Origin of the sequence: Arthrobacter sp. Rue61a (genome assembly GCF_000294695.2) — a bacterium.
Lineage (GTDB): Bacteria > Actinomycetota > Actinomycetes > Actinomycetales > Micrococcaceae > Arthrobacter > Arthrobacter aurescens_A.
Genome location: NC_018532.1, coordinates 1 through 56,075, shown reverse-complemented (window position 1 = coordinate 56,075; position 56,075 = coordinate 1). Strand labels below are relative to the sequence as shown.

55 protein-coding genes, 2 pseudogenes and 1 riboswitch (1 of these 58 running past the window's edge) are annotated in these 56,075 nt (G+C 64.0%); of the genes and pseudogenes, 28 read left to right on the top strand and 29 right to left on the bottom strand.

The features are described from left to right. The 6 genes from ARUE_RS21990 to ARUE_RS21965 all read left to right on the top strand — a co-directional run. On the top strand, positions 1-712 hold the final stretch of the coding sequence (locus ARUE_RS21990) for a heavy metal translocating P-type ATPase (RefSeq protein WP_014923402.1). It extends 1,247 nt beyond the left edge of the window; 712 of the gene's 1,959 nt are visible here — the last part of the coding sequence; its start codon lies beyond the left edge, outside the window; the stop codon is at positions 710-712. Next, the gene (gene lspA / locus ARUE_RS21985) at positions 709-1,200 is read left to right on the top strand and encodes a signal peptidase II (protein WP_014923401.1); all 492 of its coding nucleotides are present in this window, start codon (positions 709-711) and stop codon (positions 1,198-1,200) included. The genes ARUE_RS21990 and lspA overlap by 4 nt, the downstream gene beginning before the upstream one ends. A gap of 4 nt (positions 1,201-1,204) precedes the next feature. Continuing rightward, positions 1,205-1,954: a cytochrome c biogenesis CcdA family protein gene (locus ARUE_RS21980; protein ID WP_014923400.1), complete on the top strand. Its 750-nt coding sequence runs from the start codon at positions 1,205-1,207 to the stop codon at positions 1,952-1,954. A gap of 48 nt (positions 1,955-2,002) precedes the next feature. Beyond that, positions 2,003-2,611: a TlpA family protein disulfide reductase gene (locus ARUE_RS21975; RefSeq protein ID WP_014923399.1), complete on the top strand. Its 609-nt coding sequence runs from the start codon at positions 2,003-2,005 to the stop codon at positions 2,609-2,611. A gap of 39 nt (positions 2,612-2,650) precedes the next feature. Continuing rightward, on the top strand, positions 2,651-3,319 hold the full coding sequence (locus ARUE_RS21970) for a vitamin K epoxide reductase family protein (RefSeq protein WP_014923398.1): 669 nt from the start codon (positions 2,651-2,653) through the stop codon (positions 3,317-3,319). Between the two features lie 76 nt (positions 3,320-3,395). Continuing rightward, the gene (locus ARUE_RS21965; RefSeq protein ID WP_014923397.1) at positions 3,396-4,829 is read left to right on the top strand and encodes a TrkH family potassium uptake protein; all 1,434 of its coding nucleotides are present in this window, start codon (positions 3,396-3,398) and stop codon (positions 4,827-4,829) included. A 12-nt stretch (positions 4,830-4,841) separates the two neighbouring features. On the opposite strand, the gene ARUE_RS21960 is transcribed toward ARUE_RS21965, so the two are convergent. The 5 genes from ARUE_RS21960 to ARUE_RS21940 form a co-directional block, all read right to left on the bottom strand. Then, positions 4,842-5,660 carry a M23 family metallopeptidase gene (locus tag ARUE_RS21960; protein ID WP_043471961.1) on the bottom strand — a complete coding sequence of 273 codons (819 nt, stop codon included), beginning with the start codon at positions 5,658-5,660 and terminating at the stop codon, positions 4,842-4,844. 3 nt (positions 5,661-5,663) lie between these two features. Next, positions 5,664-5,838, bottom strand: a riboswitch (cyclic di-AMP (ydaO/yuaA leader). Between the two features lie 345 nt (positions 5,839-6,183). Continuing rightward, positions 6,184-7,041, bottom strand: coding sequence for an SURF1 family cytochrome oxidase biogenesis protein (locus tag ARUE_RS21955; RefSeq protein WP_014923395.1), 858 nt, complete (start codon positions 7,039-7,041; stop codon positions 6,184-6,186). Further along, positions 7,031-8,662: a cytochrome c biogenesis protein ResB gene (gene resB / locus ARUE_RS21950; protein ID WP_043471847.1), complete on the bottom strand. Its 1,632-nt coding sequence runs from the start codon at positions 8,660-8,662 to the stop codon at positions 7,031-7,033. The genes ARUE_RS21955 and resB overlap by 11 nt, the downstream gene beginning before the upstream one ends. Continuing rightward, entirely contained in the window at positions 8,659-9,627 is a 969-nt protein-coding gene (locus tag ARUE_RS21945; RefSeq protein WP_014923393.1) for a cytochrome c oxidase assembly protein, read from the bottom strand. Before ARUE_RS21945 ends, resB begins: the two co-directional genes overlap by 4 nt. Before the next feature lie 33 nt (positions 9,628-9,660). Then, the gene (locus tag ARUE_RS21940) at positions 9,661-10,086 is read right to left on the bottom strand and encodes an ArsR/SmtB family transcription factor (protein ID WP_014923392.1); all 426 of its coding nucleotides are present in this window, start codon (positions 10,084-10,086) and stop codon (positions 9,661-9,663) included. Positions 10,087-10,307: 221 nt separating this feature from the next. Here ARUE_RS21940 and ARUE_RS21935 point away from each other — a divergent pair, with 221 nt between their 5' ends. The 6 genes from ARUE_RS21935 (at position 10,308) to ARUE_RS21910 (ending at position 15,856) form a co-directional block, all read left to right on the top strand. Beyond that, positions 10,308-12,416, top strand: a complete 2,109-nt coding sequence (locus ARUE_RS21935) for a bifunctional copper resistance protein CopD/cytochrome c oxidase assembly protein (RefSeq protein ID WP_014923391.1) — start codon at positions 10,308-10,310, stop codon at positions 12,414-12,416. A 70-nt stretch (positions 12,417-12,486) separates the two neighbouring features. Beyond that, positions 12,487-12,864, top strand: a complete 378-nt coding sequence (locus ARUE_RS21930) for an ArsR/SmtB family transcription factor (RefSeq protein WP_014923390.1) — start codon at positions 12,487-12,489, stop codon at positions 12,862-12,864. Beyond that, on the top strand, positions 12,861-13,778 hold the full coding sequence (locus ARUE_RS21925) for a cation diffusion facilitator family transporter (protein WP_014923389.1): 918 nt from the start codon (positions 12,861-12,863) through the stop codon (positions 13,776-13,778). Before ARUE_RS21930 ends, ARUE_RS21925 begins: the two co-directional genes overlap by 4 nt. Then, positions 13,778-14,467 (top strand): DsbA family protein, encoded by a 690-nt coding sequence (locus ARUE_RS21920; protein ID WP_043471844.1) that lies wholly within the window; start codon positions 13,778-13,780, stop codon positions 14,465-14,467. Before ARUE_RS21925 ends, ARUE_RS21920 begins: the two co-directional genes overlap by 1 nt. A gap of 94 nt (positions 14,468-14,561) precedes the next feature. Beyond that, the gene (locus tag ARUE_RS21915; RefSeq protein WP_014923387.1) at positions 14,562-15,248 is read left to right on the top strand and encodes a hypothetical protein; all 687 of its coding nucleotides are present in this window, start codon (positions 14,562-14,564) and stop codon (positions 15,246-15,248) included. Continuing rightward, positions 15,245-15,856 (top strand): copper resistance CopC family protein, encoded by a 612-nt coding sequence (locus ARUE_RS21910; RefSeq protein ID WP_014923386.1) that lies wholly within the window; start codon positions 15,245-15,247, stop codon positions 15,854-15,856. The genes ARUE_RS21915 and ARUE_RS21910 overlap by 4 nt, the downstream gene beginning before the upstream one ends. 73 nt (positions 15,857-15,929) lie before the next feature. On the opposite strand, the gene ARUE_RS21905 is transcribed toward ARUE_RS21910, so the two are convergent. Next, entirely contained in the window at positions 15,930-16,373 is a 444-nt protein-coding gene (locus ARUE_RS21905; RefSeq protein ID WP_043471841.1) for a hypothetical protein, read from the bottom strand. A 735-nt stretch (positions 16,374-17,108) separates the two neighbouring features. On the opposite strand from ARUE_RS21905, the gene ARUE_RS21900 reads away from it, so the two are divergent. Further along, the gene (locus ARUE_RS21900) at positions 17,109-22,010 is read left to right on the top strand and encodes a DUF4082 domain-containing protein (RefSeq protein ID WP_014923384.1); all 4,902 of its coding nucleotides are present in this window, start codon (positions 17,109-17,111) and stop codon (positions 22,008-22,010) included. A gap of 61 nt (positions 22,011-22,071) precedes the next feature. Here ARUE_RS21900 and ARUE_RS21895 read toward each other — a convergent pair whose 3' ends face one another. The 10 genes from ARUE_RS21895 to ARUE_RS21850 all read right to left on the bottom strand — a co-directional run bounded on the left by ARUE_RS21895 (position 22,072) and on the right by ARUE_RS21850 (position 30,197). Next, on the bottom strand, positions 22,072-23,118 hold the full coding sequence (locus tag ARUE_RS21895) for a TolB family protein (protein WP_014923383.1): 1,047 nt from the start codon (positions 23,116-23,118) through the stop codon (positions 22,072-22,074). Next, positions 23,111-24,280 (bottom strand): ATP-binding protein, encoded by a 1,170-nt coding sequence (locus ARUE_RS21890; RefSeq protein WP_014923382.1) that lies wholly within the window; start codon positions 24,278-24,280, stop codon positions 23,111-23,113. The genes ARUE_RS21895 and ARUE_RS21890 overlap by 8 nt, the downstream gene beginning before the upstream one ends. Before the next feature lie 289 nt (positions 24,281-24,569). Further along, positions 24,570-25,142, bottom strand: coding sequence for a recombinase family protein (locus tag ARUE_RS21885; RefSeq protein ID WP_014923381.1), 573 nt, complete (start codon positions 25,140-25,142; stop codon positions 24,570-24,572). A 261-nt stretch (positions 25,143-25,403) separates the two neighbouring features. Continuing rightward, on the bottom strand, positions 25,404-25,781 hold the full coding sequence (locus ARUE_RS21880) for an ArsR/SmtB family transcription factor (protein ID WP_081589179.1): 378 nt from the start codon (positions 25,779-25,781) through the stop codon (positions 25,404-25,406). After that, positions 25,765-27,027, bottom strand: a complete 1,263-nt coding sequence (locus tag ARUE_RS21875; RefSeq protein WP_043471838.1) for an MFS transporter — start codon at positions 27,025-27,027, stop codon at positions 25,765-25,767. The genes ARUE_RS21880 and ARUE_RS21875 overlap by 17 nt, the downstream gene beginning before the upstream one ends. A 319-nt stretch (positions 27,028-27,346) precedes the next feature. Further along, complete coding sequence (locus tag ARUE_RS21870) at positions 27,347-28,846, bottom strand: multicopper oxidase family protein (RefSeq protein WP_014923378.1); 1,500 nt, start codon at positions 28,844-28,846, stop codon at positions 27,347-27,349. After that, positions 28,846-29,109 carry an SHOCT domain-containing protein gene (locus ARUE_RS21865; protein ID WP_043471836.1) on the bottom strand — a complete coding sequence of 88 codons (264 nt, stop codon included), beginning with the start codon at positions 29,107-29,109 and terminating at the stop codon, positions 28,846-28,848. Before ARUE_RS21865 ends, ARUE_RS21870 begins: the two co-directional genes overlap by 1 nt. After that, the gene (locus tag ARUE_RS21860; protein ID WP_043471833.1) at positions 29,106-29,438 is read right to left on the bottom strand and encodes a hypothetical protein; all 333 of its coding nucleotides are present in this window, start codon (positions 29,436-29,438) and stop codon (positions 29,106-29,108) included. The genes ARUE_RS21865 and ARUE_RS21860 overlap by 4 nt, the downstream gene beginning before the upstream one ends. Positions 29,439-29,455: 17 nt before the next feature. Continuing rightward, complete coding sequence (locus tag ARUE_RS21855; RefSeq protein WP_014923377.1) at positions 29,456-29,881, bottom strand: DUF302 domain-containing protein; 426 nt, start codon at positions 29,879-29,881, stop codon at positions 29,456-29,458. Positions 29,882-29,939: 58 nt separating this feature from the next. Further along, positions 29,940-30,197, bottom strand: a complete 258-nt coding sequence (locus tag ARUE_RS21850) for a metal-sensitive transcriptional regulator (RefSeq protein ID WP_014923376.1) — start codon at positions 30,195-30,197, stop codon at positions 29,940-29,942. 131 nt (positions 30,198-30,328) lie between these two features. Here ARUE_RS21850 and ARUE_RS21845 point away from each other — a divergent pair. The 9 genes and pseudogenes from ARUE_RS21845 to lgt all read left to right on the top strand — a co-directional run bounded on the left by ARUE_RS21845 (position 30,329) and on the right by lgt (position 37,333). Then, a pseudogene (locus ARUE_RS21845) lies at positions 30,329-30,947 on the top strand (rhodanese-like domain-containing protein). Continuing rightward, on the top strand, positions 30,944-31,702 hold the full coding sequence (locus ARUE_RS21840; protein WP_014923374.1) for a sulfite exporter TauE/SafE family protein: 759 nt from the start codon (positions 30,944-30,946) through the stop codon (positions 31,700-31,702). Before ARUE_RS21845 ends, ARUE_RS21840 begins: the two are co-directional and overlap by 4 nt. 45 nt (positions 31,703-31,747) lie before the next feature. Then, positions 31,748-32,089: a rhodanese-like domain-containing protein gene (locus tag ARUE_RS21835; RefSeq protein ID WP_014923373.1), complete on the top strand. Its 342-nt coding sequence runs from the start codon at positions 31,748-31,750 to the stop codon at positions 32,087-32,089. A 30-nt stretch (positions 32,090-32,119) separates the two neighbouring features. Continuing rightward, positions 32,120-32,416: a rhodanese-like domain-containing protein gene (locus ARUE_RS21830; protein WP_014923372.1), complete on the top strand. Its 297-nt coding sequence runs from the start codon at positions 32,120-32,122 to the stop codon at positions 32,414-32,416. A 63-nt stretch (positions 32,417-32,479) separates the two neighbouring features. Further along, entirely contained in the window at positions 32,480-32,842 is a 363-nt protein-coding gene (locus tag ARUE_RS21825) for a thioredoxin family protein (protein WP_014923371.1), read from the top strand. 112 nt (positions 32,843-32,954) lie between these two features. Further along, positions 32,955-33,200 carry a rhodanese-like domain-containing protein gene (locus ARUE_RS25045; RefSeq protein WP_353580119.1) on the top strand — a complete coding sequence of 82 codons (246 nt, stop codon included), beginning with the start codon at positions 32,955-32,957 and terminating at the stop codon, positions 33,198-33,200. A 150-nt stretch (positions 33,201-33,350) separates the two neighbouring features. Continuing rightward, positions 33,351-34,754, top strand: coding sequence for a rhodanese-like domain-containing protein (locus tag ARUE_RS21820; protein ID WP_014923370.1), 1,404 nt, complete (start codon positions 33,351-33,353; stop codon positions 34,752-34,754). A gap of 92 nt (positions 34,755-34,846) precedes the next feature. Beyond that, positions 34,847-36,133, top strand: coding sequence for an MFS transporter (locus tag ARUE_RS21815; RefSeq protein WP_014923369.1), 1,287 nt, complete (start codon positions 34,847-34,849; stop codon positions 36,131-36,133). A 243-nt stretch (positions 36,134-36,376) separates the two neighbouring features. Further along, positions 36,377-37,333 carry a prolipoprotein diacylglyceryl transferase gene (gene lgt / locus ARUE_RS21810; protein WP_014923368.1) on the top strand — a complete coding sequence of 319 codons (957 nt, stop codon included), beginning with the start codon at positions 36,377-36,379 and terminating at the stop codon, positions 37,331-37,333. A 137-nt stretch (positions 37,334-37,470) separates the two neighbouring features. Here the strand turns inward: lgt and ARUE_RS23875 are convergent. Further along, a pseudogene (locus ARUE_RS23875) lies at positions 37,471-37,800 on the bottom strand (recombinase family protein); the annotation flags it as partial. Positions 37,801-38,011: 211 nt separating this feature from the next. On the opposite strand from ARUE_RS23875, the gene ARUE_RS24280 reads away from it, so the two are divergent. Beyond that, positions 38,012-38,188, top strand: coding sequence for a hypothetical protein (locus ARUE_RS24280; RefSeq protein ID WP_014923366.1), 177 nt, complete (start codon positions 38,012-38,014; stop codon positions 38,186-38,188). A gap of 52 nt (positions 38,189-38,240) precedes the next feature. On the opposite strand, the gene ARUE_RS21795 is transcribed toward ARUE_RS24280, so the two are convergent. The 7 genes from ARUE_RS21795 to ARUE_RS21765 all read right to left on the bottom strand — a co-directional run bounded on the left by ARUE_RS21795 (position 38,241) and on the right by ARUE_RS21765 (position 45,781). Further along, positions 38,241-38,651 (bottom strand): four-helix bundle copper-binding protein, encoded by a 411-nt coding sequence (locus tag ARUE_RS21795; protein ID WP_043471953.1) that lies wholly within the window; start codon positions 38,649-38,651, stop codon positions 38,241-38,243. Positions 38,652-38,773: 122 nt separating this feature from the next. Further along, entirely contained in the window at positions 38,774-39,691 is a 918-nt protein-coding gene (locus ARUE_RS21790; RefSeq protein WP_014923364.1) for a F510_1955 family glycosylhydrolase, read from the bottom strand. A gap of 83 nt (positions 39,692-39,774) precedes the next feature. After that, on the bottom strand, positions 39,775-40,416 hold the full coding sequence (locus ARUE_RS21785) for a DUF305 domain-containing protein (RefSeq protein ID WP_051025147.1): 642 nt from the start codon (positions 40,414-40,416) through the stop codon (positions 39,775-39,777). A 155-nt stretch (positions 40,417-40,571) separates the two neighbouring features. After that, positions 40,572-41,042, bottom strand: a complete 471-nt coding sequence (locus ARUE_RS21780; protein WP_014923362.1) for a hypothetical protein — start codon at positions 41,040-41,042, stop codon at positions 40,572-40,574. 140 nt (positions 41,043-41,182) lie between these two features. Next, complete coding sequence (locus ARUE_RS21775; RefSeq protein ID WP_014923361.1) at positions 41,183-41,863, bottom strand: plasmid pRiA4b ORF-3 family protein; 681 nt, start codon at positions 41,861-41,863, stop codon at positions 41,183-41,185. A gap of 14 nt (positions 41,864-41,877) precedes the next feature. Then, the gene (locus ARUE_RS21770; RefSeq protein WP_014923360.1) at positions 41,878-44,844 is read right to left on the bottom strand and encodes a Tn3 family transposase; all 2,967 of its coding nucleotides are present in this window, start codon (positions 44,842-44,844) and stop codon (positions 41,878-41,880) included. A gap of 301 nt (positions 44,845-45,145) precedes the next feature. Further along, positions 45,146-45,781, bottom strand: coding sequence for a TetR/AcrR family transcriptional regulator (locus tag ARUE_RS21765; protein ID WP_014923359.1), 636 nt, complete (start codon positions 45,779-45,781; stop codon positions 45,146-45,148). Between the two features lie 147 nt (positions 45,782-45,928). Between ARUE_RS21765 and ARUE_RS21760 the strand changes: the two genes are divergently transcribed. Further along, positions 45,929-46,591, top strand: a complete 663-nt coding sequence (locus tag ARUE_RS21760; protein WP_014923358.1) for a membrane protein — start codon at positions 45,929-45,931, stop codon at positions 46,589-46,591. Further along, on the top strand, positions 46,588-47,031 hold the full coding sequence (locus ARUE_RS21755) for an SRPBCC family protein (RefSeq protein ID WP_051025137.1): 444 nt from the start codon (positions 46,588-46,590) through the stop codon (positions 47,029-47,031). Before ARUE_RS21760 ends, ARUE_RS21755 begins: the two co-directional genes overlap by 4 nt. Before the next feature lie 344 nt (positions 47,032-47,375). Here ARUE_RS21755 and ARUE_RS21750 read toward each other — a convergent pair whose 3' ends face one another. Continuing rightward, positions 47,376-47,960, bottom strand: a complete 585-nt coding sequence (locus ARUE_RS21750) for a hypothetical protein (RefSeq protein ID WP_014923356.1) — start codon at positions 47,958-47,960, stop codon at positions 47,376-47,378. A gap of 185 nt (positions 47,961-48,145) precedes the next feature. Between ARUE_RS21750 and ARUE_RS21745 the strand changes: the two genes are divergently transcribed. Continuing rightward, the gene (locus ARUE_RS21745; protein ID WP_014923355.1) at positions 48,146-49,144 is read left to right on the top strand and encodes a hypothetical protein; all 999 of its coding nucleotides are present in this window, start codon (positions 48,146-48,148) and stop codon (positions 49,142-49,144) included. Between the two features lie 309 nt (positions 49,145-49,453). On the opposite strand, the gene ARUE_RS21740 is transcribed toward ARUE_RS21745, so the two are convergent. Further along, positions 49,454-50,032, bottom strand: coding sequence for a recombinase family protein (locus ARUE_RS21740; protein WP_043471830.1), 579 nt, complete (start codon positions 50,030-50,032; stop codon positions 49,454-49,456). Positions 50,033-50,272: 240 nt separating this feature from the next. Between ARUE_RS21740 and ARUE_RS24275 the strand changes: the two genes are divergently transcribed. Both ARUE_RS24275 and ARUE_RS21730 read left to right on the top strand, forming a co-directional pair. Further along, a complete protein-coding gene (locus ARUE_RS24275) occupies positions 50,273-50,455 on the top strand; it encodes a hypothetical protein (protein WP_162486260.1) in 183 nt (60 codons plus the stop codon). Positions 50,456-52,425: 1,970 nt separating this feature from the next. Next, on the top strand, positions 52,426-52,716 hold the full coding sequence (locus ARUE_RS21730; protein ID WP_014923351.1) for a hypothetical protein: 291 nt from the start codon (positions 52,426-52,428) through the stop codon (positions 52,714-52,716). A 295-nt stretch (positions 52,717-53,011) separates the two neighbouring features. Here ARUE_RS21730 and ARUE_RS21725 read toward each other — a convergent pair whose 3' ends face one another. The 3 genes from ARUE_RS21725 to ARUE_RS21715 all read right to left on the bottom strand — a co-directional run bounded on the left by ARUE_RS21725 (position 53,012) and on the right by ARUE_RS21715 (position 55,975). Continuing rightward, positions 53,012-53,725 carry a DUF6994 family protein gene (locus ARUE_RS21725; RefSeq protein WP_014923350.1) on the bottom strand — a complete coding sequence of 238 codons (714 nt, stop codon included), beginning with the start codon at positions 53,723-53,725 and terminating at the stop codon, positions 53,012-53,014. Positions 53,726-54,875: 1,150 nt separating this feature from the next. Continuing rightward, complete coding sequence (locus ARUE_RS24855; RefSeq protein ID WP_286140402.1) at positions 54,876-55,001, bottom strand: ribbon-helix-helix domain-containing protein; 126 nt, start codon at positions 54,999-55,001, stop codon at positions 54,876-54,878. 203 nt (positions 55,002-55,204) lie between these two features. Continuing rightward, positions 55,205-55,975, bottom strand: coding sequence for a ParA family protein (locus tag ARUE_RS21715; RefSeq protein ID WP_014923347.1), 771 nt, complete (start codon positions 55,973-55,975; stop codon positions 55,205-55,207). Positions 55,976-56,075: the final 100 nt, after the last annotated feature.

Here is a 56,075-nt window from a genome sequence, read left to right as displayed (position 1 = left end):
GCTGGGGCGCCCGGGCTGGATCGACCCCGGGATCCTGACCGCGGAAATCACCAGAATGCAGGCCTCCGGAGCGACCGCCGTTCTGGTCGAGGAATCCGGCGCACTCATCGGCGCGATCGCAGTCCGCGATGAACTCCGCCCCGAAGCCGCCGGGGTAATCGCCGCACTGACCAAAAACGGATACCACACCGTCATGCTCACCGGGGACAACACGCTCACCGCCGCGGCCTTGGGCAAGGAAGCAGGGATCGCACGGGTCCATGCCGATCTTCGCCCCGAGGACAAGGCCGGGATCGTCCGCGCCCTGCAGACCCGGCACCCGGCCGCCATGGTCGGTGACGGCGTCAACGACGCCCCGGCACTGGCCACCGCCCACGTCGGAATCGCGATGGGAGCGATGGGCACCGATGTGGCCATCGAGACGGCCGACATCGCCCTGATGGGTGAGGACCTGAACCATCTGCCCCAGCTGATGCTGCACGCCCGCCGGACCCGGTCCATCATGCTGCAAAACATCGGCATGTCCCTGGCGCTGATCGCCGTGCTGATCCCGCTGGCACTGTTCGGGGTCCTCGGCCTGGCCGCGGTCGTCCTCATCCACGAACTGTTCGAAATTCTCGTCATCGGCAACGGGGTGCGCGCCGGGCGCATCAAGCCACTGCCCGCAGCCCACGCGCCCGCCTCCCTGCCTTCAGCCAGGGTTTCCGCATGAGCGCCACGAGCGTACGGCGCCCCCGCACGAGCCGGGCCATCCTCGGACTCGGCGCCCTCGCCTTGGCGGCCCTGGACCTGTTGGTCAAGACCCTTGTGGTGGTAACACTGGGCGATGGCAGGGTGCTGGACCTCGGTCTGTTCAATCTCAAGCTCGGTTACAACACCGGTGTCGCATACAGCCTCGGCGCGACCCTGTCACCGTGGATTGTGGTCGTTGCGACAGCAGTAATCGTGACGGCGCTGGCGATATTCCTGTTCCGTGCGGTCCCCCGGTTCGGCAAGCTTTCCCGCACCGGGGCTGCTTTCGTTCTCGGCGGCGCCCTGGGCAACCTCGTGGACCGGATGGACGGGGCAGGCGTCGTTGACTACCTGCACACCGGATGGTTCCCAACCTTCAACCTGGCCGATGTCTTCGTCGTCGGCGGAGTCGGCCTGCTGGTTCTGGGATCCCTGCGCACCCCTGCCCCGCCGCAGAAAGAGCACTGAGACGGTGGACATTGGTGAGTACTTTGCCTCGACGGTGACCTCCGGAGCCCTGATCCTGGCGCTGCCCTTGGCGGCAGCGGCAGGGCTGGTGTCCTTCCTGTCCCCGTGCATCCTGCCGCTGGTGCCCGGCTATCTGGGCTTCGTCTCAGGGCTCACGGACCCGGCCCAACCACGCAACAAACGGCGCGTCCTCTCAGGGGTGGCACTGTTCATCCTGGGCTTCGGCGCCGTATTCACCCTGTACGGGGCAGCTTTCGGAGCCATCGGATCCTGGCTGCTCCGCTGGCAGGACCCGCTCATGAGGGCACTGGGCATCGTGGTCATCCTCATGGGACTGGTCCTGCTCGGACGCTTCTCCTGGCTCCAACAAACCCGGAAATTCCAGGTTCCCGGGCGCGGCGGACTCTCCGGAGCCCCGCTCCTCGGAATCGTCTTCGGCCTCGGGTGGACCCCCTGCATGGGCCCAACCCTCAGCGCAGTGCTCAGCCTGAGCGTCACCGCCGCAAGCGCCTGGCGCGGGGCGCTGCTGGCCTTTGTCTACTGCCTGGGCCTGGGCATCCCCTTCGTCCTCGTGGCCCTGGGCCTGAACTGGGTCTCCAAGGTCCTGACCGTGGTGCGCAAACACATCAGGGCCGTCAACATCGGCGGCGCCGTCATGCTCATCCTCCTGGGCATCCTGATGGTCTCCGGGCTGTGGGTGCAATGGATCTACCAGCTGCAGAACCTGGCCGGCACGTTCCTGATGCCCGTCTAAGCAACCACACCCCCGGCACGACGAGACGACAACGCAAAGGCCAAAGACATGACCACACACCCCGAACCGCACCGGCATCCAGGCCGCCGCACGATCCTGGGCCTGGGCGCGGCAGTGCTCGCCCTCGCCGGCTGTGCAAGCCAGGACGATCTGGCCGATCAGGCCAACGCCGGAGACAACAAAAACTACATCGCCGGAGACGGGTCCGTGAACGAATACCCGCCCGAGTCACGCGGCCCCCGGGTGTCCCTTGAGGGCCAGCTGTTCACCGGGGAAAAAGTCTCCGCCCAGAACTGGGCGGGCAAGGTCGTGGTCCTCAATTTCTGGTACGCGGCCTGCGCACCCTGCCGGGCGGAGGCACCGGACCTGGCCGCCCTGCACACCGAATTCAAAGACAAAGGCGTGCTGTTCTACGGTGTCAACGTCCGCGACGACGCCGCAACGGCAGAAGCCTTCGAACGGACCTTCAACGTCGAATACCCCAGCTTTGACGACAGCGACGGCGGCATCCTGCTCGCCATGACCGAGTACGTCCCGCCCCGCGCGGTCCCCACCACCCTGGTCCTGGACACCGAAGGCCGCGTCAGCGCCCGGATCCTCGGGATCTCCCAAAAGGGAACCCTGAAGGCACTGATCACCTCCGCAGCCGGTACCTGACCGCACGGCCCACAACGACAACCCACCTGAAGGACCCCCATGACCAGCACCCCAAAATCCGCTGCGACCGTGCAAACCACCGACAGCATCGACCCGGCCGCCGCGCAACCGGACATTCCCCGCCTGACCCGCGACAAGCCGTTTGGCTGGCTCCTGGTCATCACCGGTGTCATCGGCTGGCTGGCCTCCGGCGCCCTGGTCCTGGAGAAACTCGAGGTCCTCAAGGACCCCGGCTACAAAACCGTGTGCGACGTCAACCCCTGGATCTCCTGCGGCCAGGTCATGCAGACCTGGCAGAGTTCGGTTTTCGGGTTCCCCAACATGTTCATCGGCATCGTGGCCTTCGCTGTCATCATCACCACGGGCATGGCCCTGCTCTCCGGTGCAACCTTCGCCCGCTGGTACTGGGCCGGGCTCCAGACCGGTGTCACACTGGGCTTTGGCTTTGTCGTCTGGCTATGGTCCCAGGCCTTGTACTCGATCCATATCCTCTGCCCCTTCTGCATGATCGTCTGGGCGGCCATGATTCCCCTGTTCGTCTGGCTCACCGCCCGGAACATCACGCACGGAATCATCAAAGTACCCGCACCTGCGGCCCGCATCATCGGCGAGTCCGGCTGGATCATCACCGCCCTGCTCTACGTGGCCGTGACCGCGAGCATTTTCTTCGCTTTCCTCCACATCTTCATCGGCACCTCAGGACTCTGACCAAAGAACCCCTGCCAGGTAGCCGGAGTCCCGCCCCTTCCACACCCTCATCCCCCTTCCCAGGACAGCCGAGCCCATGGCCCAGATCCAGCCGCGGTACAAGCGCCCCACCCACCGGACGCCCGACCAACAACCCGAACGCGGGGTGGGTATCCTGGCCGGCCTGCGCGACGTCATCGACAACGTCGCCAACACTTCCCCGGCCCGTCTTGCCTTCAGCGCCTTCGTTGTCGTCATTGTGGTCTTCACCGGGCTGCTGTCCCTGCCGGCCTCCTCGGCTACCGGCGAGATCACCCCGCTGCACCAGTCGCTGTTCACCGCCGTCTCCGCTGTCTGTGTCACCGGGTTGACGGTCGTCTCGACCGCCGTGCACTGGTCCTTCTTCGGGCAACTGGTCATCCTGGCGGGCATCTTCGTCGGCGGTTTGGGCACCCTGACCCTGGCCTCGCTGCTGGCCCTCATGGTCAGCAAACGGCTCGGTGTCCGCGGCAAGCTCATCGCCCAGGAAGCCATGAACAACGCCGGACGCCTCGGTGAGGTCGGTACCCTGCTGCGGATCGTCATCGTGACCTCGGTGGTCATTGAGGCAGCCCTCGCCTTGGCCCTGATCCCCCGCTTCATGGTCCTCGGCGAGCCGTTCTGGCAGGCCGTATGGCACGGGGTGTTCTACTCGATCTCCGCGTTCAACAACGCCGGGTTCACCCCGCACTCGGACGGTATCGTGCCCTACGAAACCGACCTGTGGATCCTTGTCCCGCTCATGCTCGGGGTCTTCCTGGGCAGCCTCGGCTTCCCCGTGGTGATGGTGCTCCAGCAGAACGGGCTGAACTGGAAAAAGTGGAACCTCCACACCAAGCTCACCATCGAGGTCTCCTTCATCCTGCTGGCCGTCGGAACGCTCCTGTGGGCACTGATGGAGTGGGACAACGCCAGGACCATCGGCACCATGGACCTGGGCGATAAGATCACCCACTCGCTCTTCGCCTCCGTCATGACCCGCTCGGGCGGTTTCAACCTGGTGGACCAGAACCAGCTCGAATCCACCACGATGCTGCTCACCGATGCCCTCATGTTCGCCGGCGGCGGCTCAGCCTCCACGGCGGGCGGCATTAAAGTAACCACCATCGCGGTCATGTTCCTGGCCATCGTGGCAGAAGCCCGCGGCGACGCCGACGTCAAAGTCCATGGACGCACCATCCCCCAGGGCACCATGCGGGTCGCCATCTCCGTAATCGTCGCCGGCGCCACACTCGTCTCGGTGGCCGCGTTCCTGCTCCTGGCGATCAGCGGGGCCTCCCTGGACCGGGTCCTGTTCGAAACCATCTCGGCGTTCGCCACCGTGGGACTGAGCACCAACCTCAGCGCGGAACTGCCTCCATCGGGGGTGTACGTGTTGTCGGCGCTGATGTTCGCCGGCCGCGTCGGCACTGTCACCCTGGCCGCCGCGCTGGCCCTGCGCCAACGAAGCCAGCTGTACCACTACCCCGAAGAGAGACCGATCATCGGCTAACCCGGGGAAGGTTTACATCCAGCCCTGCGGATTCACAGTCTGACCGTTCAGCAGCACCTCGAAGTGCAGGTGGCAGCCGGTGGAGTTGCCGGTGGTACCCGCCGCGGCAAGCCGCTGGCCGGCGGTCACCGTCGCACCGACGGAGGTTTCGATGGCCGCGAGGTGGTTGTAGGTGCTCTTCAGGCCGTTGCCGTGATCCACCACAATCCTGTTACCGCCACCATAGGCGGACCATCCAGCCTCCACGACAGTTCCGGCACCCGCGGCGAACACGGCGGTCTGGCAGGCGGCCACCAGGTCCAAACCGGTATGCAGCTCCCCGGTACCTGAGATCGGGGAGGTGCGGATGCCGAACGGGGAAGCGACCGACATGCTGGCCAGCGGTGCGCCGATACGGGCAGCGGAGGCAGCCGGGGCGGCAACGGCGGTCTTCGGGGCGGCGGCCGTGCCTGAGGCAGCGACCTGGGTCTTGGCAGGTACCGGCAGCGGGGCTTGCTGGGTTGTCACTGCGGGGCGCTCGTAACTGATCGAAGCCCCAGCCGAGGCCTGCACGGGCGCCGCGGCTGCCGGTGCGACCGACGCCTGCAGGGCAGGGGCGGTGCCGGCGGGTCCCGGGCCGGCATGGGCGGCGGTGAGCGCGGCGGTCAGTATCGCGGCGACGCCCAGGGTAGCGGCAGCGGTGACCTGTTTGCGCCGGCTCACGCCCTGCCCGGGGCCTGGCAGGACCCGGTGCCGGGCCGTCGTGGGCGAAGTCGTCGGGGCGGCGGTGCTGGCGGCGAAGCCGGAGGCTGGTTTTCGGCGGCGGCCATGGGGGGACACAGAAGAAGGCAAGGGGGATCCTTTCGGTTCGCCTGCGAAGTTAGCTGTCGGGTTCGGGCCAAGGAAAAATGCCCGGCCGTGCCCGGCGGCCATCAGGCCACCGACATCACGGCTTCACCCCAAGGCAGGCTTGCTGCCGATTCTGGGTCCTCCACCCCCGCCGTTAGAAAGTGATCGTCGTTTGATGCCACCGGCGGGGCTCAGCGTGAGGCATCAAGGGTTTTAATACAGAAAAACCTGTATTAATGGTAGCCGGAAAGCGCCGTCGTTACAATTTCGTGACACTACGCCTGGGGGCTCTGGCCGTGGCCGGGCTTTGATGCCACTTCTGCGCCAGTAAATACGTGACGATATCTTCAGATGTGCAGCCAACCGATCAACGACCCCCGGCATCCGATGGTTCCCGGGCACCACGCCGCCGTCCGCGGCAATCCCGGAGGACGCGCAGGAGCAACGGCGCCTGGCCGGTGACCTGGTGCCGGGCTCAGCGCGGCTGGCCCGGAGCCCCTCCGTCCGGCACCTCGCCGCAGGGAGGTCAGAGTCCCATCGAGTCCAGCAGCGCGTCTTCTTCCTCGGCCCGGGAGCGTTTGCGCGGGGAGGGAGCGCGGGGTTGGCCAATGATGCCGCCCGGGTCCGGGGTTTCGTCGGGGGTGTCCCGTTCCTCGCGGTTGATGCGGGCCTGTTGACGTGCCATGTATCCGAAGCCCACGAACGCCAGGATGCCGAAGGTGATCCACTGCAGGGCGTAGGACAGGTTCGAACCTTCCTTCACCGCAGGCGGGGCAAGCTGCTGCGGGACTGCGGCAGGCTGTGGGGACTCAGAGGCCATGACTCCGTAGCTGCCTGCCAGCAGCGGGTACCCCAGCTGGCTCCCGTAGTAGGGCAGGTCGATGCTGGCCAACTGGCCCTCGGGGGCGTCACGGCCAAGATCGGGCTCGGAGGGTTTGATCCGGATGACTGCGGAGACTTCTCCCGCTGGTGGGGCGGGCACGGCATCGGGGTATCCGGGCCGGATGTTGCCGATCGGCAGCCAGCCCCGGTTGATCGCGATCGTTTCACCGGAGGTCAGCCGGAACGGGACCACTACCTCGTATCCGGCAACGGAGTTGTTGGGACGGTTCCTGACGATTCTCTGGCCCTCGGCGAGGTATCGTCCGGACACTGCAACCGTCGTCCACTTCGCGTCGGGGTCGGCGGCGTCGAAGTAGGCGCGGGCATCCTGAAACGGCACCGGGGTTTTGTCGTAGTTCTGCTGGACCCGGCGGATTTCGGCTACGGTCTGATTCCGGCGCTCCATCTGCCAGTTCCCCAGCCCGATGCACGCTGCGGCGAAAAGTGCTGCCAGCAGCAGCCAACCTGCCCACCGCCAGGACAGAAGGAACCTATACGCCACCCTGTTCCTCCTGGAGTTGCCATTGCCGGACCAGCAGTGCGCGGATGGCCGTCGCCTCGGCGGTAAGGCGGTGGTCTTCTCCGCGGGCCAGCAGGCCGTATTCGACCATCGTCCTGCCGTCCTCGTGGGTGCCGGTGCGGACCCATACCCGGCGCCGGTTCACATACAAGGAGACCATGAGGCCGGCCACGGCCAGCAGCGAAAAGACCAGGACCCAGCCTTGGGCGGGGGTACTGCGTACATCCACGCCGATGTAGCGTTTGAGCCCGTCGAAGCTGATGCTGCCCTTACCCTCCGGCAGTGTGTAGCTGCCACCTGGGGCCAGGGTGATGCCGCCGGCGGGCAGGTCCCTGCCGTTGAGTTGGGTCAGCTTGGCCACGTCCAGAACGTACACGTTTTGCGGCGCTCCGGTGTCCAGCCCGAGGTCGCCGTAGTAGGAGTTCAGGCTCAGTTGCGGGTTCAGGGGGTCCGGGTCGAAGCTGTAGGACACGCCTTGGTCGTTCTTGATGGCCGAGGGCAGGAAGAACCCGACAAAGCCCAGCTGGGACGGTGCGGCATCCGGGACCTTGAGCACCACCGAAGAGGTGTAGACGCCATCGTTGGGGATGGAAACCACGGGCCCGCTGAAGGCGGTTTTCCCGGTGCCGTCCTTGACGGTGACGACCGGTGCGTAGCCGTTGCCGACAAGGAATACGCCGGTTTCACCGAAGTAGACCGGTTCGTTGACTTTCAGGGTCTGTTCCCGTGCCGGGGACTCTGTTCCGTCCTTGGTGGTCAGCTCGGCGGTGAAGTCTATTGGCTGGCCGAACTGGCGGGATGATTCCCTGTCGAAGCGGACCTCGAAGCTCTTCAGCGTGACGGCGAAGGGATCCAGCCAGGCGGTGTTGAAGTTGGTTCCTGGGGTGAAGGCATCGTAGCTGACCAGGGTGTTGACGAACGTTCCGCCTTCGATGAGGATTTTCTGTCCGCGGTAGCCGAACATCCCGCCGATGGCCACACAGACCAGCACGCCGATCAGCGAGGTGTGGAACACCAGGTTTCCGGCTTCCTTCAAAAAGCCCCGCTCGGCGCCCAAGGACGGCCGCGGCCCGTCTGCGGCCCTGACTTCCACGCGGTAGCCGCGCTTCTTTAGAATCCCGGCGGCGTCCGTTATCGCGGCGGCCGCGGTGATTCCGTCCCCGGCGGGCAGGATCAGGGTGCCGTACTCGGGCAGGCGGGAGAGCCGTTTTGGGGTCCGCGGCGGCTGGGAGCGCAAGGCTTTGTAGTGGGTGCGGGCCCGGGGAACGACACAGCCGATCAGGGAGATGAAGAGCAGGATGTAGATCGCTGAGAACCACACGGAGGAGTAGACATCGAACATCTGCAGCGCATCCAGGACCGGCCCGTAGGCCGGGTTGTCCTTGATGTACCGGGTCACGAGGGCGGGGTTGGCCGAGCGCTGCGGGAACAATGAGCCCGGCACGGCGCCCACTGCAAGCAGCAGCAGCAGGAAAAGGGCCGTGCGCATGCTGGTCAGCTGGCGCCAGGCCCAGCGCAGCATGCCACCGGGTCCCAGAGATGGCAGTACCGGCGCCGGAGCCTGTCCGGGGGGCACGGACCGTGCAGTGTCCGGGGTGCTCATCGCCGGCGCACCGGACGGTTGGCCAGCTGGCGCAGGTATTCGTTGTAGGCGTCCAGGTCCGGGGTGCCGTCGACGGCCGCTTTCCGCTCGGATCGTGCCCAGCCCCGCGCCTCGTCCCGCTGCCAGCGCACGAGAATGAACATCAGCAACAGCACCCCGGGCAGTTCCCCGTAGGACCAGGCCAGGCCGCCGGCCAGTCCCTGGTCCTGCATCGGGTCCACGTTCCAGTTTTCCGGTGGCGCGGCGAAGAACTTAACCATGGGCGCGGTGGCCATCATGATGACGACCCCGAAAAAGGCGTGCAGCGGCATCTCGGCGAAGATGTCCAGCATCCGGCCGAAATGTGTCTGCCGGGTCGGCAGCGGGTCCGCGGAGATCAGCGGCACCGTGAACAGGATCCCGGCGGCAAGGAACAGCAATTCCAGCCCGACGTGGCCGTACCAGTTCGGCAGCAGCAGGTCCGCGAGTCCGGAGAAGTAGACGCCATAGAAGCTCAGCAGGAACAGCGGCACCATGAAGGCCGGGTGGATGGCCAGCCGACCCCAACGCGACCGCAGACCCCAAAGGGCAAACCTCAGGACGGGCCGGCCGAACCGGCCGTGCGGGGTTGCGCGCAGCAGCAAGGTCCCGGGGGATCCGATGACCAGCAGGGGCGGGACGGCCATCATCAGGGTCAGCTGCTGGAACATGAAAACGGAGAACATCCGCAGGCCGTACCCTTCGATGCCGGCTCCCATGACGACGATGATGGCCAGGCAGCCGAACAGGAACGAGGCGGTGCGCACCGGGGACCAGTGCCGGCCCTGCCGCCAGAGGCTGATGGCCCCGGCCAGATAGAGGACCGCGGCGAGCAGCGTCAGGGCAGGAATCAGCGGAACGGGCTGGAGGTTCGGTGCGAGGTACTCCCCCAGTGTTGGCGGCAGCGCGGGCAGCCAGGCGGGGCCCTCGATTCCAGGATCACCCATGCCGGTACCCCTTACCGGAGCCGGAGACCGGGCTTAGCTGTTGCTGACCACTTTGAGCCGGTCCAGGCTGGCGTGTCCGACGTGCGTGAGGCCAAGATCCAGCAGCATGCGCACGTGTGAATCGGCCAGGGAGTAATAAGCCATCCGCCCGGCCCGACGGACCTGCACTACGCGCGGACCGCGCAGCAGGCGCAGCGCGTGGGAGACCCCCGATTCGCTCAGTCCGGTGGTGGCGGCCAGATCGCACACGCACATCTCCCCTTCGAGCAAGGCGATCAGGATCCGCACCCGCCCCGGGTCCGAAAGCAGCCCAAAAATCACGGCGAGATCCGTCACGTCCGTATCTGCCGGCATCCGGGACCTGACGGCCTCGACCTTCCGTGCGTCGACCAGGCGGACGGCGCATTCGCTGCCCGGCTGGCCGGGCGTTATCGGCGTTGCCTGTACTGTTCCGGTCATTCATCCAGACTACCTCTACCTGCTAATGCGTCGCATTTGCCTTGTGCCGTACCGGGCCCGGTGTGAAGAGGCCGCGGGCTCGGGGCCGACTGCGCCCAGCCAGCCACCGATTAACGTCTGAACAACTCTACAGATAATCTTGAATGGCGTCGGATAGCCACGGCGCCGCCTGACCCGGGACGATCACCGGGCCGGGCCTGGACCAGCATTAAGGAACCATTGTGGCTTCGAAAGCCCCTGCTGCCACCGGCAGCGCGGCCATCTCACCGAAATTGCGGTGGCTGGCCGCCGCTGGCGTGATTGCCGTGATCGTGGTCCTGGTGGCCACGGCCTACGGCCGGGGAACCCTGCCGGCCGAGACCCGCGATCCGGGCGCCCTGGTGCGGTGGGGCTACGGGGTGGCCCAGACAGTGCAGAACGTTGCTGCGGCGGCCACCATCGGCGCCCTGGTCTTCGCGGCCTTCATTGTGCCGCCGGTGCTGCGGGGCCGCAGGGGCGGCGGATCCGGGTCCCGTACGACAGGCATGTCGGGGGCGGAGATCGCGGCCGCTGATGAGCATCCGGCGTTCAGCCGGATCATGGTGCTGGCCTCGGTGGCGAGCCTGGTCTGGACTCTTTCGGCCTTGGCGGTGCTGGTGTTCAGTTTCGCTGACATTGCCGGCGTTCCGGTTTCGGGCAGCCGCGAGTTCGCGGCCCAGATCGTCTCCTACATCACTGAGCTTCCCAACGGTGCGGCCTGGCTGTGGGTCGTCATCATTTCCGCCGTCGTAGCGACCTTGACCTTCGGCGTCCGGTCAAGCGCCGGTCTGGCCGCCGCTGCACTGCTTGCCCTGGGCGGCCTGCTGCCGGTGGTGCTGATCGGACACGCCGCCGGCGGCAACGACCACGAACAGGCCATCAACTCACTGGGCCTGCACCTGGTCGGAGTGTGCCTGTGGCTGGGCGGGCTCATCGCCCTGGCCGTGGGCGGGACCGCCTTCGGCAAAGACACCGCAGCGGTCCTGCGGCGGTTCTCCACCCTGGCCGGCTTTGCCTTCGTTCTCGTGGTGGCTTCAGGGATCATCAATGCCGCCATCCGCATCGAGCTCCCCGCGGGCCTGGCCTCCCCGTACGGTGTGCTGCTCCTGGCCAAGACAACAGCCGCCATTGCCCTGGGTGCGATCGGATACCTGCACCGGAAGAGGCTCATTCCCGCCCTGAGCGTCAAATCCCGGAGCGGGCAGGCCACCGGGCTGCTCTGGCGTTTCATCGTGGTCGAGCTGCTGATCATGGGCGTCGTCAGTGGTCTCGCTGCCGCGCTGAGCCGCACCCCGCCACCGGCCGGGGAAGACATCCGGCCCGCCCTGACGCCCGCCGAGATCCTCACCGGATACCTCCTGCCACCGGAGCTGACCCCCGAACGCTGGTTCACCATCTGGCGCCCGGACTGGCTCTGGATCGCCTTCGCCCTCTTCGCCGCCTACCTGTACCTCCGGGCGGCCCAGCGGCTGCGCAGCCGCGGGGACACCTGGCCGTGGATCCGCAGCGTGGCCTGGCTCGTGGGACTGGGCGCCCTGGTCTTCTTCACCTCCGGCGGGCCATCGGTCTACGGCCGGATACTCTTCAGCGCCCACATGCTGGACCACATGGCGTTAACCATGATCGTCCCGGTCTTCCTCGTCCTCGGCGCCCCGGTCACCCTGGCTCTGAGGACCCTGAAACCGCGCCCGGACGGCTCCCGCGGGCCACGCGAGTGGCTCATGGTCCTGATCCATTCCCGGGTCGCCGCGATCATCACGCATCCCCTGTTTGTGGCCGCCAATTTCGCCGGTTCCATCGTCCTGTTCTACTACTCCGACGCCTTCGGCTTCGCACTCAAAGAACACGTCGGACACGAACTCATGACGGTCCACTTCGTGATCACCGGCTACCTGTTCGTCCTGTCGATGATCGGCACCGACCCCATCCCGCGCCGCGCCCCCTACCCGCTCCGGCTGCTGCTGCTCCTGGCCACCATGGCCTTCCACGCCTTCTTCGGCGTCACCCTGATGGGGTCAACCACCCTGATCCAACCCGAATGGTTCACCGAACTGGGCCGCGAATGGGGCGCCCCACCCTTGGAAGACCAGCAAATGGCCGGCGCCATCACCTGGGGCATTGGCGAAGTCCCGACACTGCTGATCGCCATCGGCGTGGCCATCATGTGGTCACGCTCGGACGCCCGCGAGATGCGGCGCAGCGACAGGGCGGCCGCCCGCACCAACGACGCGGACCTGGAAGCCTACAACGCCATGCTCGCAGGTCTGGAAGAACGCAACACCAGGGTCCGAGGCCGTGACGGCCAACGCTGACCCCGTCCAGACCACGGAAAACATAGGTTCAGAATGTCCTGAATCCAGGAATTTCTGTATCATTGGGGATATGCGAATCCTTTCCACGATTGATGTCCTGGCCCGGTTCGGCAAAGCCCTCGCGGACCCGACCAGGGCCGCGGTCCTGCTGCAGCTCAAGACGGGACCGGCGTTTCCTTCGGACCTGGCCGAGAGCATCGGCGTCAGCCGCCAGATCCTCTCCAACCATCTGGCCTGCCTGCGCGACTGTGGCCTGGTCGCCGCGGAACCGACGGGCAGGCGGGTCCGCTACGAGCTCGCCGACGCCAAACTGGCCCACGCCCTGGATGACCTGCTGGGCACCATCCTGACCGTGGACACCATCTGCGGTTGCGACGGAGACGACTGCGCCCAGGACACCACGCCGGATCCCTCGCCCGTTTCCGAGGCCCTGGAGGTCCGCGCGTGAGTGGGCACGACCACGACCACGCCGCTGCGGCAACGGCGCGCCGTGGCAAGCTGATCATCGTCTTTGCCATCACCTTCACGGTGATGATCGCCGAAATCATCGGCTCCGCACTGACCGGTAGCTTGGCGCTGCTGGCAGATGCCGGCCACATGTTTACCGACTCGGCGGGCCTGCTGATAGCACTCATCGCCGCGTCCCTGGCACTGAAACCGGCCACCCTGAAGCGCACCTGGGGCTACAAACGCGCCGAAATCATCGCCGCCGCCGGACAAGCGGCACTGTTGCTCGCGGTCGGCGGGTTCGTCATCGTCGAGGGCGTCCGCCGGCTCTTCGAACCCCCGGAGATCGGCGAATCCACGATGCTCTGGTTCGGCATCATCGGCCTGGCCGGCAATGTCATCGGCCTGCTTGTCCTCGCCTCGGGCCGGAACCACAACTTCAACATGAAAGCAGCCTTCCTCGAGGTCCTCAACGATGCCCTCGGCTCCGTTGCCGTCATCGCCGCAGCGATCATCATCGCCCTGACCGGCTGGCTCCAGGCCGACGCCCTCGTGTCCTTGCTCATCGGCGTCCTGATCATCCCGCGCACACTCAAACTGCTGCGCGATACGGTCAGTGTGCTCATGGAATCCACCCCCAAGGGCCTGGACCTGGCCAAGGTGCGTGAGCACATTCTGGCCCTGCCGCACGTGGTGGACGTCCACGACCTTCACGCCTCGCTCGTGGCCTCCGGAACCCCGGTTCTTTCAGCCCACGTCACCGTCGAGGACCACTGCATGACCGACGGACACGCCGCCAGCATCCTGAAGGATCTGCAAGGCTGCGTCGCCCAGCACTTCGACGTCAGCGTCGAACACTCCACCTTTCAAATAGAACCCGCCGCCCACCGCGACCAGGAAAGCATCCACCACTGATGACTCAAACCAAAACCCCTCCCCCGCCCATGGACACCGCCAGGAAGGCCAGGGTCTTCATCTGGGTCCTGCTGGCCGTCCTCGTCGCCGTTGGGGCGATCTGGTACACCGTGTTCACCCTGAACAAGCCCGCCCCGGAAGCCGCCCAACCTGCCGCGGAAGCCCAACTGGTCCGCGAGGACAGCCACCGGGTCACCTCTCCGGCCACCGAAAAGGCCCAACTGGTGGAGTTCCTGGACTTCGAATGCGAAGCGTGCCTCGCGGCCCAGCCTGTGGTGGAGGAGCTGAAGAAGGAATTCGGTGACCGGATCACGTTCGTCAACCGCTACTTCCCGCTGCCGGCGCACCGTAACTCGGCCACCGCGGCGCTGGCCGTTGAGGCCGCCGCCCAGCAGGGCAAGTACGAGCAGATGTACGCCAAGATGTTCGAAACCCAGCCGCAATGGGGAGAGAAGACCGAGTCCCAGGCGCCGCTGTTCCGCACGTTCGCCCAGGAGCTCGGGCTGGACCTGGCCGCCTACGACGCCGCCGTGGCCGATGACAAGACCAAGGAACGGATCAAGAAGGACATCGCGGACGGCACCGCCCTGGGAGTCAAAGGCACTCCGACGTTCTTCCTCAACGGCGAAATGCTGACTCTGGAGACCAAGGAGCAATTCCGGCAATTGCTGGTCGACGCCGCCAAATAGCCGGGCCGCGCCGTCCCCATAAGGACCGGTGTTGCCTCGCCTATCCTTCTACTTAACGTAGAGCAAGAGTTTTTGATGAAAGGAACGGTGTGCGATGGTTTCTGCGCGTGCACCGTTCCGCGTCCCCCGGGCCGCTGCCGTTGCCGTGACGGTCCTTGCCCTGGCCGCGGGGGCGCACTTGCTGGCCGGCGGCGAACTGCCTGCCTTCCCGGTGATGACCGCCTTGGCGGCCGTCGTTGCCCTCTCGGCGGTGATGCTGGCCGGGACCAAAATGACCGCCCCGGTGCTGGCCGGTTATCTGGGCACCTGCCAGGCGGGCCTGCATCTGGCGTTCTCTGCCCTCTCCGGAGCCGGTTCGCCCCTGACCGGAAATTCCCACCACCCCGGATCGGTTGCCGGGCCGGGGATCGTCGAGGCCAGCGTCCCGCATGAGCATCTGAGCAACGATGCCAGTCCCGGCATGCTCGGAATGCACATCGTAGCGGTCCTGGTCACGGCGCTCTTGATGGCACGGGGCGAGGCGGCCCTGTGGGCCCTGGCGGCCTGGCTGCGGCCCCTCATTGACCCGCCCACGGCAACGCCGATCAAGGCATGGTCCTGGTTTGCGTTCACGGCCACCGAGACCATTGCCCTGCGGTGGAAAGGTCCAGGACAGCCGCCGGCCCGGGGACCGCCCCCGGCGGCTCCGCGCTGCCATCGCCTGAGCATGTGTCCCAGGCGTCGCTGGCGCGCACCGGCCCCGTCATCGTTTCACTTAGCAGAATTGCAGAACCAGCCATGAATTCCCGTCATACCCGACGTATCCGTATCCGCCTGGCCCTCGCCGCGGCCATCCTGATCCCCGCCTTCGCCGCTGCACCGGCAATGGCCCACGACGCCCTCGAGTCGACCACACCGGCTAAGGACACCACCGTCACCACTGCCCCCGGCAGGGTGTCCCTGACACTTTCGGAACCGCCGATGGATACAGCGCAGCTGAAACTGAGCGTCATCACCGTCACTGACGAAACCGGCAAGACACTCAGCGACGGCACCGTCACCGTAGAGGGTCCCACCATCTCCACCGCGATCACCGGCGGGGCCAACGGCGCCTACAAGGTCCTCTGGCGGACAGTGTCCTCCGACGGCCACCCCATTGAAGGCAACTACTCCTTCACGGTCCAGGACCCTGCCCAGGCAGCAACCGCCACATCATCGGTGGCGCCCACACCCTCGGCAGGAACTGACTCCAGCACTCCGGCACCGGCGGCTGCGACAGCACCGGATCAGATCAAACCCAACGACGACAACGCCCCCATGGCCGTCGGCATAGCCGCCGCCATCCTCGCTATCGCCGCTGCGGTCTTCTTCATCGCGCGCAAGCGCAGGGACAAGGGCGCAAGAGCCTAGCCACACACCGTCGGTTTATCCGCCGGCCCGTGGGCTCCGGGTCAACTGGCCAGGAGCCCGCTGGCCGGCGGCGCTACTGTGCAGCTGCCACGGTGCGTCGATCGGACAGGCCGCGGGAGATCCAGCCGGCGATGGTTCCACAGGCCATGACCGCCAAGGCGGCCATCCCGAGATAGAACAGCACCGTCGGAAGGCCGGACGGCGCCGAGGACCCGTCCACGGCAGCCATGATGCTCAGCCAATAGGCCACCGTGGCAACCATCCACAAGGCACCGGCTGCCGCTGCCAGCCAGGACCAGCGCGAAAACCATGCCTGCCCGCGCCGATAGGACAAGGCAACAGCGACTGCGATGACCCCTGCGACCGCCACCAACTGAAGGCCGAAAAGATATGGGCCCGCAACCAGCCCCACGGGAACGCACAGTCCACCGATCAGCACGAGTCGACGGGCGCCAAGCGGCATCTTTGCGGCCTCCGAAGGGGCCGCGGAGGCGCTGGCCTCGGAATCTGAAATCATCGGGTTACATGGCTCCTTGAAGAATGGGGGCTGCGGGTCGTCAGGAGTAGCAGGGACAGCCGTGTACGGAAATCCGGCAAACGCAGACGACCACACCCCGACGTTACAGCAATTTCTGAATCATCGAGGACAGCTGGTGCGGCCACCAGGAACACCCTCTAGGGTGTCTTCCGTGGGCTGTCCGGTTAGCGCCATCAAGCCACGGCCCCTCGTATGCGGAAAACCCGCAACTCCCTTAGGAATGCCAGATCGTGAGTCACCAAACATATGTGAACATGCTTTCATACATCGGCCGTTTTGGTGTTACTGCGGTCCGCAGCGCTGAGAATCGAGTGCAGAAAGTGCCCTCCGGATGGATCACTCGCGGTGATGGCCGAACGCCTCTCGGGTGAGGATGAACCGGCCGGCGGCTCGAGTGCCGGCACCTTGACCGTCGGCGTAGGACCGGAGCCCCCGGGTTTGTTGACGGAAGGCCTTGTGACGCGCCAGCCCGCACCCTTACACTGCCTCCCAAGGGTTACTTGGCGAATTCGCTCCGGTGATCCGGCTTTGGCCTGATGGTTAGTGGCTAAGGCTGGATCCGGTCCAGTTCTTCCGGAACGACGAGCCAAGCACAGTACCTGAGTGTTCATAACTGAAGATCTTGGTTTGACCCTGGCTGGGGAGCGGCAAGCAGGGACCGCGCGGACAGTGCGGCCTCATCTCGCAACAGGCGTGTCCACTCCAGGAGTTCCTATGTCCGGTCCTTCAGCCACCCCGCAGCCAGTCCTGAAGCGTTTGGTCGTGCCCTTGGTCCTGATGCTGGTTGCCGCTTTGCTTCCGTTCACGGTTCCGGCGGCTTTCGCGGCAGGTCCGTGTGATCCTGTGGTGAACCCGGTGGTGTGCGAGAACTCCAAGCCCGGCAACCCGGCCTCGGAGTGGGACATTTCCGGCCCGGGCGATGACAGCATCCAGGGGTTCTCCACCGAGATCAGCGTCAACGCCGGGCAGCCGGTCCGTTTCAAGATCGACACACCCGCGCCCAGCTACACCATCGCGATCTACCGCACCGGCTGGTACGGCGGCGACGGTGCACGCAAGGTTGCCGACGTGACCCCGTCTGCCTTACGCCAAAACCAGCCCCCGTGCCTGAACGACCTCAGCACCGGATTGTATGACTGCGGCACGTGGGCGGTGTCGGCTGCGTGGCAGGTGCCGGCCACGGCCGTCTCCGGGGTCTACGTCGCGCTGCTGACCAGGCCGGACACGGGCGGGCAAAGCCACATCACCTTCATTGTGCGCGCCGACGGCAGCCGTTCGGACGTTGTTTTCCAGACCTCGGATCCGTCCTGGCAGGCGTATAACTCCTACGGGGGCTCGGACTTCTATCAGGGCGTGAACGGCCGGGCGTACAAGGTCAGCTACAACCGCCCGGTGGCAACCCGGGGCGGGCCGGGCGGCCGGGATTTCTTCTTCGCCAACGAATACCCGATGGTGCGGTTCCTGGAACAGAACGGCTATGACGTCAGCTACATCAGCGGCCTCGACACCGACCGGAGCGGGGCCCAGTTGCTCAACCACAAGGTCTTCCTCTCGGTCGGGCATGACGAATACTGGTCGGGCCAGCAACGGGCGAACATCACCGCCGCCCGCGATGCCGGGGTGAACCTGCAGTTCCTCTCCGGTAATGAGGGGTACTGGCGCACCCGCTTCGAGCCTTCCCCCGTGGACGGTACGGCTGGCCGGACCCTGACCTCCTACAAGGAAACCTGGGCCAACGAAAAGATCGACCCCAGCCCCGAATGGACCGGCACCTGGCGTGACCCGCGCTTCGCTGCCCAGGCCAACGGCGGCGGGCTGCCCGAAAACGGGCTGACCGGAACCATTTACATGTCCAACTACTCCGATTTGCCGGTGACCGTCGATTCGCAGGAAGGCAAGACCAGGCTGTGGCGGAACACGTCTCTGGCCTCGCTGCCGGCCGGTTCCTCGGCGGCGCTGGCGCCGCACACGGTCGGATATGAGTCCGACGAAGACCTCGACAACGGGTTCCGCCCACCGGGTCTGGTCCGGTTGTCCACCACCGTCGGGGAGGTGCCCCAGTACCTTCAGGACTTCGGCAACACCGTCCTTCCCGGGACCACAACCCATCATGTGACCCTTTACCGTGCCGCCAGCGGCGCGCTGGTGTTCTCTGCCGGCAGCGTCCAGTGGACGTGGGGTCTGGACGAGGTGCACGACGGCGACGGCGCACCAGCCGATCCGCGGATGCGGCAGGCCCAGGTCAACCTCTTGGCCGACATGGGCGCTCAACCCGCCACCCGGGCTGCCGGGCTGGTTGCCGCCGTCCCGAGCACGGACAGGACCGCGCCCACCGCAGCGATCACGGCCCCGGCCGACGGGGCGACCGTGCCGCACGGGACCAGCGTCACCGTCACCGGAACCGCGGCCGACACCGGCGGTGTTGTGGCCGGCGTCGAGGTCTCCACCGACGGCGGCGCCACGTGGCACCCGGCCCAAGGCAAGCAGAACTGGACGTACACGTACATCCAGAAGGGTCTGGCTACGGCAACCATCCAGGCCCGGGCCATTGATGACAGCGCCAACATCGGCCCGGCCGCCACCAGGAACCTGGCCCTCAGCGGCCCTTACAGCGTCTTCGGTCAAACCGTTCCCGCTGTCACGGACTCGGGCGACGGCGGCGCGTACGAGATGGGGATGCGCTTCACGCCGTCGGTGGACGGGTTCATCACCGGTGTCCGCTTCTACAAGAGCGCGGCCAACACCGGCACCCACACCGGGTCCCTGTGGAGTTCCACCGGGGAGCGTCTGGCCACGGCGACGTTCACGAACGAAACCCCCTCCGGGTGGCAGTCCGTGCTGTTCAGCCAGGCCGTTCCCGTCGCAGCGGGCCAAAAGTATACGGTGTCCTACTGGGCGCCGAACGGCCGGTACTCGATCCAGAATTTCCAGTGGGCGAGCTTTGGCGCCACGGATGCCCCGTTGAAGGTGGCCGGGGGTTTCGGGGCCGAGCCGGCCGGTGTCTATACCACCTCCTCCGGGTTCCCGACGTCGAGCTATAACGGCGGCAACTACTTCGCCGATGCCCTGTTCAGCACGGTGGACAGCAGCCCCATGACGGTCTCCGGGCACACGCCGTTCCCGTCCTCGTCCAGCGTTTCGGTGGACACCGAGGTCAGTGCCGTGTTTTCCAAACCTGTCACCACCTCCAGCGTCCAGCTTGCCCTGCAGTCCCCCGACGGCCCTGTCAGCGGCACGACGGCATACGATCCCGCCACCCGGCGGGCAACCTTCACCCCGACCAACGCACTGGCGTTCAGCACCCAGTACACCGCAACGCTCTCGGGAACGGACACCCTCGGTGGTCCGGTGACGGCAGACGGGACCTGGTCGTTCACGACCGGGGCAACAGTGCCGGTTCCGGGATCTTGCCCGTGCAGCCTCTTTGACGACTCCGTCACGCCGGGCATCGCTCAGATTCAGGACGGCGTTCCGTTGACGCTGGGCGTGCGGTTCTCCAGCGTTTCCGCCGGTGAAGTAGTGGGTATGCGTTTCTACAAGTCAGCCGGAAACACCGGCACGCACAACGGTGCCCTCTACACGGCGGCCGGGCAGCAACTGGCCACGGTGGCGTTCACCAATGAGAGCGCCTCGGGGTGGCAGACGGCAATGTTCAGCCAACCGGTCCAGATGGCTGCGAACACGGACTACATCGTGTCCTACAAGTCACTGACCGGCACCTATTCTGCTACGGCCAATGGATTCGGTTCGGGCATGAGCGTTGGTCCGTTGCGGGCTGGCCCGGATGCGGGCGCCTACACGTACAGCGGCGACTTTCCGGGATCACGATCAACAGCAAGCTACCTGGTCGATGTCATCGTGATGGTCCCACCACCGGCCTTCACCCCGACGGGCCAGTCCCCGCACCCGGGCGCGTCCAGCGTTCCGCTGGACAGCCAGGTCAATGCGGTCCTGTCCGAACCGGCTGAGGCATCCAGCGTCAACCTGACGGTAAAAGCCGCTACCGGTACAACCGTTCCCGGGTCCACCAGCTACGACCCTCAGACGAGGAAGGTCACGTTCAGCCCGGCGGCGCCGCTCGCGGCCGGGACGTCGTACACGGCCACCGTCACGGCAACCGCTGTGTCCCGGCAACCACTGAGCAACGCTTCCTGGACGTTTGCCACTGTCCCTGCCCCGAGGACGCCCGGGACGTGCCCCTGCACGCTGTATCAGGACTCCGTATCGCCCACCGTCGCGGAGGTCAACGACGGCATGCCCCTGACCCTGGGGGTCCGGTTCGCCAGCGACACCGCCGGCCAGGTCACCGGCGTACGGTTCTACAAGGCCGCCGGGAACACCGGCACGCACACCGGCTCCCTGTACACGGCCGGCGGTCAGCTTCTGGCCACCGTCACCTTCACCAACGAATCCAGTTCCGGCTGGCAGACAGCAACCTTCAGCCAACCGGTCGACATCACAGCCAACACCGAATACGTCGTGGCGTACAAAGCTCCCGCCGGAACCTACTCCTACACTCCGGCTGGTTTCGGGGACGGATTCGCCAGCGGGCCGCTGCGCACGGCCCCGGATTCCGGAGCGTTCAGCTACAGCGCAGACTTCCCCGGCACGGCCTCGACGGCGAGTTATCTGGTGGATCTGGTCTTCATGGCCGCCGTGCCGCCGCTGACGATAACCGACCGGTCCCCTGCGCCGGACGCCACGGGAGTCCCTGTTGATGTCAAACCAGCGCTGACGCTCTCCTCCGCCATCAAGCCGGGTGCCTCGTTCACGCTGGGAGCGAACGGGGCACCTGTTGACGGCAGTGCTGCCCTGTCCGCCGACGGCCGCACCCTGACGTTCACCCCGGCGGCCGTCCTGCCGGGCACCACCGCCATCTCCGTCACCGTCAGCAACGTCGAATCCCGTCAGGGCCAGACGCTGCCGACCACGACCTGGCAATTCACCACTGCCGACCCTGATGCTGTCCAAGCCTCCATCTTTGGGGAACTCCAACCCCAGACAGCGGCCTCCGATGATGCGTCATCGGTTGAACTGGGGACGGCGTTCACGGTCTCCGAAGCCGGCAATGTCACCGGCATCCGGTTCTACAAGGGAACAGGAAACACCGGAATCCACGTTGGCTCCCTGTGGAACGCCGCGGGAACACGGCTGGCCCAAGTGACCTTCACGAATGAAACAGCGAACGGCTGGCAAACCGCGATGCTGTCCTCCCCGGTAGCCGTAGTTCCGGGGGAAACGTACGTCGTGTCCTATCTGGCGCCCAACGGCCGCTACGCCTACACGCCTGCGTTCTTTGCCCAAACCTGGGCCAGCGGCGTGTTCACCGCCGCCGGTCCCAACAACGGCCGCTACCTGTACGGTTCCGGCGGTGCTGCACCAACGAACTCGTGGAACTCCACGAACTACTTCGTCGACGTCCTCTACTCGGCAGCGGCACCGGCACCGGCACAGGCGACGCCAGGCCCAACGCCCACGCCTACCCCGACCGCAACGCCGGCCCCATCCGCAACGGCGACACCCTCACCCAGTCCGACCGCCAGCCCGTCACCCAGCCCCGCGCCGAGCCCCACTCAGTCCGGCGGCCTGCTGTGCGGCCTGCTGGGAACCTGCTGAGGCGTGGAAGGACATTCAGACTGCTGACGTCCGTCCGCTCCCCCGGTTTCCGGGCCGGACGTCAGCGGACCACACTCGGCGACCACGCGTGCTCAATGAACAGGCTCGGCTGGGAGGCGGGATCGGTTGGCAGTTTCCAGATGTTGCTGTCACCTTCAGTGGTGTCGTCCGCCAGACCATACAACAGGGTCTGATCATCCAGCCACTCAATCTGGTCATCGACGCTGCGTTTCTCCGAAAGCACCGTTTCGGTGCCGGTTTCCAGGTCAAGCAGCGCCACGTTCCAATGCGCGGCCAAGGGCCCGCCGACGTTCTTCTTATACGCGATCCTGGTGCCGTCCGGCGACACCGACGGGCACTCAACGTTGTCGTGGATGGCCGTCAGCGTCCTGGCCGCGATACTCCCCTGGACCAGCCAGATCCGCCCTGACGACGCGGCCGTGGCGTAAAAGACATCACTCCGGCCGGGTGCGAACGTCACACCCCAGATGTTCCTGTCACTGGCCAGCAGCCGTTCGCCGTTCACGATGAGTGCGAAGTCTTCGAGGTTTCCTGTACCGCCGCCGGGCAACGTGATCTCGGTTGCTGTGGAGAACCCCGCTTGAGTGTAGGAGTGGCCGGAGACAAACACCGTGGTGGCGATCAGGGACCCGTCCGCACTGACACGCGCCCGGCTCGGAATGCCGGGCACAGGCCACGAACGCTCCTGCCGCCAGTCCCGGTTCAGGACAGATGTTTCGTGAGTAGTCACCAAACCACGGTTGGATCTGAGACAGACCACCGTGGCGGCAGCGGCATAGACCCGGTCGCAGGCCTGGTCACTGACGGCACGCGTGCCGCCAGGGGCAGAAAGAGGCACCGTGGCCGCATTGCCATACCCCTGCCCGTCGGCTGTGTTCCTGAAAAGAACGAAAGGGACCCCCGGGAGGGGCTGGCCTGCCGTGACCTCTACCGATGAGGTCGCCCTGCGGCTCTCCTCGAAGCGCTGGTACGCTCCCGCCGCGTAGATCCCGGCCCCGGCAAGGACCAGCGCGGTAACAGCCAAGAGAATTCCCCACCGCAACCTCCCACCTGCAATGGTCCCGGTTCCTGCGCTCGTCTTATTCATGGAGGCGTTTGACGTAGTCAGCCATGCCCGGCACGGTGAACGCTACGACACCGAGTGCTGGTGCGTAGATGATCCCCTTGTCGATCAAGGATGCGCGGGTCATGGTCATGGAGCTTTGCTTCTTGTGCGCCCGTTCGGCAAGTTCAGCGGTGCTGGATCCTTCATCACCGTCGATCGCCATCAGGCGGAGGAAATCCTTCTCAGCCTTCGAGGCCCGTTTCCAGCGTGACGGGAAGAACCCTTGGTCCAGTTGCGCGCGGCCGATTTCCACCGCAATTTTGGCGTCGTCGAAGGTCACGGTCTTCTCCGGTGCTGTTTCCCAGGCCGCGTAGCCGTACTCCTGCAGGAAGTACGGGTACGCGCCCGAGGCGCTCAGGAGGAGGTCTTGGGCTTCGGGTACGAACGATGCCCCAAACCTTCGGGCCGGGACGACCAGGGCTGCCTCGGCGGCTTCCCTCGACAGAGCTCCGATGCTGCGGTAGTTGAAGATCCTTTCGGCGTAGGAGCGCGCTTCGCTGAGTACCGAGGGCAGATTGGGCAGCCCTGCGCCCGCGATGTAGAAAGGCCATTCGCGTTGGCCGGCCAGGTGCTGGGCGCTCAGGAGAGCGGCGATGAGTCCCTCGTCCAGGTCCTGCATCTCATCGATGATGAAGATCAGGCCCGAACGCTTCTCCGCCAACGCCAGGCAGAGATCCTCAATCAGTTCTTCCAGGTCCACTTCGATAGACCCGGAATCGGCGCGGCCGTGATTGAGGTTGACCCCGATATCGATGCCGGTCACGCCGAGTTTCGCGGAGAAGGAGGCGATGCTGCCAAGCGCCGCCACGAGCCGTTCCCCCGCACCGCGGCGGTTCAGCTTCCGCCCTGCCTGCAGCAAGCTCCGGGCGAGCTTGGCCCGAACGGCTTCCGGCCCTCCCTCAGCGTCCCTGCCCTCCAGGAAAACCACCATGAATTCTGCGTGTTCGGCCTGCCGACGAAACTCGTTCAGCAGCACCGTTTTTCCCACCCCGCGAAGCCCATGCAGGACGATCCCTCGGTCGGGCCGTCGCTGCCGGGTCTTGGCCAGCAGCAGATCGAAGGCATCGATCTCACTCTGGCGCCCAACCAGCTCAAAGGGCCGTCGCCCCGAACCGGGCGAATACGGATTCAAAGCACTTTCCATATCAAGAACTATAAGCCATTATCCAGCATTTTGGATATGCACTTATAGTTGTGGATTCAGAGCTTGGGTGGGCACGGATCGCCAGCGCAGAGGGCCCGGCACTCCTGAGAGTGTCGTCAGGGGCAATCTATTTAGGTTCTGTTGGGTTTCAGTGGTTGTAAACGATTGACTGAGCGCTTGTGGGGCCGTGAGCATAGGGCGCAGAGCAACTTCAGAAGTCCTTATCTGCTGAACGGCCGTACCTCACGGATATGCTGGTCGTTCTGCTGTTCCATGTGATGGCCGTCGTTCATGGTTTGGCGAGGTGCCGGTAGATGGTGGGCCGGGTGACGCCGAATTCCTGGGCGATGTGCTCGACCGTGTGTGCACGCTTGCCGTCGGGCCCCTTTTCTTCATACATTTCCCGCGCCAGCCTGACCTGGCGGGGCCCCAGTTTTGGTTTCTGCCCGCCCGTCCTGCCACGCGCACGGGCGGCCGCCAGACCGTCACGGGTCCGTTCAGACATCAGGGCGTGTTCGAACTCGGCGATCGAGCCAAGGATTTGGAAGAACATCCGTCCCAGCGCGGTGGAGGTATCGATGCCCTGGTCCAGAACGACGAGGTCCACGCCTCGTTTCTGCAGCGTGTTGGATAAATCGATGAGGTTTTCCAGCGACCGCCCGAGCCGGTCGAGTTTGGTGACGACAAGCTGATCACCGGGCCGGTTGGCCGAGAGCAGCGCCTTGTCGAGTTCGGGTCTGCGGGCGAGTTTTCCGGAGGCAGTGTCGAGGAAGATCTGCTCACAGCCGGCCGCTGTCAGGGCGTCGTGCTGGGATTGGGGGTGCTGGTCATGGGTGGAGACCCGTCCGTATCCGATACGCATCCCCAAAATGTATCAGTAACCCGGCTGGACGTTACATAGGAGCGTACACGTGAAGCATTACAAATGAGATCCCGTGCTTCCGCGGTTTTTAGAACCCGACTTTGAGTGTCTTGCGAACGATCGTTACAGGTCAGTCTGGAAGTGACTTGCCCTCTCTGATACGGTCACCTGCTGTCGATTTCAGAAGTCGGCTGCATGAGATGGCAGCTGGGTCGCCGTGTTGGTGCCCATGGGCGCGGCTTTTGGCATGGGGAGGGGATGTCAGTCGTGGGTGGGTTCTCCGGTGGTCCGGTGGTCGGCGTGGTTGATGGTTTCGCGGATGAGCCGGACCAGGTGCCCGTCGTGGAGGGAGTAGATGACGTGCCGGCCGTCCTTGCGGGTGTCCACGAGGCCGCTGAGCCGGAGTTTGGCCAGATGCTGGCTGACCACGGTCCGGGCAGCCCCGGACGCGTCGGTGAGTTCGGTGACGGTTTTCGGGCCGTTGGAGAGCTGCCAGAGCAGGTGCAGGCGGGTGGGTTCGGCGAGCATCCGCAGCGTCCCGGCAGCTGTTTCGAGCAACTCCGGGCCCGGGGTGACCGGGTGGACCAGGGAAGGCTCCTGGGGGATGGTGCTGAACGCGCTGCTAGGACGGCTGCTCAACGTTCTGCTCCTCTTTGGTGGGTTCCTGGGAGGCCGCGGCGGTGTGCCGGGGCCAGGACAGGAATGCACCTGCACTTCCTATCATCGCAATAATTGTCAGGGCAAGCGCGGCCCAGCCCAGTCCGGCGGCGGCTCCGATCCAGCCAGCCAGCGGGTAAGTCAGGATGTAGCAGGCGTGGGACAGGGAGAACTGCGCGGTGAAGACGTAGGGCCGGGTTTCCTCGGTGGAGGCATCACGCAGCAGCCGGGACGAGGGCGTGAGGATCGTGGAGTTTCCCGCGCCGAGCAGGAACCACAGCCCCAGCAGCAGCCACCACCCGGACCCACCGGCCCCCAGCATGGTCAGGACTGTGGCACCGGCCAGCACGGCAGGGATCACGGCGGCGCCGGTGAGCATCACGGCACGGTCCCCGAACCGGTCCAGGACCCGGGGCGCTGACAAGGCGACGATCATGGACCCGACTCCGAAGCAGGCCAGGGCCAGGGCCAGGTCGGTGTCGGGGCGGTGCAGGACGTCGCGGACGTAGACCACGGTGTTGACGAGCACCAGGGCCGTCGGTGCTGCGACCACGAGGTTCAGTGCCAGCAGGGACCGCAGGCGCCGGTTGCGCCAGAAGATCCGTGCACCCAGGGTGGTCCGGTGCCACAGCGACGTCTGCGGCCCGGCCGGGGCGGAAAGCCGCGGCAGAACCGTGATGATGACCATGAAGGCCGAGAACAGGAAACCCGCGACGGTGCCGATAAACAGGTTGTTGTAGCTGATCAGCGCCAGCAACAAAGCCGCAAGGGCCGGGCTGACCAGGGCTTCCATGTCGTAGGCCAGCCGGGAGAGGGACAACGCGCGAGTGTAGTCCCGCTCGTCCTTCAAAACGGTGGGGATCAGCGACTGGAACGCCGGGGTGAAGGTCGCGGAGGCGGACTGCAGCAGGAAGATCACGACGTAGATCTGCCAGGTGTCGGTGATGAACGGCAGACACAGTGCCATCGCCGCCCGGATCAGGTCCGCCCCGATCAGCACCGGCTTTTTCGGCAGCCGCGCCACCAGTGCGTTGATCAACGGGGCCAGACCCACGTAGGCCAGCATCTTGATCGTCAGGGCCGTTCCCAACACCGCCCCGGCGTTCCGGCCGGCCAGGTCATAGGCCAGCAGCCCCAGGGCCACCGTGAGCAGGCCCGTGCCGATCAGGGCCACGATCTGTGCGGCGAACAGCCGCCGGTAGGTCACATTCCGCAGAACCGCTAACATCAGTCCACTCCCATAAGTGCATAAGTGCGCGTATCTGCACTAATAGTAGTCGACTTTCGTCCTGCCCGTTCGCCCATCGACGGGCCAGACCGCAAGAGGTGTCTGCCTGGAGCTGATCCGCCGAAGCCTAACGGCCGTCTCAATGCCGGCGTCCGGTGCCGGCCGGAGGCATGCATCTCGTTTCGCTGCCTCGTCCCGGCACTATGGGAGCTCCTGCATTCGCCGGCGGGCCTACGCGTATAGCCGTGGGCTCGGCCAGGCCCGTGCTTCAGGCAGTATGGCCTTTCGCAGTGGGTTCGAGGCCCGGGAGGACACCGGGTCACCGGGCCTCGATCAGGCCCATCATGCCGCTGTCCTCGTGATCCAGAATGTGGCAGTGATAGACGGTTTTGCCGGTGAAATCATCGAAGGCGATCCGGACCCGGACATTGCTGCGGGCCGGGACGTCGACCACGTCCTGCCATCTGGGAGTGTCCACGGGCTGGCCTGCCTGCTCCATGATCTGCATGGGCCACACGTGCAAGTGCACCGGGTGGTCCATCGGGCTCGTGTTCCTCAGCGTCCACTCTTCGACAGCACCGGCCGGAACCGTGGTGTCGACCCGTGCCGGGTCAAACGGTCTGCCGTTGATGGTAAAACTCATCATCCCTGAACCCTGTCCCATGCCGTCGCCCATGCCTGCGCTGCCGCTGCTGTTATTGCCCATGCCCATGGCGAAGACCAGTTCGCGCCGGGCGGTGACCGGCTCAGCGCGAAGGTCCCGGGGCGCCGGCTGCTCGGGGACCGGCGCGAGGGCGGCGCCGGGTGCGCCGGCGACGGTGAAGGTCGCGAGGGCGGTACCGTCGGGACTGGCCGGAGACCGCGTGGTCCCGTTGCCGCCCATCATGGACCCCATGCTGCCCCTGTTCACGGGCAGGGCGCGCAGCACGGACGTCCCCACCTCGGCGGTAACCAGCAGGTCCGCCCTGTTGCCGGGAGCCAGCAGCACCTCCTCGACGTCACGTGGGGTCCGGTGGCGGCCGGAGTCCAGGCCCAGCAGCTGCAGCTGCTGGCTGTCCAGTCGAAGCCTCAGATACCGCCCGGTGCAGGCATTGATGATCCTCCACCGTTCACGCTCGCCCGGCCGGGCGGCCAGGCGAGGATTCAGCTGCCCGTTGACCAGCACGAGCTCACCTTCCCGGCCCATCATTTTCTCCATCGCCGACACCGCGGCGATACTCCCGTCCGCGTTCAGGGAAATGTCGGAAATCACCAGGACCCGTTCCCGGCTGGCAGGGATGGGCCGGGGATCCTGGACGACAATGGCCCCGTACAGCCCGCCGAAAATCTGGTCGGCGACCATACCGTGACGATGCGGGTGGTACCAGAACACGCCCGGCGGGTGGTTCGCCGGCAGCCGGTACTCATAATGAAAGGATGTTCCCGGTTCAATGGAAAGCAGCGCATTGTCGCTGTTGCCCAGCGGGGAAACGTGCAGCCCGTGGACGTGCAGATTCGTCGCCTCCTCCAACCGGTTCTCCAGCGTCACGTTCAACCGGTCTCCGGCCTGAAGGAACAGGGTGGGTCCGGGAAGGGACCCGTTATAGGACAGCGCCGTGGCATCCCTGCCGGCGATCCTTACCCGTCCCGGGGCCGCTGAAAGCTTCAGCTGAAGCAGGCCACCGGCGCTGTGCAGGGCCTGGGGTTCGTTCAGGTCCTGCCCGCCGGCAGCCTGGAACCCGGCGCCCGGACCCCACAGCAATCCTGCCGCGCCCGCCGCGGCGGCCGCCGCCCCGGCGCCTCCCAGGAGCAGGGCACTGCGGCGGCTGAGAGGTTGCATCATGTACCGTCCCCAAGGACTTCCAGCCTTTCACGGTATTCCTCCGTGGTTATGTCGCCCCTGGCGTAGCGTTCATCCAGGATCCGCCGGGCAGTACTCACATCCGCAGGTCCGGGCCCGCCCGGGCCGGAACCCTCGCCCCGGTTAGTCCTGCCGCCGGAGAAAGCCCGTACGGCAAGGATGCCCAGCAGGACGATACCGATAATCAGCAGCAGCCAGAACAGCCACGCCCATCCCATCATCGAACCATATCCGTCCATCATTTTCGCGCTCCGTTTCCTGCGGCATCGGCCGCTGTCCTGCCGGCTGCACTCCGCACCGGGGCCCGATCAGGGTCCAGCGCCAGGTCGGCTGCTTCCAGTCCGGCCGAGCGCATGCTGTTTTCGCGGGCCAGGATCCTGACGTCGTCCCGGAGCAGGCCTGGGAGGGACCCGGCGAGGTCTGTCCCCGGGCCGGGCCTGCCACCGCGGCCACCCTGGACGATGACTTCCAGCCGGACGCCCGCACCAAGTGCCCCGACTGCGTTGGCAGCGCTGTGCGGCACAGCCGGCAGATCAGAGGACGGGCCTGTGTGCAGGACTAGTCCGGGCATCGGGTTTCCTGACCCGCTCACGATGCGGAGCCGTCACCATCGGCGATCCCGGCCAAGGCGGCACGCAGGCGGGTGCCGGCGTCGTCGGCGATCTCCTGGACGGCCGGGGTGCCGCTGAGCTGGACCATGGTCTGGGGGTCGATGGCCTGGATGGTGGTGACAAGGGCGTCCTTGCCGCGACGGACAACGACATTGCATGGCAGCAGAGTGCCGAGCTCCGGTTCGGCCGCGAGGGCGCGGCTGGCGAGGGCGGGGTTGCAGGCGCCGAGGATCACATAGTCGCCCACGGCGCCGGCGGCGCCGGTTCCGAGTTTGGCCTCGAAGGTGGCGCGGACGTTGATTTCCGTGAGAATTCCGAAGCCCTGTTCATTGAGGGCGTCGCGGGTGCGCTGTACTGCTTCGGCATAGGAGAGCGGGACGGTGACGGTATGCGTATAGCTCATGCGGGACTCCTTGTACTCGGTTACGGGTGCTCGGCCGCGGGATTGGGCGTAACTTGGTCTAGGCGAGGGAGAGGAAGAGTTTCTCCAGGTCCTTCTTATTCATGCTCATGTCTTCCCGGACGATGCACTGCTCCAGGCCGCTGGCGATGATAGCGAAGCCGGCCCGGTCCAGGGCCTTGGAGACGGCGGCGAGCTGGGTGACGATGTCCTTGCAGTCCCGGCCCTCCTCCAGCATGCGGGTCACGGCTGCCAGCTGGCCCTGCGCGCGCTTGAGCCGGTTGACCACGGGGGTCAGTTCTGTTGAATCCAGTTGCATGCTGAGCTCCAAATAATGGGGTTTATGCATGCAATCATATACCCCCAGGGGTGTGTTGACTACCCCCGGGGGTATCTGAAATACTCGGTGGGGTATTCGTCTGCACCAACGTTTCGTCTGAGAGGACATCCATGAATTCCCCTTCCACATCAGTTTCCGCCGTCACGTCCCTGGCGCCGGAGACCCTGCGCAGCTGGGTGAACGAGCACCAGGACCTTCTCGTGATCGATGTGCGTTCCGCGGCCGAATTTGATTCCCTGCACATCCGTGGCTCCTACAACGTTCCCCTGCCGCTCCTCTCGGAGCACACCGAGGAGCTGGCCGCCCGGCTGGGCAGCCGCGTGGTCCTGGTCTGCCACTCCGGCGCACGGGCCGAGCGGGCACGCCAGCGCCTCGGCACAGCCGGCATCGACACCGCGTACGTTCTCACTGGCGGGGTTCCCGGCTTCGCGGCTGCCGGCGGGGACGTTGTCCGGGGCAAGAACCGGTGGGATCTCGAGCGCCAGGTCCGCCTCGCCGCAGGCTCCCTCGTGGTGCTGGGGCTGGCCGGAGGCAAATGTTTCCCCCAAGATCCGGATGCTCGCCGGCGCGATCGGCACGGGCCTGACCTTCTCGGCCGCAACCAATACCTGCGCGATGGGCCAGGCGATCTCTGCGATGCCGTGGAATAAAACTGCCAAGGAACCCACCCGCGAAACCGCCATCCTGCAGCTGTCGGCGGCCACAGCCAGGCAGACCCCGGCAGCATGATTGCGGCCCTGGCGCTGGGCCTCTTCGTCGGGATCGTGCTCGGTGTCGTGGGTGGCGGAGGGTCAATCATCGCCGTCCCCGCCCTGGTCTACGGCCTCGGCATGAGCCCCGCCGAGGCCATCCCCACGTCCCTGCTGGTGGTCGGCGTCTCGTCGCTGGCGGCCCTGATCCCGCGGCTCCGCGAGGGCATTAACTGGCCCGTGGTCCTGCTCGTCGGGGCGGCCGGCATCCCTGCAGCATGGGGCGGTGCTGCGGTAGGCCGGCTCCTGGATCCGGACATCCTGATGCTCGCCTTCGCGGCCATCATGGTCATCGCCGGGATCCGGATGCTGGCCCACACCACCGAAACCGAAGGCTCCTGCAGCACCGGGCCCAACCGTGCCTTCCGCACCTGCGCCCCCAAAGCCGTGGGAACCGGACTCCTGGTGGGCTTCCTCACCGGACTCCTGGGCGTCGGCGGCGGATTCCTGATCACCCCGGCCCTCACACTCTTCCTGGGACTGCGCATGAAACAGGCCATCGGATCATCCCTGGCCATTATCGTGATCAACTCCGCCGCAGGCTTCGGAGCCCACGCCGCCGGCTTCACCATCGGATGGCCCACCGTCCTGGCCTTCGCGGTCCCTGCGCTCCTCGGCTCGCTCGGTGTCGCCCGCCTTGCCCGGCGCCTCACGGACAAGCACATCCGCATCTCGTTCGCGGTCCTGATTTTCGCCGTCGCGGCCTGGGTCACGGCCAGTACCGTCACCGCCTGACAGATCATCCGCACAGACATCCCGCACAAACCAAGGAGAACACCCATGGGTCTGATCAGTTCCCTAAAAAAAGCCTTCAGCAAGCCCTACAACACGACCACCGTGGCCGAAGCAAAGGACCTGTTGGCCTCCGGAGCCACCCTGATCGATGTACGTTCTGCCCAGGAATGGCGGTCCGGGCGCGCACCGCAGGCCAAACACGTCCCCCTGGACCGGCTGCAGACCAGCACCGCCGGCATCCAGAAGGCGCGTCCCGTCATTGCCATGTGCCAGTCCGGGGTCCGCTCGACCTCTGCGGCCCGGATCCTCGCCGCCCAGGGCTACGAGTCCTACTCCCTCCGCGGCGGCATGGGCGCCTGGCGCCAGGCCGGCGAACCCGTCCGCTAACAACACCCAGAACTTTCTAAGGAGAACCCCGTGGCTGAAATCACCGTCACCGAAACGGACCAGCGCCGCAACCAGGCCCGGATCCTCGATGTCCGCGAGGACTTCGAGGTCGCCGAAGGCATGATCCCCGGCGCCCTGCATATCCCGATGGGACAGCTGCAGACACGCCTGTCCGAGCTGGACCCGGCCGTGCCCGTCATCGCAGTGTGCCGCAGCGGCAACCGCAGCGCCCAGGTTGCCGATGCCCTCAACGGCGCCGGCTACACCGCGGACACCATGGCCGGCGGCATGATCGCCTGGACCCGCGCAGGACTCCCCACCACCTGACCTTCCTGCCGGAGGGCCTGCACCACTGACCGCTTTATACGCACCCGGAAGGACACGAACCTGATGGCAACCATCGACATCACCCAACAGACCCTCGCTGAGACTTTGGAGAACAACGACGTCGTCTTCGTTGACTTCTGGGCAGGCTGGTGCAGCCCGTGCCGCATGTTCGCCCCCACCTACCAGGCGGCGTCCGAAAACCACCCGGACATCACCTTCGCCAAAATGGACACCGAGGCCGAAGAGGCCCTCGCCGCGGCGGCCGGCATCACCTCAATTCCCACCCTGACGGCCTTCCGGAACAAGACCCTGGTCTTTTCCCAGCCTGGCGCCCTTAATGCCGCCGGCCTGGAGCAGGTCATCCAGGGTGTAAAGAACCTGGACATGGACAAAATCCGCGCCGAAGCCTCACAGCAGCCGACCTGAAACCGACCTCGAAAGCGGAATCAATGCGCACCATAACGGCCGATGACCTCGCCGCCATCTATCCCCGTGCCGTGAGGAATACGCCACCGCCCACGTCCCCGGGAGCCGGAACATCCCGCTGGATGAACTGTCTGTCCGTCTCAACGACCTCCCCGCCATAACCCTGCATCTCCTCTGCAGCTCCGGCAAGCGCAGCAGCCAGGCCACCACGATTCTCTCGGGACGCGGTTACGGCGCAGTGAACGTCGCCACGGCGGAATCACCGAGTGGTACCGCAACGGCCACCCTGTTACCTACGCACCCCTGCCGACGGAGCACCTCCGGCCCGGACGCCGGCGCTTACCTGCGTCACTTCTGACCCGGCTCCTCACTCACCGCAGGGGCGTCACCTGAACCCAGGCAGCACGGCCCGCACCCGCTTGCGATATACCCCCTGGGGTATTAGTATTATTTTCAGAACGACGGGGACGGGTTCCCCTCCACACCAGTTCACGAAGGAGAGCACCAGATGCTTATTGAGCGTATTTACGACGAAGACCTCGCCCAGGCCAGCTACCTGATCGGCTGCCAGGCGAACGGAACCGCGGTGGTGGTTGACGGCCGCCGCGACATCGCTGTCTACCAGGATCTCGCCGAGAAGAACGGCATGAAGATCGTGGCCGTCACCGAGACCCACATCCACGCTGACTACCTCTCCGGCACCCGCGAGCTCGCTGCCGCGACCGGAGCGAAGATCTATGTCTCCGGCGAAGGCGGGCCCGACTGGCAGTACGAATTCGACGGCGAACGTCTCTACGACGGCGACACGATCACCATCGGCAATATCAGCATCCGGGCCCTGCACACCCCCGGACACACTCCCGAGCACCTGTCCTTCCTGGTGACCGACGGCGCGTTCAGCGACCGGCCCGGTTACCTGCTCTCCGGTGATTTCGTCTTCTCCGGCGACCTGGGACGTCCGGACCTGCTGGACGAAGCAGCCGGCGGCCTCGACACCCGCTTCGAGGGCGCCAAGCAGCTCTTCGCGAGCCTGCGCGATAAGTTCCTCACCCTGCCCGACTACGTCCAGGTCCACCCGGCCCACGGCGCAGGCAGCGCCTGCGGCAAGGCCCTGGGCGCCATCCCCTCCTCCACTGTCGGCTACGAGCGGCTGTACGCGTGGTGGGGTCCCTACCTGGCTGCCAACGACGAGCAGGGTTTCATCGACGAGCTCCTCGACGGCCAGCCCGATGCCCACGCCTACTTCGGGCGGATGAAGCGCGAAAACCGGGTTGGTCCGACGATCATGGGCGAACGCGCCCCGCTGCAGGAGCTGGACCCCACCGCCGTCACCAAGGACCTCGCCGAGGACAAAGTGACCTTCGTTGACACGCGTCCCAACACCGAAGTCCACGGGGGCACGGTCACCGGTTCCGTGAACATCCCCGTGGGCAAGTCCGTGGCCAGCTACGGGGCCTGGGTTGTGAACCCCGAATCCGACAAGAACCCGCTGGTTCTGCTCGCCTCCGGTCAGGAACAGGCCCAAAAAATGTGGGACCACCTGGTCCGGGTCGGTATCGACAACGTCGCCGGGTACGTCACCGGCTTCGAGGGCTTGCCCACGTTCACCCCGCGCGTGATGCAGCCGGCGGAACTGGCCGGCTTTGACGCTGCAATGGTGCTCGATGTCCGCAACCGCTCTGAGCACACCGCCGGACACATCCCGGGATCACACCAGCTCAGCGGCGGCCGCGTCATGTGGCACCTCGACGAGCTCCCGGCCGAAGGCCCCATCGTGACCTACTGCCAAAGCGGCGTCCGGAGCTCCGTGGCAGCCAGCGCCCTGCGCCGCGCCGGCTACGACGTCGTGGAACTCGACGGCAGCTACGCCGCCTGGGACACCTTCCAGCGCTCTATGGCCTCCGCCGGCTGACCCGGCAGCGCCGAAAACAGTTCCACCCATAATCGGCGGCGGCCCGGAAAACCGAACCGCCGCCGATAGCCGTCCCTCCACAACGGAGCGCAATGATCTCAGGCAACACCCCCTCCCGCCACCAGCACAGGACAACAGACAGCTTCAGACTGGGTCTGCGGCAGAACCTGGCCCAGTTCATGCTCCTCGTCGCCGTCAACGCCCTCGTCGGCGGAACCCTCGGCCAGGAACGCACCGTGCTGCCGCTGCTCGCCGGGCAGGTCTTCCACCTTGATCAGTACACGTCCGCGCTGACCTACATCCTCGCGTTCGGGCTGGCCAAAGCCGCCACCAACTACTTCGCCGGCACCCTCTCGGACCGCTACGGCCGCAAGCCCGTCCTCGTGGCCGGCTGGCTGATCGCGCTGCCCGTTCCCCTGATGCTGATCTTCGGCCCGTCCTGGAGCTGGATTGTCGCCGCCAACGTTGTCCTTGGCGTCAGCCAGGGCCTGACCTGGTCCACCACCGTCATGATGAAGATGGACCTAGTGGGCCCCGAACGCCGGGGACTGGCGATGGGCCTCAACGAGGCCGCCGGGTATCTCGGGGTCGCCGGCACCGCCTTGACCACCGGCTACATCGCCTCAACCTACGGGCTGCGCCCCGGCCCCTTCCTCCTCGGCGCAGCCTTCATCGCCGTCGGCCTCGGACTCTCCATCCTGACCATCCGCGAAACGCACCAGCATGCCAAAACCGAAGCAGCCACACACAGAGCCGCTCACGCCGGAACCCACGCGGGGCTGAGCAACAGGCAAATCTTCACCCTGACCAGCTTCCGCGACAAATCGTTATCCTCGGTCAGCCAAGCCGGGATGGTGAACAACCTCAACGACGGCCTGGCCTGGGGACTGTTCCCCGTCCTCTTCGCCGCCGCAGGGCTGAGCATCGAACGCATCGGCATCCTCGCCGCCGTCTACCCGGCAGTCTGGGGAGCAGGGCAACTCGTCACCGGTGCCCTGTCCGACAGATACGGGCGCAAACCGCTGATCGCCGGAGGCATGCTCGTCCAGGCCGCAGCCCTGGCCATAGTTGCTATCGGAAACGGCTTCGGAACCTGGCTCGCCGCGGCCATCCTTCTCGGGGCCGGCACCGCCATGGTCTACCCCACCCTGCTGGCCGCCATCGGCGACGTCGCCCACCCCGCATGGCGCGCACGCTCCGTCGGCATCTACAGGCTCTGGCGCGACGGCGGATTCGCCATCGGCGCCCTGCTCTCCGGACTCCTCGCCGACGCCTACGGCGTCCCCGCGGCCATCGCCGTCGTCGGCGCCCTCACGGCAGCATCCGGCATCATCGTCGCCGTCCGGATGCGTGGCAGGGACCACAAACCCGCCATCTAAGGAAGCAGCGCCGCGCGAATTCAGGCAGAGGTTACAACATCCACGGGATCCATCGAGCCTGGCCAGGGAGGGGCGCGTTGCAGATTCTCCCGCCGGAATCCTCCCAATGATGCCTGCAGTAAGCCGGGGACACCCGCCCCGGCAACACGGATCAACGTGTACCGATCAAGCATCCGCTGCCTTTGCGATTACGATCAAGAAGGGCGTGATGGCCCTCTTCTCCTTAATAAGGGACAGATTCCCATGCAACCTTCAGTACTGCCCGGCTTCTTTATTCCGTCGCCGACGCTCAGCGCCGTCCAAGTCGGGCCGCTGACGATACGTTTCTATGCCCTCTGCATCCTGGCAGGCATCGTCATAGGCGCCTGGCTGACAGCCCGCCGCTTCCGGGCTCGGGGCGGCACGACGGCGCAGGCCATGGACATCATCATGTGGGCTGTTCCATTCGGCATCGTCGGCGGCAGGCTTTATCACGTCATCACAGACAACCAGCTGTACTTCGGGCCCGGCAAAGACCCGTGGGGCGCTTTCCGGATCTGGGAGGGTGGTCTCGGAATCTGGGGCGCCGTCGCCCTCGGTCTGGCCGGCGCCGCTATTGGGGCACGGCGCACCGGCGTGCGCCTGGCAACATTCGCCGACGCCGCCGCACCCGGCCTGCTCCTGGCCCAGGCGATGGGCCGGTGGGGCAACTGGTTCAACAACGAACTCTACGGCGAGCCGACAAACCTGCCCTGGAAACTCCAGATCCACACCATGAACCCGGCCACCGGCCAGGCCGTGGTCACCGCCGACGGAACACCGGAGATCCTGGGATACTACCAGCCGATGTTCCTTTACGAGTCACTGTGGTGCCTGGCTGCCGCAGCGCTGCTGGTGTTCCTGGACCGCAGGTACAAGCTCGGGGCCGGCTCAGTATTCGCCCTCTACGTCGTCCTGTACACCGCCGGCCGTTTTGTCTTCGAACTGATGCGCTCCGACTACGCCAACACCATTCTGGGCCTGCGCGTGAACACCTGGGTTTCCGCTCTGCTCTTTCTTGCCGGCCTCGCTGTCTTCCTGGTCCTCAGATCCCGTCCGCGGTCCGCATCAACGGCTCAAAGCGCCGGTTCCATTGATGGCTTCGATACTCTCGCAAACGGGCACGATCCTGGGAAGCACGACGAAACGGACGGCAAAGGGAATCGCCACCACGTGCCGTGAGGACCACATGGTGCTGCTGATGGCGGTCCTGCCTTCACCTTGGTCTGCACACCACTGCCGCTGTTGGGTTCACGGCCGTCGTGCTCATATCGATGCCTGCACTTCAGGCACTTCGAGGGCGGTACGACCGGGCAAGCAGCGGGGGTCATGTTGTAGGGGCGTCCGCCGTCACGGCGCGGACGCGGGCGGATGCCAGTCCGACGATGGTGCGTTCGGAGATGAGTTCGCGTTCAAATTCCGAGAGGGCGGCAAAGATCCCGCAAACGAGCTTCCAGACGACCAGGGTGTCCCCAAGCCGGAGGGCCTTGAGGCAGGCGGCCAATAGGGGGCGGCCACCCCTTCTTCCCGGAGGCCCTGTCCTCGTAAAGGGAATCCGCGCCGGTCCCGGCGGCCAGGAGCGCGTCGCGCTGCAGGTCCGGCGGGCCACGCTGTACAAGTATTTCCCGGACGTGGAGGCGGTTCTGGATGTCTGGCACGAACGCCAGGTCCAAGCCCACCTGGATCACGTGGCCCAGGTCAGGGACAGCACCCCAGGCGGCCCGGACCGGATAATGAGTCCGTCCTGAAAGCCTCTGGGCTGATCAGGCACTCCAAACATGGCGGCGACCAGGACGCCCGGCTGCACCACGGTTCACACGTGGCCGGGCCCAGCAGCACCTCCAGGCCTTCCTGGCCGAGATGCTGGCCGAGGGGTCCGGCGCAGGGATCTTCCGCACTGACGTCGCTGCCGACGAGCTCGCCGGATACTGTCTGCATGCCATGAGCGCAGCGGCCGGGCTGAGCAGCGCGGACGCGGTCCTGCGGCTCGTCACAGTCACCATGGCCGGGCTGAGTCCGGAGCCGACGACCGCCTAATACGAAGCCATTTGGGTGGTTGAATGTGCAGAGGCGTCCGGGCTAGGGGGTTTCAGACCATCGACTCGAGCAGGGCTGCGCAGGCGTTTTCGCAGCGGCGGCAGGCTTCCGCGCAGATCCTGCAGTGCTCGTGCATCCCGGCATGGCGTTCGCATTCCTCGGCACACACGGCGCAGGCGGTCCGGCAGGCCTGAAGCGCCTCCCGGGTCAGCTCGGTGTTGGCGCCGGTCAGCCGGGTGAGGATGTTGCCGGTGGCGGCGCAGATGTCGGCGCAGTCCAGGTTGGTGCGGATGCACACCGCGAGGTCGGCGACCATGTCTTCACCCAGACACGCATCGGCGCAGGCCGTACAGGTCTGGGCACACTCGAAGCAGGCAGCGATGCATTCTGCCAGCTTCTCCTTGTGCAGGCTGCCCGCCCCCTTGGGATGCGCGCCGATCACTGCACTGATGTGGTGGGCCATCATCCTGCTCCTGTCATCGGTGACGGGTGGCCGGCTGTTACCGGCCCTCCGGCCCTACCCTAGACCGGTGGAGGCCACGTGTCTGCCCCTCCGTGGCCTCCGCCCATCCCCGATGTCAGGAGTCAGGATGCGTTGGCGGACCTGAAGGTGGCCCCGCCGTCAGTGGAGACGAGGACTCCCTCGGCGGTGGCCCCGCCGTCAGTGGAGACGAGGACTCCCTCGGCGGTGGCTGCCCAGACCGAGAGGTTTCCGTCGGCGCCCTTGGCGGCGGCTATGGCCTGCACCTGTCCGTCGATCCGTCCTTTCCGTGTCCACGTCGCGCCGGCGTCGGCGTCGGAGGAATAGTGCACGGTGCCGTCCGGTTCAACGCCCACGGCTTCGGTGGGGCGGGGAAACGTGGCGAACTGGATGACCGGGGCCTGCTTCTGCAGGGTCCAGGTGTTGCCGCCGTCGGTCGAGCGCTGCACTCCTTCCTGGGTGGTGGCCAGCACGGTGTCGCTGTCGGGGTGCCCGGCCAGGGCGGCGGGGGCGAAACCGGCGGCGACTGTTTTCCAGGTCTTCCCGTCGGGGCTGGTTCGCAGTTCCGCATCGTAGGCGATGATTCCGGATCTGGTTGTGGTGAGGGCGTGGAAGTCCGATTCGCCCTGCCGGGAGAGCGGTTCCCAGGTCTTGCCGCCGTCGCTGGATTTCATCAGCCCGAGAGGCTCGGGCAGGTCTGATCCCGGGCCGGGGTGGCCGGAGGCGTAGAAGCTGCCCTGGTCCTTGCCGGGGGTGAAGCCCATCAGGTCGTTGGTGGCACCGATCTTCATGGCCGGTTCCTTGGTGACGTCGAACAGGCCGTCGTGGGTGGCCATCAGCACCTGGCTGCTGTCGCCGCTGACGGTCAGTCCGTGGATGTGGGTGCCGGGCAGCCCGCTTGTTGCCGCAGGGGATGCTCCGGTCGACGGGGCGTTGGGCGGGGTGCAGGCGGCCAGGGCCAGGACGAGGACACCGGCCGTCAGGGCTGCGGTGAATGAACGGTTGGGGATTGGGAAGGGCATGGAAACTCCAGATGTCGGGGAGGAGATGGGGCAGGCACCGCGGCCCCGGAGGGCCACGGTGCCCGGATGCTGATCAGCGGGAGTCAGAAACCTGCCAGCAGGTCCTTCATTTCCTGGATTTCGGCTTCCTGCGCTGCGACGATGTCCTTGCTGAGCTTGACCGCGTCGGCGTTCTTGCCGTCGGTGCTTTCGGTCTTTGCCATCATGACGGCGCCTTCATGGTGGGCGATCATCTGGGTGAGGAAGAGTTTGGCGGCCTCGGTGCCCTGTGCGGCCTCGAGTTTTGCCATGTCCTCCTCGCCCATCATCCCGGACATGCTGTGACTGGAAGGCATGTTGGTGGGCATCGCGGTGGGCTGTCCCCAGCTTTCAAGCCAGCCGGTCATCTTCTCGATTTCCGGTCCCTGCGCGTCCTTGATCTTGGTGGCCAGGTCCGTCACGGGTGCGGGAATGCCGTCTTTCTTGAGCATGGTCTCGCTCATCGTCACGGCCTGCGTGTGGTGCGGGATCATCATCTGGGCGAACATGGTGTCCGCGTCGTTGAACTCAGCCGAAGCTGCGGCCGAGGTTGCCGGCGCTGAACCCGATGGCATTGCCGAGTTGCCTTGGTTCATGCCGGGCATGCTGCTGGTCGCCGGGCTTCCGGTTTCTGTGGCGGCGGCGCAGCCGGCGAGGGCGATTGCTGCTGCGATCGCGGCAGCGGAAACGGTCAGGGTCTTTTTCATCTTCATCATGGAAATCAGGGTCCTCAAAGGTATCAGCGGCGTGTAGCGCCTTGGGATTGCACGCCATGACGGTCCCCTAAGCGGGGGCGGCCTGTTTTATGCGTGCCGATGTAGCTTGAAGCTGCGCCGGTAAGGACACGGCGCGTCGTGCTGGCTTACGTCCGGCTGATACAGAGGTCACCGGGAGAGGGGCTGGCCGGTGAGTAGGAATAGCGGGTACCGGCCGCGGCCGCCGCACCGAAGTCCGGTAAGGCATAGGGTGCTGTTTCCGGGGCAGGGGCAGTGAGCGATGTGCTTCCCGGGGACAGCACGCAGGCGTTGCCGCCGGCGGACATCTCGGGGCAGGACCCGTCAGGGCCGCAGGACGAAGACGAGCCAGGTGCCGCTGCGCCAACTGCAGCGCCGTCCGCGGATTCTCCCGGTGCATTGGAGTGACCGGCCGGCATACTCTGCGATTCCAGCGATGGCCCGGCGGCTGCTGTGGGCATGCTGTGCGTGGCGCTGGTGTGCTGTGCCCCGGCCATGATGTGCATTCCGAACATTCCGGCGATGATGGCCAGGGCCGCCATCAGGAAGCCTGCACGAAGGAAGAACGCGCTGAAGAGTCCACGAGATGGTGAGCTCACAACATTTTCCTCCCTTCCGTGCGGATTGTTCAGACCCTTAAGTCTACCGGCAGGGGTACTCCTGCCGGTTCAGAGCCTCTTGTTCAATGCCGGATACAGCGTAAATGAGATAGTCCCGTAGACCCCAACCAGACACTTGATTAGCTTCCTTCGGGTGTGAAGAGTTGGCGGAGTTCTTCATTGACTTTGTCCGCGTTGAAGTGTGCGGGGTCGAAGGTTTCCTCTCCGCCGGATCGTTGCGCGGTTCCTTGGGCCCATTCGTGCAGCCCCTGGACGTGTTCGCGGTCTGATTCATCGACGGCATGAGGGTCGGCCAGAGTGGCGATGAGGTCTTCGTAGCCGCCGATTCCGCCGGAGTCCTCCAGGGGGCAGCGCCGCTTACCACGGATCACCCGGGCATGGACGTCGTCGCTGGTTTTCCTGATGGTTTCGATCCAGTCGATGCGGTGGAGCCAGCCGTCGCCGAAGTCGTATTCGTAGAACAGCGGGGTTGAGCCTTCGTTGAGGACTTTCCCTAGCCGGGCTGTTTCTTCGGGCAGGTACCAGCCCTCATCATCTTCTGCCCTGACATAGACCGGCGCCCAAGACCGGGCCTGTGTGCGTCCGCGGCCCGGAGTGTTCGGATTGCGTTCGGTAAAGGAATGCAGGTGGGAGTTTTCCCAGCCCATGATCACCTGCAGGACGTCGTGGAATTCGTCCAGGTAGAGGCTGGAATCGACTTCGAAAAGCCGCCAGATCTTCGGCTTACTACCGACGATGTGGACTCGCGCGCGCAAAAGCTTGCCTTTGGCTCTTGGTGTGGATCTCTCATTCGTGGCCATAGGGGTCCTTTCCATTACAAAGCAGCAGCTTGGGCCAAGCGGTTGTTACCGCGCGTACTCTCATCCGGTTCCGCAGATATCCGGCCCAGGTCCAGGTGGGTCGTCATGTCGAGGGTGAATCGTCCGTAGGGGTTGATATGGGTCCAGAACAACGGGGTGAGACCCCTGCGGTCTTCGGGTTCGAGCAGTTCGTTGAACTCCGGGACCTCGAGCACGGTTTGCAACAGCAGGGTGTTGACCAGGACCAGGGAGGATTGGAGCAGGTGCAGGGCGAGCATGGACACCTCGGTCGTTTCACGGTCCGGGCCCGTAAGATCCCGGTTCTTCCCATAGAAGACGACGTCGTTGCCGCTGTTCCAGTTCTCCACCACCTGCAGTCCGGAATTGATTTCGCGTCGCAGGTCTTCGCTGGCGAGGTAGTCGGCGGCGAAGATCGTCCGCACGGCCCTGCCCAGTTCCTCCAGAGCCTGGTAGGTGGGGTGTTTCGGCCCGCCCCTGGTGAAGCGGCGCAGAATTGTCTCTGACTCGGCCGTGCCGAGCTTGAGGGCCGTGGCATATTTGACCATCTGGTCGTATTGCTGGGCGATGATCTCCCAATTGATCGGTCTGGACAGCACAGGGTTGATTTCCCCGTAGGCTTCTTCATTGCCGGCCCGGTAGAGGCGGATCGACCCGATGTTCTTCAACCTCGGCAACAGCTTGAACCCCAGAAGTTCGGTGAACGCGAACCCGACAATCGAGGCGCCGTGAGTATCGACGTAGTTCGCTTCGATCTCCGCCTCGGTGTCATGGCGCAGGACTCCTTCGATCATCGCCGCAACCTCGGAGGAGGAGCAGTTCTTCAACTGCGAGTAGATGCAGGTCGATTTCTTCTCCACGTGCCAGTAGATCATCACTCCGGGACCGCCGTAGCGGTTGTGCCATTCGGTCATCAGGTTCGATTCCCAGGAGCCGAACTTCTTCGAATCCGACGCACAGGCATTCCCTTCACCCCACCAGTCAGGGTTCCTGGCCTCGAACGTTGCGTTGACGACCTTCACGATCGCCTGGCGCAGATTGTCCTTCGTAATGAATGTCCGGCGGACGTGGCGTAGCTCCCGTTCGTTCTCTCCATGGCCGCCGGCATCAGTGACGGCTTTGATGCCCATGTTCGTACCGAGTCCGAACAGGCAGAGCAACAAACGCCTGCGAAGGGTCTCACGGTCCAGGACCTCACGGGAGGCCACGGAAACGAATTCCTGGGTGAACCCGGTCAGGAAGTCCGCTTCCTTGAGGACTTCAAGCAAGTCCAGGGTGCCCCACCGTGCCAGGACCTCGTCCTTGAGTTTGCCCAGATTCGTTGGCTCTTCGAGCTTCGCCAGCTTGGGTACCCTTATCCACGGCGCCCCTCGGCGTCTGGTGATCTTCACCCCGCCGGTGGTATCGGCCAGCAGCCCGTTATCCAGCTGCTCCAGTGACCTCCTCATTCTGGACTGAAGATCAAAAATGAACCTGGCCGGGTCCAGCGGCTTACGCAAGGCCTCGTAGTGGAGCTCACGGGAAGCGTCGAAGTCCTGGGGAAGGTCCTCTTCCGGGTCCCGCCATTTCCCGGCCCCGTCAACGAAAACCTCACGACGGCGCAATGCGTCCCGTAAGGACACGAGCAGGCAAAGCTCGTAAGGGATCCGCTCAATCCTGCCCTTCTCGTCCCGGACAGCGCCCTCCCAGGACCTGGGCACCACACCCGCAACCGGGACTACATCTCCGGGCGCGAAGAACTGGCTCCTACTTCCAGCATCCGCGTACCGTTCCAGCAACGCGATGGCATCCATGATGGGCCGGAACGCCGTGTTATGGCACCGGAACCGCAGCACGGACAGCAGTGCCGGCAACATCCGCCGGTAATGATTCGAGTACGAACCCCGCAACACGGTCCGCACCTTGCCCTGGAACACGCTCTCGTTGGCCTTTGCCTCCTGGACCAGTTGCCGCAGGGTTTTCTCGCTCACCACCGGGAACACGGCCTCCCGGACCGTCTCATCCGGGCATGCGACGGCCGTCTCGGCCAGTGTGAACAGCAAAGCCGTCTTCCCGCGCACCCTTTGCAGATCCTCGGTGAGTTCCTTCTCGACCTTCCTCACCGCGCCGGTATTGATCTTCAACACCAGCACGAGCAGCAAATCGACCAGGCTGTCAGCGATCTCCGCCGTCCGTTGATGACACAACGCCGCCAACAGCGTCAACCGCACCGGCGCCGGCGCGTCCTGAAAATCCGATGGATACATCCGGGCCGCCCTCGCCCGCCAGACACTCACGACCTTCTCTGACACCCCGGCAAACAGACCAGCCGGTAAATCAAGAGCCTGGGCTGCTGAAAGCTTCTCCACCTCTGCCAGCAACGATTCCAAACCAGCAGGGCCCGGATCGGCCTTCAGCACCGACAACAGAGAACCGGCTGCACTATCAGCGATCAGAGCCTTCAGCCCAGCCGCACCGTCCGGCCCCAGAACCTTGAGGACATCAGCACACAGGCGCTGCTCAAACAACGCCCGGCCAGCGCCAACAATCCTGCCCGCACGTCCCGGCGGCTCAATCCGCTCCTGACGGCACCGTGACAGCAAAGCCTCCACAAGCGCAGGCTCACGACCCTCCGACGGGCAAACCCTCTCCGCCAACCACCCAGCCAGCGCGGCCTCATCAGCGGAAGTGAACTCACGGAATCCAAAATGGGACCTGATCTCGGCCCGGTGGTATTTGATTGAGCGCCCATCCCAGTAAGGAGCCAGCGCATCGATGGGAACAGAAATCTGTGCCGTAACATAGTTCAAAGCTCCCAGCGGAAGGTCAGAAGGCCCAACCGGAAATCTGGCATGTTGCTGAAAAAACTTCAGTAACACAGCAAACCCCGCCCGAGTCGCTCCTGACTTCCGCGCCATCAATGCCACATCGTCATCAACCAGCGTCCACGAATCAAGAAGTTCACTCGTCAGCTCAAGGCCCATACCAGAACTCAACCACATCTAGATTGCCCCTGAAGACACCTTCAGGAGTACCGGGCCCAGAGCGCCTTGCCACAGTGATATGGGCAGGTAGCCCGCTTGTCGCACAGTCGCGCGCCCCTGTTTGGCCAGTCATGGGACGGCTCCACGGGGTAGCGACAGCAGCAGACCCTGGCATTAGTTGCTTGGTCCCCGAATTGGCGAAGCCCCGGTCAAATAGCGGTTGACCGAAGCTCCGATCGCATTATGTCCACACTAAGCTTGTAGTTCGCTGGGAGGGCGGCAGGGGTAGGTGGGGACTCTTTTAAGTGAGCAACATATCTGGAAGGACGTCGCAGAGCCATGCCATGATCTGGTCGTGGCTCCAGCCGCGCTCAACAGCGAGCTGGTGGTACGTGCTGTCACCGTAGACAGTCATGAACGCCTCGGTGAGCTGACCGATGGGCCGATCGGCACGGAGCGGCCCCTTTTCCGCCAGTATCTCCAAGACCTGCCCGAACCCGTCCCTGCGAAGGTTTTCATGGTGTTGGTGCGTTCGGCGCACCTCGTTATCGGTCAGGGCGGCTGCGCGAAGAACTTCCGAGATAGCCGACGCGCGCGCAAATAGGGGGCCTGCTCCACGAATGAAGATCCGCAATGCCTCAGCAGCGTCGGGTTCCTGCATCATCGCTGCCCACCACGGTTGGGCCTGCGGCGGGCGGGGATCATCTTCGCCCAGGACGGCGGAGTCAATTACGGCACTGATGAGCTCGGGTTTGGTGTGGAAGACGAAGTACACGGTTTGCGAAGCTACTCCGGCACGGGCGGCAATGCCGGCCATGGTGGCCCCGTGGAATCCTCGGGCGATAAATTCCTGGTGCGCCGCCGTTATGATCTTGCGCCGGGTGGCTTCCGATTTCTGCCTGCGGGTGCTCTTGACGTGCAGTGTGTCCGGGTCCATATTTAGAGTATCTCACTAGAGCAGCACTCTAGTTTGCTTCAAGATTAGAGCCGTGTCGTGAAAACGCAGAACCCCAGACCGTCCTCACCGGCAGTCGACCCAACATCCTTTCTCGCCCTCTCTGGCACCGTAGCTAACGAGGCCATCATGAACAGCCATTTCCTTGGCAGACAAGCGGTGACTCTCACCGCACTGGGCACGACCTGCGGGATTGCCTGGGCCACCGGCTTCCGCGGATACATGGTGGAGCTCGCCGGTCCGACATCCACTTTCGATTGGTGGGGAACATTCGGCGCACTCATCTTTCCCGGTGCCGTTGCCGGCGGACTCCTAGGCTGGGCGGAAGCCCTCCGACGGACCGGCGGACGACAGCATTGGCGCTGGCTGGCTCTGGCACCATTGGCGTTTGCCATAGCTCCAATGCTCCTCCCCGGCGCGGTTCCTGCCCTTCTAACTCAGGGCCTTGGCGGAGGAGCAATCGCAGTGGCTCTGATGGCAGTCGGTGGAGGCTACGCTGTATCGCGCCGGGGACCGCTTTGGAGCAGGCTGGCCTGTGGCATCACCAGCGCAGCCCTCCTTGCCGCCCTCGCTCTGGCCGGGCCCGGAATCGGCGGCCCTGCACTCGCTCTTACGGAGCCCCGCGGCGCGTGGGTTGCCGTCCTGGCCGCGTCGTTCGTGACTGTCCTAGCCCTCGCCTCGTCGATCCCACACAGGGCTGTGGCACCAGCCGCGGATTCGCTCGTCCCGTTGCAATCAACCGGACTTGCACCCCATGGCGCGCGTCCGCGCCTTGGAAAGGACGCCTCATGAGACGGCTCCAGCTGGAGATGCGCACCGAGCTGCAGGCTCCGGCCTCAAAGGTCTTCGACTTCGTTGCAGACCACACGAACGCGCCCCGATGGCAGAGCGGCATCGACGAAATTAGGCGCATCACGCCGGGTCCTCTCCGTGTTGGCACTGAACATGAGTTGACGCGGCGATTCGCGGGGATGAAAGTCGTCGCCCGCAACCGCTTCATCGCCTACGAGCCTGGCCGCTTCGTCGCCTTTGAGGTCCCATCGGGCAAGATGACCGGTGTCGCTTCCTATCGGGTAGAGCCCACCGGCTCCGACACGTGTCGGCTCACCAGCAAGGTAGATTTCCAAGTGGGCGGCCTGGCCAGGTTCGCAGTGCCCCTTCTGACGGTGATCTTCAAGCGAGACGACGAGAAGGCCCTAGCCGCCCTCAAGGTCCTGATGGACCAGCCCTAAGCCACGGCAGTCCCGACTCGCAATCGCTCAGCAACCCGGCACCTTAGAAGCCATTCCTCGCCCGACGCGCAACCAACTCGTCTCGGGATCCGGCAGCAAGCATGGAGTCCGCTTCAGACGTGTCCCATTTCCTTAGAAATGGGACAGCGTTGGTGGGCAATCCCGCACTCACAATGTGTGGGGGCGCCGAGCTCCCTTAGCCGGCCGAAGCAGCTGCTCCGGACCCTCCTCCACTTGCATACCTAACAGCGGCCGACTATCGTAATAACTGCCCACCATTGCGATGGATTGGGAAGAAGGCCCTTGAACCCCAGCCGGACGACTGGATCTAGGGTCTTTCGCATTTAAGCCGACTCCGGCGTCTTACGCTCAAGTATCAGGAGATCCTTCAATGCTTCGTAGTAGGCGTCCTGCCCCAGGTGCTTGGCGTTGATGGCGCCCAGGAATATGTCAGGTATCCACAGAAGCGGATCGTCGCCGCCGCGGCAATGACTGATGCTGAAGTCGCGATCGACAACTTTCTGCCCCCTGAGCGCCACAATATGGGCGATGTCCTTTTGGTTCTGGGCAGGCATCCGCGCTTCGCAGATGACTTCCTGGACACCCATGGAGGCAAGCTCGTAGTAGATCGTTTCCAAGCACTTCCGCCTGAATCGTTCAGTCTTGTTCTGACGCCTGCTCACATGAGTCACGACCGCGGACATGGGCGTCAGCTCACTCACAGCAGCAACGATCTTCTTTCGGCGCGCTTCACTTTCATCCGTCCAGTGCAGTTTGATTTGCCCCTTAAGGCGCAAACCCAGCAACTTTTCCCGAAGCTCCTCAGCGGAGTCATCAGGAACTACGGCAGCGCACACAAGGTACTCCTGGGAGTCCTCTGAGCGGTTAGCAGAGGACTCATCGAGGTAGGCGCGAAGTTCTGAAGGCATAAGTGGCACATATCTGAGTAGAGGCGAACTGGTGAACACGTAGAACTGTATGGGTGATCGTGGCGTGTATCCACTAGAATGATCTGACGGGTAAAGCCGCAAGTGAGACAAGTCATCAAGAAGATGTCTAGAAGATTACCATGCGGCTTTAGACGTTCAATTTTAGAAGTAGAAAGGCGTTGAAAATGAGCATCGTGAACCTAGATTTTTCCCGCCTTCCCACGCCCAAGGACCGTCAGGCATACGAAGCCAGGCTCGCCAGGCTAAGCGGCAACTACGGGGCATCGGTCAAACGCTCGGCCGGGACACTTGACTCTCTTCAGGGGAAAGGACCCCTGCTCATGCATGGATTCCGCCTGCGCCACGAATTCATTTACCGGCAAGAAGCGCCCGCAGGGGATTTCTCGGACCGAAAGGTTCCTCCGCGCGAACTCCGCCCACCTTGCACTGAAATTTCATCAAGCCGTGGTTCAACGCTCCGGATCTATCTCACAGCCCTGGCAATTGCTCAAAAGACCATGAGAGCTGGAGGACATCCCCAGTGGCTGCCCATCGTGGCGAACACGGACCGCCCCGGCTGGACCGATCTGGTCGCAACTGACGCAGAGCGAGCAGGCCACGGACTGACAACACTCGAAGCAAAGGACAAGAGAGCCCGATCCGTTAGGGCAAGCTTTAAGCGCTTGGAGACCGCAGAACTCATTCAATTTCCCAGGTCCGAGGGCAAGCGGGGCGACTTCGAAAATTACGACCTTTTGGATGAGAGAGGTTCCAGCGGGGAGCGACAACTCTACAAAGTACCCGGCTCCAAGGAGCCGTTGACCACCTTGCCGTCCGGGTTCATTATGAATTCCTGGGTCCACGTATTGGAGGACTCCGAACTCGCTGTACTTCTCATGGTCGCTTGTGGCAAAGGTAGCCTGGCCGGTCCCTTTGTGAGTATCCCAGCCGAAACTAGACTCCTCCACTACGGGATAGGCCGCGATCCCTACTCACGAGCCCGCAAAACCTTGGAATTATTCGGCTTGCTAAAGGTCGAAGAAGTAAGGCGCCACCGCGATGGCAAAACGGAAGGAGGGGAGAATCATTTCCTGCACAGATTCGAACTCAGAACAGACGGCTTCGATGAAGATGCTCTGCCGACCGTCATCACGGTCCTAAAGGAGCAGCTCGCAAGAACATAACCAAGTCAATGAGCACATCCGCCGGCCTTAACTTGGTAACTGGCTTTCCGAGGTGGCGGAAAACATGGGGACTCTTCGCGCCTAGCCCTGGCAAGAAACCCCAACTCCCGGTCTCTTGCAGCGATGCAAGGTGTTCCATTTGCTTAGAACCGAGACGCTCCCCCGTGGATGATCGCAATCCGGTGGCGACTGGCTGTGCGATCCGCAGCCCGACCTCCGCGTAATATTTCCGTCCCAGATGTTGTCCCAAATCATCTGCTGTCGACAGCAGTCACAAAGGCAACTTCCGGGACAGGGTACCTCTGGGGCTCAGGAGTCCATGCCGAGGTATCGGTAGACGGTGGCGCGGCTGGCTCCGATGATCTTTCCGATGTCCGTCGGCTTGAGACCTCGAGCTTTCAGTTCATGTGCCCTCTTGACCTTCTCGTGGTCTGTAGTGATTTCCCGGCGGCCTGCTTTGCGTCCGTTAGCAGCTGCAGCCGCCATGCCGGCCTTGGTGCGCTCGGAAAGCTGGTCTCGTTCAAGCTGGGCGAAAGCGGAAATGATGGTGACCATCGCCTGGGCCATCGCTCCCCCGACCTCGCTGGCCGGGTCAGTGGCGATGCCATCCCTTAGGGAACGAAACTTGATGCCTCGCACCTTGAAATTATCCAAGAGCTCAAGCAGGTGGCGAGTGTTTCGTCCCAACCGGTCCAGCTTCCACACCACGACCTCATCCCCTGGGCCGAGACGGTCCAGCATCCGGTCTAGCTCCGGACGACTTAACCGCGTCCCACTGATCCCCTGGTCTTTATAGATTCGCTCGCACCCAGCTGCTTCCAGTTCCCGGATCTGCAAATCGGTGTTTTGGTCAGCCAAGCTGACGCGGGCGTATCCAAGGCGTGCCATCACTTCTCCGGGTCTTATCAAAGGACAAATATGAGTGATGTTGAGAATACCTTAGTGAGACACATTGTTGGGACAAGCGACGTGCAGGAAATCCGCGTGCCTGAATCCTCAACTAGGCCCAGCCTGCGGTTCTTACCAAAGGATCCTTTGATAAGAATGACTGGCTGAGGTTAGGTGCCCCCGGGAACCGGTTTGCCGAAGTCGCCACTGCGCTACCGTCCAAGACCTAGACTCAGTGTTGTGGCTACCTACGAACCCTCCGAACTCGCTCGAGAGCTCGGCTACACCAATGAACATAGGCCAGGTAAGGTCGTCCGAGACTACCTTCGTAAAAAATACCCGGACCACCCGAAGTACCAGCGGTGGCTGCTGGATGAGGCCCAGGCTGATGACGTTCGCATCAACGTTCCTCGGAGGCGTTGACCCTACCCACGCAGCCAGTCGCCTAGCGAGCTCGCAATTCTCTCGTTTACCCCCCCGGCGTCGGGGATTGCAGCGAGCTATCTCGACCTCGTCAATTCGGACACGGCACCTGTATGAAGATCCCCGCTGCTCCGGCGGAGTAAATCAAGCGGCACCCTGATTTTGGGCGCGTATGGCGAGTACTCCTGCAAGAGTGACTCACGTTTAGACGGAAGATACAAATGGAAAATAAGCCTGGCTGGTACTGGCATGCGAGCAAGCCGCGTCACGTTTCGCACTGGAATGGGACTTCTTGGGGCAATACTGTTCCTCGTAACCAATTAGGGGACGTTCCCGTTTACAACGCTGACAGCGGCAAAATAATGTCGAGAAGTTCTGGGATTCTACATCGCGACCCGTCGAAATGGCCGCGAATGGTTCTGGGAATCGTCGTTATCGTGGCTATCGGGGTCTGGTTGTTCACGTCATGCGCGTCAAGGAAGGGCGCATCCAACTCAACACAGCCAGATACCGCAGCGTACCAATCGGCCTCGACCATGCCCCAGATGTCACCGGTCACCTCCAGGCGGGCAGCGTCCGCCAGTAAAGTCGTCAACTCGCTAGCCCGCGGCGGCAATGGCACAGCGGCGGACTTTGTCTCTCCGACCGTCGGGTTCCATTACTCGGGCGTCATGTTCGCCCTAAAAGGATGCCGCCTGACCACGGAGTGGTACTCCCCTGGTTCCGGTTCCATGCTTAGCGGTGAGATGACCTGCCGCGATGGGGACCTGGTTGCCGTTGATGTCACGTTCGATTCCAACGACCGAATAACCAAGATCATTGGCCAGGGCGCAAATAGAGAATTCGACTCGAGTGACACCAGTAACCGAACGTACTGACCACCACAGGCCGCCAACGGATTCAGCCCAGCCAGTGTTCCAAATGCTAGGGGTATGAGCGTCCTGCGTGGATCAGCCCTCTCCGTCCTCTGCCGCCTCGCCTTAGCGAAGCCCTTTCTAGACAGAAGGTCCGATCTGGCCTCTCTCCAAGTGGACATCAAAAATGCCTTCCACGCCTTCTGACCAACTTTGATATCGGCTTCGAGTTCGGACTCGTAGCCGAGTGGCCTACTTTCCCTATTCCATGGTTCTGGTGCTGGTTAGGTCAGAATCGGTCGTTTTTAACCGTAGTGAATTGGCCAAGTGATCCCGGCCTTGGCGACGTCATCCTCGTTCCCGGGCACCCTCTCTCTGTGCCATGCCCGGGCGGATAATCAGCACATGGACGAGTTGGAGCGCCTGCGGCGACGCGCGTACGGACGGGATGACGACATCGCGGGGGATGTGGCGGCTCAGGCCCGGCTTTCCGAACTGGAGGCCGCCCAACACCGACAAGGACCAGGGTCTCGACCGATTCGTGCTCAACGGCGACCACGTCGAGGTTTACGTGTTCCAGAGGGCCGCCGACCCGTCTGGCTAGAAGGGGAGCGCCGCGGAGCCCAATCCTCGTTCTGAACCAAAAAGGTCCGAAATGGTCGTTTTTAACGTCGGCCGCGTTCGCGCTGAAAGCGTGCTTTCGCAGTTGCTGTTGGCGCCCCTCATCGCTCATTTCATCGTGCAGGTCATACGTACATCGCTCGGACCCGCCCGCACTCGCATCTACTCATCGACTTACAGCGGCACGGTGATCCACCGGCTTGCGGGCGCAGCTAAAGGTAGTGTGGCGCCAAAGGGGGGTTCCACATGTGTGCTCTAGGTCATGTAGCAGCTCAAGATTGAAACAATAAATCCCGAGGATGGGCAAACGTACTTCCCCCCTCCCCTCTAGCTTCCTAGATTGTTCAGACAAGGGCAGCAGACACAACCAGATCAGGGGGAGATATGGGCATAGGCAGTATTCCATGCGCAAAGGAAACACGGACCGCGCACAGTCCAGTTCCTGCACGGCCCACGAAACCCCTGATCAGAAGGCGAGTTGTAGCCGGTGCGGCCATGATGAAGAAGGCAGTTGCCGGACTCGCCACAGTGGCCATGCTGGTTGGAGGGTCTGCCTGCAGTGCCCCGACCAAAGAAGTGGCGCCACAGGTTTGCATCGATGCGATCGACCACTCTAACGAGATCGTCGACCTGGTTACGGATGTAATCGAACTAAACACCAGCGTGATCGACAAACGTACGAGCTTTGACGCCGCCAGCAAAAAGATGAAAGAACTCCAGCCCAAGATCCGAGCCGCATCCGATGCATGGGTGGCGGCCAGTGATCAGTGCAAGGCGAAGCGGTAATGAAGTGCGACCGGGTCGGGCCTCGACGCCCGACGGGCACTGACCGCGCAGTTTGAACTCGTTGCCCTGCCGCGACCCCGGGCCGCCGACCCCATCCAGGTTGCCGTAGCAAGAAACGAAGCCCGCTGGCTCGCCCGGGAGGATCTGGTCTCAGCCGCTTCACTAAAGGAAAACAAGGCACTCTTGAGTGAATGGTTGAACAACTCGCACCAGGACTCCAAAACGAACGCGGAGTCGGGCCACCGCGTCCCTAATCCACGCAGCCTCGCCATGCTCGTAGTGCCGGACTGGGTATTTAGTCAAGCGCGCAGCGGCGCGTGATCTCGCTGAGGATGCGCAGACGGCGTGCCTCAAATAATTCCAAATTGTCCAGGCGGTAGCGCGCGTAGGTTGGCAGATCGGAAGGCAGCGCCGGCGACTCGAAGTTGTCGAAGGGGAGCAGGAAGCTAACAGCACCATGCTCATCAACGAAGTCACCGAGAAGGAAATGATCGACGTATCCGTTGAAGGAGCCGAATAGCTCAAAGAAATCCGCATGACGCTCCAGAGTAGTGGTCAAGGGACTCGTGCCACCCTCGTAAAAGCGTCGAATCGCTTCGAGAGTCAAGTCCCACCTATCTTGAATCCGCGGATGGGTGCCTCGATTCTGATTGAGACTCCCCTGAGAGACCGGAAAGACCATGAAACCGCAGATCGTGTATGAGCGTTGCAGAAACGCGTCATTGACCTCGTCTGAAAGCTGCGCGTAGAGATGGCTTAGTTTCCGTCGATGCCGCGTCGCAATCGTGTCGCTCCCGAGCACAATTCTGGTGCCGTCCGCCTCATACACAAGATACGGAGAAAGAGCGCGCGCGGCATGAAGCTCGAACGGCCGCCCGTCAGGAAGCGGCTTGCTCCATAGCCGCTGGTGGTAGCGCCGGAGCGTTGGACTGTAGCTGTCGGGGTCCTTCCCGGCCGGAGTGTCATCGAAGAAGTTGTAGTCGACGTCAATCTCACAAAGATCTCCCATGAACTGAATCTAGCAGCGGCCGGAGTCGGCCCGAGTTCCTCGACACGCTGCGCGCCTCCGCCTTAACAGTCAGGCTTTACCCAAGGTCCTCTCGCCCGATTGACGGTGACTCGCTCGTCGGCAACTTTCTGGCATTAGTCAACGAAGAACAACTGAGGAGAAGCTATGACCGGACCAATGCACTTGGGCGCGACATGCATGATGTTCGGACTCTTCATCTATGCGCTTTCGCGTACTTTGTGACGGTGGGCGACTGAATGGCATGTTTTTCTCCGTGAAGAGCAGAAGCCGACTTACTTCGCCAAGAAGCTGCAGACCCTAAGAATTGGGGCGACCTGTCTCTCGTTGCTGGCGGCTCGATACTGCTCGTGGGTTTGCTCGTTGGCCTGGACGGTGGACATTGGGCCTGGAGTGTAATCGCCTCCTAGCCCGAAGCCGTGCTGTCGTGGCTGGGTGGTAGGCATCTGACACACAAAGAGTGCTCCAACACGCCACCCTCATCCCCGTTCGCCGCACGAACTCCCGATGGGGCAACGCAAGGAGTACATGGCGTTCCAGCAGAAGGGGTCCAGTAAAGGATACTCTTACGAGCCTCCTCAGGACCCAGATCTCGCTCCGTCTCGGAAGCCCCTCCCCCAGCTTTGCTGAGACACATCACGGCGAGGCGACTAAATGAGACACTTCCTGCGCGTGAAATCCCGCCGTTTTTGGAGATTTGACGACTGCCCCGCTCATGTCGAAAGCGCTGAGTAAGGCTGTCTCGTGAAGTATTAGGATTCAGAGACACTCTGCCCAGCACATGAGGCAACGGGTATGCCCTGCCGTGCGGCCTATGCGCGAAGGGCTTCCGTAGCATCATGACTGTTGTCGAAGTTCCGACCGCCGGATGGTGCATCCAGAGTCATCTGTGTCGCACGATCCCGTCCGCCGCCTCGTGGATCAGAGGCAGGTCCTGTGCCCCTGGCGTCATCTTGGCATGAATCTGCCTCTTACGGCCTACCGTGGACCTCTCCCCATGGCGCGCCTTCTGCATCGAAGCTCACGCAAGCGGTGATTCCCAGCATAATCTGCTGCAGAAATCAGTCGCCAGGTTTGCAGGCACGAGCTTCACTTCAGATCTCGAGACAATAATTATGTCCAGATAGATTTATTAGCGCCTGAGCCTCTCCCGTAAGGCCTCGTCCAGAAGATCCGTAATAGTGATTCCGTACTTCATCGAGTACGCATCCAACTCGTCGCGAAGGCTTATCTCAATCTTGGATGAGAAGGGTTCCATCCGGCGCTTTCCTCTCGGCCTTCCCGGCCCAGGACGCTGGGGTTCGAGGTCGGCGGGTGGCGCAGACTCTGTGTGAACCGTGGCGACCTGAGGAGCCTCCTCTTGTTTCGTTGCCGCCGTTCGCTTCTCCGTGGAAGTCAAAGCATCCACGACATCGGCAGCTGGTGCTTTGCGTATTGACGACTTACGTTCCAAAGCCATTACTAGTTCACCTCATCCAGGTATCGCGCATGCGCAACGAATTTTTCAGTCATGATTGCGGCTCCCCTACCGGAGAGCTTAGTAAGCGGCGAGCGTGTGCTGACGGAGTCCTGCATGGCTGTCCTCAGCGGAAGATGAGGCTCTCTTACTTCGTGCCCGTACGTGCTCTCCAGCTCTCCGATTTGGAAGGAGTGTTCGGATGTGAGAGGTGAGCTCGTCTTATTGATGATGATGCCCAAAAATTCCAGCTGAGGGTTTAGGTGCGGAAGCGATCTGACCTTCTTCACTGTGTCGAGGAACTCTGTTACACCCTTTACCGAAAAGGCCGCTGGTTCAGTAACCGCAAGTACCCGATCGGCCCAAATCAGTCCGTTCAGTGTCAGTCGTCCCAGTGCCGGCGGAAGATCGATGAGGATGTGGTCGTATTGCTCAAGCTCATCTGCGCCCCATGCTGCGGTCTTGAGTCGCATTTCGGGTGTCAGTAGGGCTTCCGACTCGAGTCGCGCAAGAGACTCAGAACTGGGGATCAGATCGATCCCCGGCCATGTCGTCTGAGTGATGGCTTGGCCGAGGGTTCCGGCTTCTCCCCCATACAACACATCAAAGACGTCGAACTCTCCGGCCCCTTCAAGCGCTTCCGTTACATTGGCTTGTGGGTCGAGGTCGATTATCAACACTCGCTTACCGATTAGACGCAAACCGGTAGCCAGGCCAAGCGTAACTGAAGTCTTGCCCACGCCACCTTTGCGGTTGCCTATGGCCGTGACTCTCATCGCTATCCTCCGCATTTAGCTAGGTACCGATGGGGCTACGCCCATCAGTACATCAGTCTATCAATCTATCAATCTATCAGTCAATCTAGCCATCAATCAA

Excerpts from the sequence above, each read along its gene's own strand:
- ARUE_RS21740 (WP_043471830.1), bottom strand. The coding sequence starts at position 50,032 with ATGGCACGCCTTGGATACGCCCGCGTCAGCTTGGCTGACCAAAACACC.
- ARUE_RS21930 (WP_014923390.1), top strand. The coding sequence starts at position 12,487 with ATGCGAATCCTTTCCACGATTGATGTCCTGGCCCGGTTCGGCAAAGCC.
- ARUE_RS21910 (WP_014923386.1), top strand. The coding sequence starts at position 15,245 with ATGAATTCCCGTCATACCCGACGTATCCGTATCCGCCTGGCCCTCGCC.
- ARUE_RS21750 (WP_014923356.1), bottom strand. The coding sequence starts at position 47,960 with ATGCCTTCAGAACTTCGCGCCTACCTCGATGAGTCCTCTGCTAACCGC.
- ARUE_RS21745 (WP_014923355.1), top strand. The coding sequence starts at position 48,146 with ATGAGCATCGTGAACCTAGATTTTTCCCGCCTTCCCACGCCCAAGGAC.
- ARUE_RS21795 (WP_043471953.1), bottom strand. The coding sequence starts at position 38,651 with ATGGCCCACCACATCAGTGCAGTGATCGGCGCGCATCCCAAGGGGGCG.
- ARUE_RS21825 (WP_014923371.1), top strand. The coding sequence starts at position 32,480 with ATGGCAACCATCGACATCACCCAACAGACCCTCGCTGAGACTTTGGAG.
- ARUE_RS21775 (WP_014923361.1), bottom strand. The coding sequence starts at position 41,863 with ATGGCCACGAATGAGAGATCCACACCAAGAGCCAAAGGCAAGCTTTTG.
- ARUE_RS21785 (WP_051025147.1), bottom strand. The coding sequence starts at position 40,416 with ATGAAAAAGACCCTGACCGTTTCCGCTGCCGCGATCGCAGCAGCAATC.
- ARUE_RS24855 (WP_286140402.1), bottom strand. The coding sequence starts at position 55,001 with ATGGAACCCTTCTCATCCAAGATTGAGATAAGCCTTCGCGACGAGTTG.
- ARUE_RS21915 (WP_014923387.1), top strand. The coding sequence starts at position 14,562 with ATGGTTTCTGCGCGTGCACCGTTCCGCGTCCCCCGGGCCGCTGCCGTT.
- lspA (WP_014923401.1), top strand. The coding sequence starts at position 709 with ATGAGCGCCACGAGCGTACGGCGCCCCCGCACGAGCCGGGCCATCCTC.
- ARUE_RS21765 (WP_014923359.1), bottom strand. The coding sequence starts at position 45,781 with ATGGACCCGGACACACTGCACGTCAAGAGCACCCGCAGGCAGAAATCG.
- ARUE_RS21885 (WP_014923381.1), bottom strand. The coding sequence starts at position 25,142 with ATGCGTATCGGATACGGACGGGTCTCCACCCATGACCAGCACCCCCAA.
- ARUE_RS24280 (WP_014923366.1), top strand. The coding sequence starts at position 38,012 with ATGCTGGCCGAGGGGTCCGGCGCAGGGATCTTCCGCACTGACGTCGCT.
- ARUE_RS21815 (WP_014923369.1), top strand. The coding sequence starts at position 34,847 with ATGATCTCAGGCAACACCCCCTCCCGCCACCAGCACAGGACAACAGAC.
- ARUE_RS21855 (WP_014923377.1), bottom strand. The coding sequence starts at position 29,881 with ATGAGCTATACGCATACCGTCACCGTCCCGCTCTCCTATGCCGAAGCA.
- ARUE_RS21715 (WP_014923347.1), bottom strand. The coding sequence starts at position 55,975 with ATGAGAGTCACGGCCATAGGCAACCGCAAAGGTGGCGTGGGCAAGACT.
- ARUE_RS21920 (WP_043471844.1), top strand. The coding sequence starts at position 13,778 with ATGACTCAAACCAAAACCCCTCCCCCGCCCATGGACACCGCCAGGAAG.
- ARUE_RS21895 (WP_014923383.1), bottom strand. The coding sequence starts at position 23,118 with ATGAATAAGACGAGCGCAGGAACCGGGACCATTGCAGGTGGGAGGTTG.
- ARUE_RS21875 (WP_043471838.1), bottom strand. The coding sequence starts at position 27,027 with ATGTTAGCGGTTCTGCGGAATGTGACCTACCGGCGGCTGTTCGCCGCA.
- ARUE_RS21940 (WP_014923392.1), bottom strand. The coding sequence starts at position 10,086 with ATGACCGGAACAGTACAGGCAACGCCGATAACGCCCGGCCAGCCGGGC.
- ARUE_RS21860 (WP_043471833.1), bottom strand. The coding sequence starts at position 29,438 with ATGCCCGGACTAGTCCTGCACACAGGCCCGTCCTCTGATCTGCCGGCT.
- ARUE_RS21820 (WP_014923370.1), top strand. The coding sequence starts at position 33,351 with ATGCTTATTGAGCGTATTTACGACGAAGACCTCGCCCAGGCCAGCTAC.
- ARUE_RS21725 (WP_014923350.1), bottom strand. The coding sequence starts at position 53,725 with ATGGGAGATCTTTGTGAGATTGACGTCGACTACAACTTCTTCGATGAC.
- ARUE_RS21945 (WP_014923393.1), bottom strand. The coding sequence starts at position 9,627 with ATGGGTGATCCTGGAATCGAGGGCCCCGCCTGGCTGCCCGCGCTGCCG.
- ARUE_RS21840 (WP_014923374.1), top strand. The coding sequence starts at position 30,944 with ATGATTGCGGCCCTGGCGCTGGGCCTCTTCGTCGGGATCGTGCTCGGT.
- ARUE_RS21755 (WP_051025137.1), top strand. The coding sequence starts at position 46,588 with ATGAGACGGCTCCAGCTGGAGATGCGCACCGAGCTGCAGGCTCCGGCC.
- ARUE_RS21890 (WP_014923382.1), bottom strand. The coding sequence starts at position 24,280 with ATGGAAAGTGCTTTGAATCCGTATTCGCCCGGTTCGGGGCGACGGCCC.
- lgt (WP_014923368.1), top strand. The coding sequence starts at position 36,377 with ATGCAACCTTCAGTACTGCCCGGCTTCTTTATTCCGTCGCCGACGCTC.
- ARUE_RS21865 (WP_043471836.1), bottom strand. The coding sequence starts at position 29,109 with ATGATGGACGGATATGGTTCGATGATGGGATGGGCGTGGCTGTTCTGG.
- ARUE_RS21905 (WP_043471841.1), bottom strand. The coding sequence starts at position 16,373 with ATGATTTCAGATTCCGAGGCCAGCGCCTCCGCGGCCCCTTCGGAGGCC.
- ARUE_RS21790 (WP_014923364.1), bottom strand. The coding sequence starts at position 39,691 with ATGCCCTTCCCAATCCCCAACCGTTCATTCACCGCAGCCCTGACGGCC.
- ARUE_RS21850 (WP_014923376.1), bottom strand. The coding sequence starts at position 30,197 with ATGCAACTGGATTCAACAGAACTGACCCCCGTGGTCAACCGGCTCAAG.
- resB (WP_043471847.1), bottom strand. The coding sequence starts at position 8,662 with ATGAGCACCCCGGACACTGCACGGTCCGTGCCCCCCGGACAGGCTCCG.
- ARUE_RS21770 (WP_014923360.1), bottom strand. The coding sequence starts at position 44,844 with ATGGGCCTTGAGCTGACGAGTGAACTTCTTGATTCGTGGACGCTGGTT.
- ARUE_RS21970 (WP_014923398.1), top strand. The coding sequence starts at position 2,651 with ATGACCAGCACCCCAAAATCCGCTGCGACCGTGCAAACCACCGACAGC.
- ARUE_RS21835 (WP_014923373.1), top strand. The coding sequence starts at position 31,748 with ATGGGTCTGATCAGTTCCCTAAAAAAAGCCTTCAGCAAGCCCTACAAC.
- ARUE_RS21975 (WP_014923399.1), top strand. The coding sequence starts at position 2,003 with ATGACCACACACCCCGAACCGCACCGGCATCCAGGCCGCCGCACGATC.
- ARUE_RS21965 (WP_014923397.1), top strand. The coding sequence starts at position 3,396 with ATGGCCCAGATCCAGCCGCGGTACAAGCGCCCCACCCACCGGACGCCC.
- ARUE_RS21730 (WP_014923351.1), top strand. The coding sequence starts at position 52,426 with ATGATGAAGAAGGCAGTTGCCGGACTCGCCACAGTGGCCATGCTGGTT.
- ARUE_RS21760 (WP_014923358.1), top strand. The coding sequence starts at position 45,929 with ATGAACAGCCATTTCCTTGGCAGACAAGCGGTGACTCTCACCGCACTG.
- ARUE_RS21900 (WP_014923384.1), top strand. The coding sequence starts at position 17,109 with ATGTCCGGTCCTTCAGCCACCCCGCAGCCAGTCCTGAAGCGTTTGGTC.
- ARUE_RS21870 (WP_014923378.1), bottom strand. The coding sequence starts at position 28,846 with ATGCAACCTCTCAGCCGCCGCAGTGCCCTGCTCCTGGGAGGCGCCGGG.